At 72.9% G+C, this 57,354-nt stretch carries 49 protein-coding genes (2 of these 49 only partly in view); 14 read left to right on the forward strand and 35 right to left on the reverse strand.

The genetic code is table 11. From position 1 onward, the window contains the following. On the reverse strand, positions 1-2,479 hold the 5' portion of the coding sequence (locus CCO04_RS08370; protein ID WP_215813629.1) for an ATP-dependent Clp protease ATP-binding subunit. The gene continues 104 nt to the left of window position 1, outside the view; 2,479 of the gene's 2,583 nt are visible here — the first part of the coding sequence; it begins with the start codon at positions 2,477-2,479; the stop codon falls past the left edge of the window. A 163-nt stretch (positions 2,480-2,642) separates the two neighbouring features. Beyond that, a complete protein-coding gene (locus CCO04_RS08375; RefSeq protein WP_374196987.1) occupies positions 2,643-3,062 on the reverse strand; it encodes an Lsr2 family protein in 420 nt (139 codons plus the stop codon). Positions 3,063-3,191: 129 nt separating this feature from the next. On the opposite strand from CCO04_RS08375, the gene CCO04_RS08380 reads away from it, so the two are divergent. After that, positions 3,192-4,340: a hypothetical protein gene (locus CCO04_RS08380; protein ID WP_215813630.1), complete on the forward strand. Its 1,149-nt coding sequence runs from the start codon at positions 3,192-3,194 to the stop codon at positions 4,338-4,340. Here CCO04_RS08380 and CCO04_RS08385 read toward each other — a convergent pair. The 11 genes from CCO04_RS08385 to CCO04_RS08435 form a co-directional block, all read right to left on the reverse strand. After that, complete coding sequence (locus CCO04_RS08385) at positions 4,337-5,113, reverse strand: type III pantothenate kinase (RefSeq protein ID WP_215813915.1); 777 nt, start codon at positions 5,111-5,113, stop codon at positions 4,337-4,339. The two genes, CCO04_RS08380 and CCO04_RS08385, sit on opposite strands and share 4 nt — an antisense overlap. 2 nt (positions 5,114-5,115) lie before the next feature. Beyond that, on the reverse strand, positions 5,116-6,030 hold the full coding sequence (gene nadC / locus CCO04_RS08390) for a carboxylating nicotinate-nucleotide diphosphorylase (RefSeq protein ID WP_257753624.1): 915 nt from the start codon (positions 6,028-6,030) through the stop codon (positions 5,116-5,118). Beyond that, positions 6,027-7,697 (reverse strand): L-aspartate oxidase, encoded by a 1,671-nt coding sequence (locus tag CCO04_RS08395; RefSeq protein WP_215813631.1) that lies wholly within the window; start codon positions 7,695-7,697, stop codon positions 6,027-6,029. Before CCO04_RS08395 ends, nadC begins: the two co-directional genes overlap by 4 nt. A 25-nt stretch (positions 7,698-7,722) precedes the next feature. Beyond that, complete coding sequence (gene panD / locus CCO04_RS08400; protein WP_252373005.1) at positions 7,723-8,130, reverse strand: aspartate 1-decarboxylase; 408 nt, start codon at positions 8,128-8,130, stop codon at positions 7,723-7,725. A 28-nt stretch (positions 8,131-8,158) separates the two neighbouring features. After that, a complete protein-coding gene (gene panC / locus CCO04_RS08405; protein ID WP_308281157.1) occupies positions 8,159-9,043 on the reverse strand; it encodes a pantoate--beta-alanine ligase in 885 nt (294 codons plus the stop codon). Further along, the gene (locus tag CCO04_RS08410) at positions 9,040-9,951 is read right to left on the reverse strand and encodes a Rossmann-like and DUF2520 domain-containing protein (protein WP_215813633.1); all 912 of its coding nucleotides are present in this window, start codon (positions 9,949-9,951) and stop codon (positions 9,040-9,042) included. The genes panC and CCO04_RS08410 overlap by 4 nt, the downstream gene beginning before the upstream one ends. 167 nt (positions 9,952-10,118) lie before the next feature. Then, a complete protein-coding gene (locus CCO04_RS08415; protein WP_215813634.1) occupies positions 10,119-11,756 on the reverse strand; it encodes a DUF563 domain-containing protein in 1,638 nt (545 codons plus the stop codon). A 30-nt stretch (positions 11,757-11,786) separates the two neighbouring features. Further along, on the reverse strand, positions 11,787-13,007 hold the full coding sequence (locus CCO04_RS08420) for a hypothetical protein (protein ID WP_215813635.1): 1,221 nt from the start codon (positions 13,005-13,007) through the stop codon (positions 11,787-11,789). Then, positions 13,004-13,762: a hypothetical protein gene (locus CCO04_RS08425; protein ID WP_215813636.1), complete on the reverse strand. Its 759-nt coding sequence runs from the start codon at positions 13,760-13,762 to the stop codon at positions 13,004-13,006. Before CCO04_RS08425 ends, CCO04_RS08420 begins: the two co-directional genes overlap by 4 nt. A gap of 19 nt (positions 13,763-13,781) precedes the next feature. After that, positions 13,782-17,342 (reverse strand): CDP-glycerol glycerophosphotransferase family protein, encoded by a 3,561-nt coding sequence (locus CCO04_RS08430; protein WP_215813637.1) that lies wholly within the window; start codon positions 17,340-17,342, stop codon positions 13,782-13,784. Positions 17,343-17,394: 52 nt separating this feature from the next. Then, the gene (locus tag CCO04_RS08435; RefSeq protein WP_215813638.1) at positions 17,395-18,495 is read right to left on the reverse strand and encodes a glycosyltransferase; all 1,101 of its coding nucleotides are present in this window, start codon (positions 18,493-18,495) and stop codon (positions 17,395-17,397) included. Positions 18,496-18,606: 111 nt separating this feature from the next. Here CCO04_RS08435 and CCO04_RS08440 point away from each other — a divergent pair, with 111 nt between their 5' ends. Both CCO04_RS08440 and CCO04_RS08445 read left to right on the forward strand, forming a co-directional pair. Continuing rightward, a complete protein-coding gene (locus CCO04_RS08440) occupies positions 18,607-19,236 on the forward strand; it encodes a hypothetical protein (protein ID WP_215813639.1) in 630 nt (209 codons plus the stop codon). A 50-nt stretch (positions 19,237-19,286) separates the two neighbouring features. Beyond that, positions 19,287-22,694: a CDP-glycerol glycerophosphotransferase family protein gene (locus CCO04_RS08445; protein ID WP_215813640.1), complete on the forward strand. Its 3,408-nt coding sequence runs from the start codon at positions 19,287-19,289 to the stop codon at positions 22,692-22,694. Here the strand turns inward: CCO04_RS08445 and CCO04_RS08450 are convergent. From CCO04_RS08450 to folP, 6 genes are all read right to left on the reverse strand, one after another. Then, positions 22,678-24,090, reverse strand: coding sequence for a bifunctional cytidylyltransferase/SDR family oxidoreductase (locus CCO04_RS08450; RefSeq protein WP_215813641.1), 1,413 nt, complete (start codon positions 24,088-24,090; stop codon positions 22,678-22,680). The two genes, CCO04_RS08445 and CCO04_RS08450, sit on opposite strands and share 17 nt — an antisense overlap. Positions 24,091-24,154: 64 nt before the next feature. After that, complete coding sequence (locus CCO04_RS08455) at positions 24,155-24,760, reverse strand: hypothetical protein (protein WP_215813642.1); 606 nt, start codon at positions 24,758-24,760, stop codon at positions 24,155-24,157. A gap of 129 nt (positions 24,761-24,889) precedes the next feature. After that, complete coding sequence (locus CCO04_RS08460) at positions 24,890-25,387, reverse strand: DUF3180 domain-containing protein (RefSeq protein ID WP_257753615.1); 498 nt, start codon at positions 25,385-25,387, stop codon at positions 24,890-24,892. Positions 25,388-25,397: 10 nt separating this feature from the next. Continuing rightward, entirely contained in the window at positions 25,398-25,967 is a 570-nt protein-coding gene (gene folK, locus CCO04_RS08465) for a 2-amino-4-hydroxy-6-hydroxymethyldihydropteridine diphosphokinase (protein ID WP_215813643.1), read from the reverse strand. Then, the gene (gene folB, locus CCO04_RS08470; RefSeq protein WP_215813644.1) at positions 25,964-26,371 is read right to left on the reverse strand and encodes a dihydroneopterin aldolase; all 408 of its coding nucleotides are present in this window, start codon (positions 26,369-26,371) and stop codon (positions 25,964-25,966) included. Before folB ends, folK begins: the two co-directional genes overlap by 4 nt. Further along, positions 26,368-27,240, reverse strand: coding sequence for a dihydropteroate synthase (gene folP, locus CCO04_RS08475; RefSeq protein WP_252372848.1), 873 nt, complete (start codon positions 27,238-27,240; stop codon positions 26,368-26,370). Before folP ends, folB begins: the two co-directional genes overlap by 4 nt. 57 nt (positions 27,241-27,297) lie before the next feature. Here folP and CCO04_RS08480 point away from each other — a divergent pair, with 57 nt between their 5' ends. Together CCO04_RS08480 and CCO04_RS08485 are read left to right on the forward strand one after the other, a co-directional pair. Next, positions 27,298-28,104: a hypothetical protein gene (locus tag CCO04_RS08480; RefSeq protein WP_215813645.1), complete on the forward strand. Its 807-nt coding sequence runs from the start codon at positions 27,298-27,300 to the stop codon at positions 28,102-28,104. Between the two features lie 25 nt (positions 28,105-28,129). Next, entirely contained in the window at positions 28,130-28,720 is a 591-nt protein-coding gene (locus CCO04_RS08485; protein ID WP_215813646.1) for an acyltransferase, read from the forward strand. On the opposite strand, the gene CCO04_RS08490 is transcribed toward CCO04_RS08485, so the two are convergent. From CCO04_RS08490 to CCO04_RS08505, 4 genes are read right to left on the reverse strand one after another with little or no spacing between them, the layout of a single operon-like run. Continuing rightward, positions 28,707-29,996 (reverse strand): nucleotide sugar dehydrogenase, encoded by a 1,290-nt coding sequence (locus CCO04_RS08490; RefSeq protein WP_215813647.1) that lies wholly within the window; start codon positions 29,994-29,996, stop codon positions 28,707-28,709. The two genes, CCO04_RS08485 and CCO04_RS08490, sit on opposite strands and share 14 nt — an antisense overlap. A 2-nt stretch (positions 29,997-29,998) precedes the next feature. Next, a complete protein-coding gene (locus CCO04_RS08495; protein ID WP_215813648.1) occupies positions 29,999-31,504 on the reverse strand; it encodes a glycosyltransferase family 2 protein in 1,506 nt (501 codons plus the stop codon). A gap of 2 nt (positions 31,505-31,506) precedes the next feature. Next, positions 31,507-32,490, reverse strand: a complete 984-nt coding sequence (locus tag CCO04_RS08500; RefSeq protein ID WP_215813649.1) for a Gfo/Idh/MocA family protein — start codon at positions 32,488-32,490, stop codon at positions 31,507-31,509. After that, a complete protein-coding gene (locus tag CCO04_RS08505) occupies positions 32,487-33,581 on the reverse strand; it encodes a DegT/DnrJ/EryC1/StrS aminotransferase family protein (RefSeq protein WP_215813650.1) in 1,095 nt (364 codons plus the stop codon). The genes CCO04_RS08500 and CCO04_RS08505 overlap by 4 nt, the downstream gene beginning before the upstream one ends. A 177-nt stretch (positions 33,582-33,758) precedes the next feature. Between CCO04_RS08505 and CCO04_RS08510 the strand changes: the two genes are divergently transcribed. Both CCO04_RS08510 and CCO04_RS08515 read left to right on the forward strand, forming a co-directional pair. Next, positions 33,759-35,288: a glycosyltransferase family 4 protein gene (locus tag CCO04_RS08510; protein WP_215813651.1), complete on the forward strand. Its 1,530-nt coding sequence runs from the start codon at positions 33,759-33,761 to the stop codon at positions 35,286-35,288. Then, entirely contained in the window at positions 35,281-36,795 is a 1,515-nt protein-coding gene (locus CCO04_RS08515) for a glycosyltransferase family 4 protein (protein ID WP_215813652.1), read from the forward strand. Before CCO04_RS08510 ends, CCO04_RS08515 begins: the two co-directional genes overlap by 8 nt. Here the strand turns inward: CCO04_RS08515 and CCO04_RS08520 are convergent. Further along, positions 36,792-37,622: a bifunctional 2-polyprenyl-6-hydroxyphenol methylase/3-demethylubiquinol 3-O-methyltransferase UbiG gene (locus CCO04_RS08520; RefSeq protein ID WP_215813653.1), complete on the reverse strand. Its 831-nt coding sequence runs from the start codon at positions 37,620-37,622 to the stop codon at positions 36,792-36,794. The genes CCO04_RS08515 and CCO04_RS08520 overlap by 4 nt on opposite strands. A 99-nt stretch (positions 37,623-37,721) precedes the next feature. Here CCO04_RS08520 and CCO04_RS29695 point away from each other — a divergent pair, with 99 nt between their 5' ends. Further along, the gene (locus CCO04_RS29695) at positions 37,722-40,238 is read left to right on the forward strand and encodes a glycosyltransferase (protein WP_215813654.1); all 2,517 of its coding nucleotides are present in this window, start codon (positions 37,722-37,724) and stop codon (positions 40,236-40,238) included. Here the strand turns inward: CCO04_RS29695 and wecB are convergent. Then, the gene (wecB, locus tag CCO04_RS08530; protein WP_215813655.1) at positions 40,218-41,312 is read right to left on the reverse strand and encodes a non-hydrolyzing UDP-N-acetylglucosamine 2-epimerase; all 1,095 of its coding nucleotides are present in this window, start codon (positions 41,310-41,312) and stop codon (positions 40,218-40,220) included. The genes CCO04_RS29695 and wecB overlap by 21 nt on opposite strands. A 71-nt stretch (positions 41,313-41,383) precedes the next feature. On the opposite strand from wecB, the gene CCO04_RS08535 reads away from it, so the two are divergent. Beyond that, positions 41,384-42,508, forward strand: a complete 1,125-nt coding sequence (locus CCO04_RS08535; RefSeq protein ID WP_215813656.1) for a DegT/DnrJ/EryC1/StrS aminotransferase family protein — start codon at positions 41,384-41,386, stop codon at positions 42,506-42,508. Continuing rightward, positions 42,505-43,134: an acetyltransferase gene (locus CCO04_RS08540; protein ID WP_215813657.1), complete on the forward strand. Its 630-nt coding sequence runs from the start codon at positions 42,505-42,507 to the stop codon at positions 43,132-43,134. Before CCO04_RS08535 ends, CCO04_RS08540 begins: the two co-directional genes overlap by 4 nt. Here CCO04_RS08540 and CCO04_RS29700 read toward each other — a convergent pair. From CCO04_RS29700 to rfbA, 3 genes are all read right to left on the reverse strand, one after another. After that, positions 43,073-44,275 carry a TDP-N-acetylfucosamine:lipid II N-acetylfucosaminyltransferase gene (locus CCO04_RS29700; RefSeq protein WP_215813658.1) on the reverse strand — a complete coding sequence of 401 codons (1,203 nt, stop codon included), beginning with the start codon at positions 44,273-44,275 and terminating at the stop codon, positions 43,073-43,075. The genes CCO04_RS08540 and CCO04_RS29700 overlap by 62 nt on opposite strands. A 62-nt stretch (positions 44,276-44,337) precedes the next feature. Further along, the gene (locus CCO04_RS08550; RefSeq protein ID WP_215813659.1) at positions 44,338-45,603 is read right to left on the reverse strand and encodes a glycosyltransferase; all 1,266 of its coding nucleotides are present in this window, start codon (positions 45,601-45,603) and stop codon (positions 44,338-44,340) included. A gap of 10 nt (positions 45,604-45,613) precedes the next feature. After that, entirely contained in the window at positions 45,614-46,492 is an 879-nt protein-coding gene (rfbA, locus tag CCO04_RS08555) for a glucose-1-phosphate thymidylyltransferase RfbA (RefSeq protein WP_215813660.1), read from the reverse strand. A gap of 18 nt (positions 46,493-46,510) precedes the next feature. On the opposite strand from rfbA, the gene rfbB reads away from it, so the two are divergent. Together rfbB and CCO04_RS08565 are read left to right on the forward strand one after the other, a co-directional pair. Then, a complete protein-coding gene (gene rfbB, locus CCO04_RS08560; protein WP_215813661.1) occupies positions 46,511-47,509 on the forward strand; it encodes a dTDP-glucose 4,6-dehydratase in 999 nt (332 codons plus the stop codon). A gap of 2 nt (positions 47,510-47,511) precedes the next feature. Next, positions 47,512-48,900, forward strand: a complete 1,389-nt coding sequence (locus CCO04_RS08565) for a bifunctional dTDP-4-dehydrorhamnose 3,5-epimerase family protein/NAD(P)-dependent oxidoreductase (RefSeq protein WP_215813662.1) — start codon at positions 47,512-47,514, stop codon at positions 48,898-48,900. A gap of 15 nt (positions 48,901-48,915) precedes the next feature. On the opposite strand, the gene folE is transcribed toward CCO04_RS08565, so the two are convergent. The 5 genes from folE to CCO04_RS08590 all read right to left on the reverse strand — a co-directional run bounded on the left by folE (position 48,916) and on the right by CCO04_RS08590 (position 54,365). Further along, positions 48,916-49,524, reverse strand: coding sequence for a GTP cyclohydrolase I FolE (gene folE / locus CCO04_RS08570; RefSeq protein ID WP_374196992.1), 609 nt, complete (start codon positions 49,522-49,524; stop codon positions 48,916-48,918). Positions 49,525-49,546: 22 nt separating this feature from the next. Then, positions 49,547-51,613 carry an ATP-dependent zinc metalloprotease FtsH gene (ftsH, locus tag CCO04_RS08575; RefSeq protein WP_215813664.1) on the reverse strand — a complete coding sequence of 689 codons (2,067 nt, stop codon included), beginning with the start codon at positions 51,611-51,613 and terminating at the stop codon, positions 49,547-49,549. A gap of 165 nt (positions 51,614-51,778) precedes the next feature. Continuing rightward, positions 51,779-52,330 carry a hypoxanthine phosphoribosyltransferase gene (gene hpt / locus CCO04_RS08580; RefSeq protein ID WP_215813665.1) on the reverse strand — a complete coding sequence of 184 codons (552 nt, stop codon included), beginning with the start codon at positions 52,328-52,330 and terminating at the stop codon, positions 51,779-51,781. 5 nt (positions 52,331-52,335) lie between these two features. Beyond that, positions 52,336-53,316 carry a tRNA lysidine(34) synthetase TilS gene (gene tilS, locus CCO04_RS08585; RefSeq protein ID WP_215813666.1) on the reverse strand — a complete coding sequence of 327 codons (981 nt, stop codon included), beginning with the start codon at positions 53,314-53,316 and terminating at the stop codon, positions 52,336-52,338. Continuing rightward, complete coding sequence (locus CCO04_RS08590; RefSeq protein ID WP_252372849.1) at positions 53,316-54,365, reverse strand: zinc-dependent metalloprotease; 1,050 nt, start codon at positions 54,363-54,365, stop codon at positions 53,316-53,318. Before CCO04_RS08590 ends, tilS begins: the two co-directional genes overlap by 1 nt. 85 nt (positions 54,366-54,450) lie before the next feature. Here CCO04_RS08590 and CCO04_RS08595 point away from each other — a divergent pair, with 85 nt between their 5' ends. After that, positions 54,451-54,804 (forward strand): hypothetical protein, encoded by a 354-nt coding sequence (locus tag CCO04_RS08595; RefSeq protein ID WP_215813667.1) that lies wholly within the window; start codon positions 54,451-54,453, stop codon positions 54,802-54,804. A gap of 15 nt (positions 54,805-54,819) precedes the next feature. Here the strand turns inward: CCO04_RS08595 and dacB are convergent, their stop codons facing one another. After that, positions 54,820-56,292 (reverse strand): D-alanyl-D-alanine carboxypeptidase/D-alanyl-D-alanine-endopeptidase, encoded by a 1,473-nt coding sequence (dacB, locus tag CCO04_RS08600; RefSeq protein WP_215813668.1) that lies wholly within the window; start codon positions 56,290-56,292, stop codon positions 54,820-54,822. A gap of 138 nt (positions 56,293-56,430) precedes the next feature. Between dacB and CCO04_RS08605 the strand changes: the two genes are divergently transcribed. After that, positions 56,431-56,919: an inorganic diphosphatase gene (locus tag CCO04_RS08605; protein WP_215813921.1), complete on the forward strand. Its 489-nt coding sequence runs from the start codon at positions 56,431-56,433 to the stop codon at positions 56,917-56,919. Between the two features lie 13 nt (positions 56,920-56,932). Here CCO04_RS08605 and CCO04_RS08610 read toward each other — a convergent pair whose 3' ends face one another. Next, positions 56,933-57,354: the 3' portion of a TetR/AcrR family transcriptional regulator gene (locus tag CCO04_RS08610; protein WP_215813669.1), read on the reverse strand. 139 nt of this gene lie beyond the right edge of the window; the window shows 422 of its 561 coding nt (coding positions 140-561); its start codon lies beyond the right edge, outside the window — the gene reads right to left on this strand; it ends in the stop codon at positions 56,933-56,935.

A 57,354-nucleotide genomic window follows, 5' to 3' on the forward strand; every position in this document is an offset into this window, starting at 1 on the left:
TGTCGGGGAGCTCCCCGACCTTCTGCCCCTCGAAGGTGAAGCTCGCCGTCGGGCCCTCGCCGTCGACGTCCACGAGCACGATCTGGCCGGGGCCGACCTCGCCGTAGAGCATCTTCTCGGCGAGCACGTCCTCGATCTCGCGCTGGATCGTGCGACGCAGCGGCCGGGCGCCCAGGACCGGGTCGAAGCCCCGCTCGGCGAGCAGGTTCTTGGCGGCCTGGGTGAGCTCGAGGCGCATGTCGCGGTCCTTCATCCGGACCTCGACGGCGGCGATCATGTTGTCCACCATCGCGACGATCTGCTCGGAGCTCAGCGGCGGGAAGACGATGATCTCGTCGACCCGGTTGAGGAACTCCGGGCGGAAGTGCTGCTTGAGCTCGTCGGAGACCTTCGCCTTCATCCGGTCGTAGGAGCCGGCGGCGTCGCCCGAGCTGAAGCCCAGGCCGACCGACTTGCCGATGTCGCGCGAGCCGAGGTTCGTGGTCATGATGATCACGGTGTTCTTGAAGTCCACGACCCGACCCTGCGAGTCGGTCAGGCGACCTTCCTCGAGAATCTGCAGCAGGCTGTTGAAGATGTCGGGGTGGGCCTTCTCGACCTCGTCGAAGAGAACGACGGAGAACGGCTTGCGGCGCACCTTCTCGGTGAGCTGACCGCCCTCCTCGTAACCGACATATCCCGGCGGCGAACCGAAGAGCCGCGAGACGGTGTGCTTCTCGCCGAACTCGGACATGTCGAGCTGGATCAGCGCGTCCTCGTCACCGAACAGGAACTCGGCGAGCGTCTTGGACAGCCACGTCTTTCCGACACCGGAGGGGCCGGCGAAGATGAACGAGCCACCGGGACGCTTGGGGTCCTTCAGACCGGCACGCGTACGACGGATCGCCCGGCTGAGCGCCTTGACGGCCTCCTCCTGGCCGATGACCCGCTTGTGCAGCTCGTCCTCCATCTTGAGCAGCCGCGTGGACTCCTCCTCGGAGAGCTTGACGATCGGGATGCCGGTCGCGACGGCGAGGACCTCGGCGATGAGCTCCTCGTCGACCTCGGCGACCTCGTCCATGTCCCCGGCACGCCACTGCTTCTCGCGCTCGGACTTGGCCAGGATCAGCTGCTTCTCCTCGTCGCGCAGACGCGCGGCCGCCTCGAAGTCCTGACCGTCGATGGCCGCCTCCTTGCGCTGGCGGACGTCGGCGATCTTGTCGTCGTACTCGCGCAGGTCGGCGGGGGCCGTCATCCGGCGGATGCGCAGCCGCGAGCCGGCCTCGTCGATGAGGTCGATCGCCTTGTCCGGCAGGAACCGGTCGGAGATGTAGCGGTCGGCGAGGGTGGCCGCGGAGACCAGCGCCTCGTCGGTGATCGTCACCCGGTGGTGCGCCTCGTAGCGGTCACGGATGCCCTTGAGCATCTCGATCGTGTCGGCGATCGACGGCTCGGGCACCTGGATCGGCTGGAAGCGGCGCTCGAGGGCGGCGTCCTTCTCGAGGTACTTGCGGTACTCGTCGAGCGTGGTGGCGCCGATGGTCTGGAGCTCACCGCGGGCCAGCATCGGCTTGAGGATCGACGCGGCGTCGATCGCACCCTCGGCCGCACCGGCACCGACGAGGGTGTGGATCTCGTCGATGAACAGCACGATGTCGCCGCGCGTGCGGATCTCCTTGAGCACCTTCTTGAGGCGCTCCTCGAAGTCACCGCGGTAGCGCGAGCCGGCGACCAGGGCACCCAGGTCGAGCGTGTAGATCTGCTTGTCCTTGAGCGTCTCGGGAACGTTGCCCTTGACGATGTCCTGGGCCAGACCCTCGACGATCGAGGTCTTGCCGACGCCGGGCTCACCGATGAGCACCGGGTTGTTCTTGGTACGCCGCGAGAGCACCTGCATCACGCGCTCGATCTGCGCGGCGCGACCGATGATCGGGTCGAGCTTGCCCTCGCGGGCGTCCTGGGTCAGGTTGCGACCGAACTGGTCGAGCACCAGCGAGGACGACGGCGCGTCGCCACCGCTCGTGGCACCGGCAGCCGACGCGGTCGAGCTGCTCTCCTTGCCCTGGAAGCCGGACAGCAGCTGGATGACCTGCTGGCGGACCCGGTTGAGGTCGGCGCCGAGCTTCTGCAGGACCTGGGCGGCGACGCCCTCACCCTCGCGGATCAGCCCGAGCAGGATGTGCTCGGTGCCGATGTAGGAGTGACCGAGCTGCAGCGCCTCGCGCAGGGACAGCTCGAGGACCTTCTTGGCACGCGGCGTGAAGGGGATGTGGCCGGACGGAGCCTGCTGCCCCTGGCCGATGATCTCCTCGACCTGGGCCCGGACCGCCTCGAGGGAGATGTCGAGCGACTCCAGCGCCTTGGCGGCGACGCCCTCTCCCTCGTGGATGAGCCCGAGCAGGATGTGCTCGGTCCCGATGTAGTTGTGGGAGAGCATGCGGGCCTCCTCCTGGGCCAGCACGACCACCCGGCGGGCTCGGTCAGTGAACCGCTCGAACATTGCACGCTCCTCACACGTCACAGGGCTGTTCGTAGGGTTACAACCCCGCTCACACCCTACGCGTTCCAGGTGAGCGCCTGTTCCCTGTGCGCTCTCAGCGAACGCGGTCCCGCCGAGCACCCCCGGGAGATCGGCCGCGCCGCCCTCCCCCGGGGGTCATCGCTCAGTGCGCGGCGTCGTACGCCTCACGGACGTCGGACGGGATCCGGCCGCGCTCGGGCACGTCGTGACCGTTGGCCCGCGCCCACTCCCGGACCTCCTTGGCCGAGGCGCCGCCGGCAGCCGCGGCCGCCGCGCCGCGGCCGCGCTTGGCGCCGCCGGCACCACCGCGGCCGACCTTGCGGGCGTGGCCGACATAGGCGGCGAGCGCCTCGCGCAGCGCATTCGCATTCTTGTCATTGAGGTCGATCTCGTAATTGGACCCGTCGAGACCGAAAGCGACCGTCTGCGAAGCGTCGCTCCCGTCGATGTCGTCGACCAGGATGATATTGACCTTCTGCGCCATGCTTTCCCCAACTCTCGCACGATGGACCGGCGGAATATCGCCGAAATCAAAATAGCGGATCAAATGGCTGACATGCACGGCGGCGTGTTTATCGGGGATGATCTGCCGATATCTGTCGAGTCGCTGACATCGTTGAATTGTCCGCAAATAGCCGGCGGCAAATCCCCGCCGGATTCGGGGTTCTCGACCACCGCTAGCATGACGCGCATGTCGTCGCCGGCCGAAGTCCCTTCCTCCGCGCGGGTCCTTCACATCGGCCCGCACAAGACCGGGACGACCGCGCTCCAAAGTGCGCTGCACCAGGCGCGCAAGGACCTGGCGGCGCAAGGGGTGCGCTACCTCTCCCCCACCCGCCACGACGCCGCGGCGGCGCGCTGGATCACCGGGCGGCTGGTGGCCGGCATGGACCGGGACGCCGCGCGGGGGCGCTGGGAGGCGCTGGTCGGCGAGATGACGCGGACGTCGGGCGACCGGCGGATCTACAGCAGCGAGTTCCTCTCCGACGCCAAGGACGCCCAGATCGCGCAGGTCGTCGACCAGCTCGGTGCCGAGGACCTGTGGGTCGTGGTGACGCTGCGGCCGCTGGCCAAGATCCTGCCGTCGCAGTACCAGCAGGGCATCCAGCGCCTCGGCCTGCGCAAGTACGACGACTTCCTGCACTCGGTCCTCGACGAGGCGCCCGCCGTGGCCCCGCCGCCGCAGTTCTGGGTCCGGCACGCGCACGACGAGCTCACCCGGCGCTGGGCCGCGCACGTGGGTCCCGAGCGGGTCATCGTGGTCGTGCTCGACGCGGCCGACCACCAGTTCCTGCCGCACGCCTTCGAGGAGATCCTGGGGCTGCGGCCCGAGACCCTGGCCTCGCGCGAGGCCAAGGAGAACCGCTCGCTGACGGCGGCCGAGGTCGAGGTGCTGCGACAGTTCAACGCGCAGTTCAAGGCGCTGGGCCTGGGGCCTGATCTCTACGCCCGCTTCCTGGCGCACTTCCGCGACCACCTCAAGGCCCGTACGCCGGCCTCCGGCGAAGCGCGCATGATCACCCCCGACTGGGCGGTGGCCCGGGCCAACGAGATCGGGCGGTCGGCCGCCGAGCGCCTGCGCGCGAGCGGCGTCACCGTGCTCGGCGACCTCGACTCGCTCTCCAGCGTGGCCCTGCCCGGCGTCGCCGAGACGCCGGAGGCTCCGGCGAGCGTCGACACGGAATTCGCCGGGTGGTTCGCGGCCGGGCTCGCCGCGAGCGCCCAGCAGCTCCTCGCCGCACAGGCGCCGCCGCCGGCTCCGCCGAGCGAGGCCGAGCCCGGGCTGCGCGACGTCGCCCGCCGCGGGATGCGCCGGCTGCGCGGCGGCCGCGAGCGCTAGCGCTGGTTGCGCGCGAACACCTTCTCCAGCCCGCGCAAGGTCAGCGCCGGCGCGGAGTCTGTGAAGCAGCGGCACTCGTCGACGACGAGCGGCGCGAGATATCCGGTCGCGATCACCGAGGCCTCCGCGGCCGGGCAGCCGAGGGCGTCGAGCAGTCGCTCGACCATGCCCTCGACCTGGCTGGCGACGCCGAAGACCATGCCGGACTGGAGCGCCTCGACGGTGTTCTTGCCGATCACGCCGCGCGGGCGGACCAGCTCGACCATGCGCAGCTGGGCGCCGCCACGGCTCAGGGCGTCGAGCGAGATCTCGATGCCGGGGGTGATCGCGCCACCGACGTAGCGGCCCTGGTCGTCCACCACGTCGTACGTCGTCGCGGTGCCCCCGAAGTCGACGACGATCGCCGGGACGGGATAGTCCGCCGCGGCCGCGAGCGCGTTGACGATCCGGTCGGTGCCGACCTCGCGCGGGTTGTCGACGAGGATCGGTACGCCGGTCCGGATGCCCGGCTCGACGATCACCCGCGGTACGTCGGGGAAGTGCGAGGGCAGCATCTCGCGCCACGCGTTGAGCACCGCGGGGACGGTCGCGCACACGGCCACCCCGGTGATCTCGGAGGCGCGCGCCCCCAGCAGGCCGCGGATGAGCACCGCCCACTCGTCGGCCGTGCGGTGCTCGTTGGTCGACACCCGCCAGTCGGCCACGACCTCGCCGTCGGCGACGAGGCCGAGGACGGTGTGGGCGTTGCCGATGTCGGCCGCGAGCAGGGGCATGGTCACGCCGTCCGGAAGTCCAGGCCCAGGTCGAAGACGACGACCGAGTGGGTCAGGGCGCCGACGGAGATGAAGTCGACGCCGGTCTCGGCGACCTCGCGGGCCCGGCCGAGGGTGAGGCCGCCCGAGGCCTCCAGGGTCGCGGGCCGGCCCGCGGCCTCGTTGATCCGGACCGCCTCGGTCATGTCGGCGGTGCTCATGTTGTCGAGCAGCACCTCGGTGCAGCCGGCGGCGAGGACGGCGCGCAGCTCGTCGAGGTTCATCACCTCGACCTCGACGCGCAAGCCGGGGTGCTTCGCGAGGACGGCCTCGTAGGCCGCGACGACGCCGCCCGCGGCGACGGCGTGGTTGTCCTTGACCATCGCCCGGTCGACGAGGCTGAACCGGTGGTTGACGCCGCCGCCGCAGCGCACGGCGTACTTCTGGAGCGCGCGCCAGCCGGGCAGGGTCTTGCGGGTGTCGAGCACCCGGGCACGGGTGCCCTCCAGGGCGTCGACCCAGCGCGAGGTCGCGGTCGCGACGCCGGAGAGGTGCGAGGCGAAGTTGAGCGCGGTCCGCTCGGCGGTCAGCACGCCGCGGACCGGACCGGACACGGTGAGCACGACGTCGCCGGGCGCCACCCGGGTGCCGTCGGGCACGCGTCCGGTGATCGTGACGGTGTCGCCGAGCGCGTAGGCGAAGGCGAGCTCGGCGATCGCCAGGCCCGCGACGACACCGGGCTCACGGGCGGCGAAGTCGGCGACCGCCGTCCCCATGTCGGGCATCGCGTCGCTGGTGACGTCGTCGACGCCGCCGGGGAGGTCCTCCTCGAAGGCGAGCGCGATGTGGTCGTAGACCGCCCGGGGGTCGAGGCCCGCAGCCGCGATCTCGTCGACGAGTACGCCGGGCAGGTCGGCGAAGGGCGTGCGCGCGATCACGGGGTGTCTCCGTCGGTCGCCGGGGCGGGGAGGAAGGCGACCGTGGTGACGCCGTCGTCCATGGTCACGTCGAAGTGCCCGGCCCACTGGGCGTCGTCACGCTCGGGGAAGTCCTCGCGCCAGTGCGAGCCACGGGTCTCCTGGCGCAGCGCGGCCGCGCCGGCGAGCGCGGCGCTGATGGTGAGCAGGTTCGTCGCCTCCCACGAGGCCTGGTCGACGCTCTCGGCGGCGTGACCCGCGAGCTTGTCGAGGACGACGCCCGCCTCGGCCAGTCCGGGCGCCGAGCGCAGCACGCCGACCCGCGAGCTCATCGTCTCCTGGAGCTCGCGGCGGATGTCGCCCGCCACCAGCCCCGCCGTGCGACGGTCCGCGCCGGGCTCGCGCCAGGCCGGCAGCTCGCCGGGCAGCACCTCGGCGATGCGCCGCGAGAACACCAGTCCCTCGAGCAGCGAGTTGGACGCCAGCCGGTTGGCGCCGTGGACGCCGGAGCAGGCGACCTCGCCGGTCGCGTAGAGCCCCGGCAGGCTGGTCCGCCCGAGCAGGTCGGTCCGCACGCCGCCCGAGGCGTAGTGGCAGGCCGGCGCGACCGGGATCAGCTGGGTGACCGGGTCGATGCCGTAGGACCGCGCGGTGGCGAGGATCGTCGGGAACCGGCGCTCCCAGAACTCCGCGCCCAGGTGGCGCGCGTCGAGCCACATGTGGGGGCGGCCGGTCTCGAGCATCCGCTTCATGATCGTCTTGGCGACGACATCGCGCGGGGCCAGGTCGGCGAGCTCGTGCACGCCCTGCATGATCCGGTTGCCCTCGTCGTCGACGAGGAAGGCGCCCTCGCCGCGCACGGCCTCGGAGATGAGCGGCTGCTGGCCGCGGGAGTCCGGGCCGAGGTACATCACGGTCGGGTGGAACTGCACGAACTCCAGGTCGCGCAGGGTGGCGCCGGCGCGCAGCGCGAGCGCCATGCCGTCGCCGGTGGTGACGGCGGGGTTGGTGGTCTGGGAGAAGACCTGGCCCAGGCCGCCGCTGGCCAGGACGACCGCGCGGCAATGGACGGCGCCGACGCCGTCGCGCTCGCCCTCGCCGATCACGTGCAGGGTCAGGCCGGCCACGCCCGTCGTACCGGTCTCGTCGGGGCCGAGCAGCAGGTCGACCGCCAGCGCGTGCTGGATGACCTCGATGTCCGGGGCCGCCTCGATCGCGGCGATGAGCGCCCGCTGGATCTCGGCTCCGGTGGCGTCGCCGCCGGCGTGGGCGATCCGGTCGCGGTGGTGGCCGCCCTCGCGGGTCAGCGACAGCTCACCGTCGTCGGTGTGGTCGAAGTTGGTGCCGAGCGCGATCAGCTCGCGCACCGCCTCGGGTCCCTCGTTGACCAGCACGCGTACGGCGTCCCGGTCGCACGCCCCGGCGCCCGCGACGAGCGTGTCCGCCTCGTGCTGCTCCGGGGTGTCACCGGGACCGAGCGCCGCGGCGATGCCACCCTGGGCCCACTGGGTGGAGCCCGCGTTGAGCACGTCCTTGGTGACGACCAGGATCTTGTCGACCCGGCCGCGCAGCCGGAGCGCGGCGGTCAGTCCGGCGATGCCGGAGCCGACGATGACGACGTCGGCGCGCGTGGTCCAACCCGGGCTCGGCGCGGTGAGGCGCCCGGGGAGGCGCAGCTGTTCAGGCATCCCAGCAGACTACTGATCCGCGGCGTCAGCGCGTCGCGGTGACGTCACCGCGGGACAGGGTCGGGTCGCCGAACGTCTCGGCCGGGTCGAAGCCGGTCGCCATGATCTTGTTGTCGGCGTCGACGAAGACCACGTGCGGCTGGTACTCCTTGGCCTCCTCGGTGCTCATCTGGCCGTAGCCGATGAGGATCACCAGGTCGCCCGGGTGGACGAGCCGGGCGGCGGCGCCGTTGATGCCGATCACGCCGCTGCCGCGCTCGCCGGCGATCGTGTAGGTCTCGAGCCGGGCGCCGTTGGTGATGTCGACGATGTGCACGAGCTCGCCGGCCAGCAGGTCGGCGGCCTCCAGGAGGTCCTCGTCGACGGTGACCGAGCCGACGTAGTGCAGGTCGGCCTGGGTCACGGTCGCCCGGTGGATCTTGCTCTTCATCATGGTGCGCAGCACGGGAGTCTCCCTCGGTTCAGAACTGCAGGGGCAGGTTGTCGATGAGGCGGGTGGTGCCGACCCGGGCGGCGACGAGGACCCGGCCCTCGGTGCCGGGCTCGGGGTAGTCGGGCAGCTCACCCAGACCGGTGGTGGTCAGCGCCAGGTAGTCGAGCTCGACGCCGGGCTCGCTCTTGATCACGGCCATCGCCGCCCACCGCGCCGCCGGGACGCCGTACGGCGCCCGCTCCTGCGCGGCCCGCAGCGCCCGGCTGAGCGCGACGGCCTGCTGCCGCTGCTCGGCGTCGAGGTAGCGGTTGCGGCTCGACCGGGCCAGCCCGTCGGGCTCCCGGTCGGTCGGGGCGCCGACCACGTCGATGCCCAGGCACAGGTCGGCGACCATCCGGCGGATCAGCGCGAGCTGCTGGTAGTCCTTCTCGCCGAAGATCGCGACGTCCGGGCGGACCAGGCCGAACAGCTTGGCCACCACGGTCAGCACGCCGCGGAAGTGGCCGGGCCGGCTCGCGCCGTCGAGCACCTCGCCCAGGGGTCCGGGCTGCACGGTGACCGCCTCGGAGGCGACGCCCTCGTGCGGGACGCCGTCGGGGTACATCTCGGCGACGACCGGAGCGAACACCACGTCGACACCCTCGCCGGCCGCGAGCGCCAGGTCGGCGTCGAACGTGCGCGGGTAGCGGTCGAGGTCCTCGCCGGGACCGAACTGCAGCGGGTTGACGAAGACCGAGACCACGACGACGCCCTCGGCGCCGGCCCGCTCCCGGGCGATCCGCATGAGCGTCGCGTGCCCCTCGTGGAGCGCGCCCATCGTCGGCACCAGCACCACGTGACCACGGCCCTCGAGCAGGCCGGCCAGCTCGGTCCGGCTGCGGGCGACGGCCGGGGGGGTGGTCAGCGTCGTCACGCCGTCTCCACCCGCGGGTGGCTGACGAAGCGGCGGTCGCCGTAGGCGCTGAGGACGGTGGCGATCGCCTGGGCGCGGATCGGCAGCAGCCGGCCGTCGGTGACGGCGCGGTCGAGGGTGGCCCACGCCATCGCGACGTACGACGGGACGGTGTCGGGCGCGTTGGCCGAGATGTCCTTGAGGTGGGCCGCGACGGTCTGGACGTCGCCGCGCACGATCGGGCCGGTGAGGGCGGCGTCGCCGTGGGCGAGCGCGTTGTCGAGCGCCGCGTCGAGCAGGGGCCGCAGGGTGCCGGCCGGGTCGTCGACCCCGGCCGCGGCGAGCAGGCCCATCGCCTCGCTGACCAGGGTCACGAGGTGGTTGGCGCCGTGGGCGAGACCCGCGTGGTAGAGCGTGCGCATCTCCTCGGGCACCCAGGTGGCGCGCCCGCCGAGATCGGCGACGAGCGCCTCGGCGACCTCGCGCTCCGCGGCGCCGGCGGTGAGGCCGAACACGCAGCCGTGGAGCCGCTCGAGGTCGACCGCCGTACCGGTGAAGGTCATGGCGGGGTGCAGCGCGATCACCCGGGCGCCGACGGCGGCGGCCGGCGCGAGCACGGCGAGGCCGTGGCGACCCGAGGTGTGCGCGACGTACTGGCCGGCGTGGAGGGCGCCGCTGTCGGCGAGCACCTTGACCACGTTGGGGAGCATGTCGTCGGGCACGGTCAGCAGCAGCAGCTCGGACTCGCGCGCGACATCGCTCGGCTTGCGGAGCGGGACGCCCGGCAGCAGCTCGGCCGCCCGGCGCCGCGAGGCGTCGGACTCGCCCGCAGCGGCGACGATGGTGTGGCCGGCCGCCTGGAGACCAGCGGCCAGGACGGCGCCGACGCGACCCGCGCCGACGACGCCCACACGAAACAGGTGGGACATTCGTGAACCTTTCGTTCCCGTCCCTCCGACCACTCCCGCCGGTGAGGGTGGGAGCCGGGGTGGGTACCGGACGTTGTGCTCAGTGCTGTCGCCCCGGGGTTCCGGGGACGGCTCAACGGTACGCCGGGATCAGGGCGGCGGAAAACGGGTGAGCCGGGTGGGCTGGATCACAGCCCGGCGAGGAGGGCGCGCAGCGCGGGGCCCTCGCGCTGCTCGTCGTACCACCAGTCGGCGGCCAGGCCGCGGCCGTCGTACGCCTGGCAGACGATGCCGGTGAGCCGGTGCCGGCGCACCGCGGCCATGAGGTACTCGTTGCGGGGACCGTAGGCCTCGGAGCCGACCTGGATGACGGTCTTGGGCTCGGCGACGAAGGCGATCTGGAACATCCCGCTGCCGGCGAAGCCCGCGATCACGTCGGCGGCACGGAAGAGCTGGACCTGCTCGCCGAGCGAGTAGTCCTCGGGGAAGAGCACCTCGAACCCGTGCTCGACGAAGACCTGCTCGAGCTCGGGCCCGTTGACGCAGGCGCGCTTGGTCTCGCGGCGGGAGAGGAAGACCCGCTGCGGCCACTCGCGCGGCGCGGCTCCCGCGGCGAGCCGGTCGCCGACCTGGTCCCAGGTGGCGGCGATGCGGGCATCGACGTAGTAGGGATTGCTGAACATCGGGGTGCCGGAGATCAACCGCTCGACCCGCACCGGGCCGCTGGCCAGGACCACCCGGTCGCGCGGGATGCCGGCGGCCTCGTAGATCGCCAGCTCGTACTCCAGCAGCTCGGGCCGCTTGACGGTCGCGCACACGAGGACCCGGGCGCCGGGGTCGAGCGCAAGGGTCTCGGGCCAGGCCCAGACCCGGCTCAGCGACTCCGTCAGCAGGTGGCCAAAGTGGGCGCGGGCCTCGTTGTCGAGGTGCAGGTAGGTGCCGTCGAGGCGCGGGATGTCGTCGGGGACCGGGTCGACGGGGACGGCGAACGCCGGAGCCACCTTGGCCAGCATCTTGTTGTGGAGGTGGGGCTGCGGGTGGTGGCGGAAGGTGTCGGGCAGGACGATCCGGTCGCCGAGCACCAGCTGGTACGGCGCCACCACCACGTCGCGGTAGTCACGCAGGTGCAGGTCGACGGGCTCGATCGGGCGCCCGTCGTGGCGCACCCGGGCCTGGGGCACCTCGACAGACTCTGGCTCGGCTGGCGGCGTACCGACGGGGTGGACGGCAAGCACCCGGTGCGGGGTGGGAACCGCTGCGAGAAGGTCGTCGAGGTGCTCCTCGCGGACGAGTGCGTGGACGTCGGGGAGGTCGTGGGACAGGACGAGGTGCCCGTCGACCACGGTCGTGCGGACGTGGGAGCGCAGCGCACGCAGTCGGGTCTCGTCCATCCCCGTGCTGTGGGTCCGCAGCGGCACCTCGGCGCGGGCGGCGGCCTCCTGGAGCAGCTCGCCGAGCGGACCGGCCTGGGTTCCGAGCTCGCCTGCTCCGTTCGGGATGACGTAGACCCCGCCGGGGCGGAGCTGGAAGAACGTGCGGTTGAACCGGCGAAGCCGACCCTCCGGGTCGGGGTCGTCGACCACGAGGTCGAGCGGGCCCTCGGCGATCAGCGCCCGGTGTCGCGCGACCGCGTCGTCGGGCAGCGCCACCCAGGTCAGGCCGGGCAGCGCGCGGCGAAGCGCTGCGACGAGGTCGGCATCGGGGGCTCCGAGGAACACGCCGGCGGCTGCCGGCCCGGGTACGGCGGAGGCGATCGATGCGATGATCGACGACGCGCCGCTCGATGTCGCGTCGCGCGAGCGGCGCTTCCCCCGGAACAGACCCACGCCGACGATCTTAACTCGATCTGCCAAGCCTCAGCGGGAGCCGCCGAGCCGGCGTCGGACCCGGCCGGCGAGGGCCCGCAGGGACGAGCGCTCGGCCGGCGCGACCGAGGGCGGCGCGGACTCCCACTGCGCCACGACCGCGTGGTGCCGCGACCACACCGCCTTCTCGACCGGTCCGCCGTCCACGCGCGGCTCGGGGCCGCCACGGACCCCGGACAGCTTGCTGATCACCCCGGCGACCAGCGCCGCGGCGGCGACGGGGTCGACCGCGGTGACGGGCGCGTTGTCGCCGGTGGCGGGCGCGAGGGCGGGGTCGGAGAGCAGCCCGAGGTCGCCGATGACGGTCGCTCCGGACGCGGCCACCCGCGCGGCCATCGAGGCCCCGATCGCGAGGGCCTGGTCGACCGCCCAGGCCGGGGTGAGGACGCGCTCGGCGGCCCGGTCGGCGGGCGCGGCCTGGAGCCCGCGGGCCGCACCGAAGCGGACGAACCGGCTGTGATCGGCGGAGTCGAAGGCGGGGCCGAAGGCGGGGCCGTTGGTGCGTCGTACGAGCGCCTGGACCAGCTGGGTCTCGGGGAAGGTCAGCGAGCGGTTCGAGCGGTCGGCGGGCGTCTGGAGGAGCCCGGCCGGGACGCCGAGGAGCTTCTCGAAGACCCGCGGCAGGCCGTCGTGGTCACGGTCGTCGACGACGACCACGGTCACCCGCTCGGGCCCGACGAGACCGACCCAGCGCTCGACCAGCCGGTCGTGACGGTGCCGGCGCCAGAACGACGGCGTCACCCGCTCGCCCTCGGGGTGGTCGAGGATCTCGCGCAGCCAGTCGGGGTACGACGGGACGGCGATGTTCTGGGTGTACTGCTGCCACTGCGAGCCGAGGAGGCGGACGACCGGGCGCAGCGTGATGAGCACCTGGGTCGCGGGGCCGAGTCCGTCGAGCACCGCGCGGGCGCCCTCGTCGCTGGCCTCGCAGTAGACCTCGCTGCTGACGATGCCGATCCGCGGCCGCTCGTCGCGGAGCTCGGCAGCGAGGGCGTGCCAGCGCTCGCGCTGCTCGGCGAGGTCCTGACCCGGCTCGACGCGGCCGAGGGCCACCGCCATTGCGGCGCCCATCTCGTGGGCCCGCTCGCCGGGGTAGCGCACACCGTGCTCAGCGAGCGCGTCGCGCGCCTCCCAGAGCGCGCCCTGCATCGCCGTCGTCCCCGTCTTGTAGGGGCCGATGTGGAGCAGCGTGGTGCCGTCGGCGAGCCTCATCGGGCCACCTCCACGGCCGGGCGCTCGCGCAGGGCGAGCATCGCCTCGACGGCCGCGTCGGCCGCGACCTCGATCGGGATCTGTCCGCGTTCGGCCGACACCGGCCAGAGCAACGCGTCGCGGGGGCCGCTGATCGTGAGCCCGGCCTCCTCGAACGCCACCAGCGCGGCACGGCCGGCCGCCCGCAGCTCACGGGCGAGGTCGTCGGGGACGTCGGGGTCGGCGTCGAGCGAGCGGGACACGCACGCGGTGGCGTCGGCGGTGGCGTCGGCCGCGGTCGCCCAGCCGGACGCGGCGAGCACCTCGACCTGCGGCAGCAGCGCGGTCACGAACGCGCTCACCGCCTGCTGACCGCCCGGGATCGAGGGCACCGGGACCGGCTCACCGGCCCGGTGGCGCGCCGCCTCCACGGCGTCGTACGACGGCCAGCGGCGGCCCTGCGCGAGCGTCACCGCCTCGTCGAGCGAGCGGACCGTCGACAGCGACACCGCGAGGTGCGCCGGCCCGGGCTGCGCGGCCACGAGGGCGCACACCTCCGCGGCCCAGGCCTCGACCGCAGCGACGGTCGGCTCTGCCAGGTGGTCGGTGACGGCGCCGGCGACGAGCAGCGTCCGCTCGCCGTCCCACGGGGCTCCGGGGGCCGCGACGACCCGGGCGTCCGGGGTCCGCTCGGCGTCGGGGATCGCCTCCCACCAGGCGTCGGTGGCGAACGAATTCAGGCCGAGGCGCGGGTCCGGGATCCGCAGGGTGGTCACGCTGGGGATGGTAGTCACGTCACTCGAAGAAGGCCGCGACCACCCGCTCGGCAGCGTGACCGTCCTGCCAGCGGTTGAACCTCGCGTTGAACTCCTCGATCTCCCCCGCGTGCCGGGCCTGCAGGCCCGGCACGTCGCGGAGCAGCGCGACCACCTCGTCGGCCGTGTCGACCAGGGGGCCGGGCGCCGAGGAGGGGAAGTCGTAGAGGAAGCCCCGCACCCCGCCGACGTACGACGCCAGGTCGGGCACCAGGAAGATCATCGGCCGCCCGGTGAGGGCGAAGTCGAAGCGCATCGACGAGTAGTCGAGGACCGCGACGTCGGAGGCCAGGAGCAGGTCGTTGATCTCCGGGTAGTCGGTGACGTCGAGGACCCGGGCGCCGGCGCCCTCGGCCGAGCGGCCGGCCGCGTGGAAGCGGTGGCCGCGCATGAGCAGGACGTACTCGGGGCCGAGCGCGCGGGCGGCCGACTCGAGGTCGAGGTGCTGGACGAGCTCGGCGTTGCCCCAGGCGCTGGCCATGTCGTCGCGCCAGGTCGGGGCGTAGAGGACGGCGACCTGGCCGGGCTGGATGCCGAGCCGGCGACGGGTGTCCTCGCGGACGGCGTCCGCGCGCTCGGAGACGAGGATGTCGTCGCGCGGGTAGCCCTTGCTGTGGATCGGGCCGTCGTAGGCGTACTCGTCGCGGTAGTGGACGTCCATCTCGGGCGAGGGGGTGAGGATCAGGTCCCACTCCCCCGACGTGCGCTCGATCTCGAGCGCGATCCGGCTGGGGGGCCAGTGCTTGGCGCGCCACATCCGCAGGCCCATCGACTTCGCGGGGTAGCCGTGGAAGGTCTGCAGGAGGCGCTGGCCGGGGCGCCGGTCGTACCAGCGGGGCGGGTCGACGTTCATGCAGAGGTCGGCGGCGGCGGCCATCACGCGGTGGTACTCGCGGCTCATCACGACCACGGGGACCGTGCCCTCGGGGGCGCGGGCAGGGGCACCGAGGACGCCCCAGTAGACGGTCGCGTCGGGCCGGACCCGGCGCAGCTCGTGGTAGATCGCGAGCTGGCTGTCGGTGGCCGACGAGCCGCCGTAGACCTGGAAGTAGACCGAGCCCGGCTCCAGCGGGATGTCGCCCTCGCGGGCCCACGTCTCCAGCTGGGTCTGGACGTACGGCGTGCGATCGCCGGGCTCCAGCGGCCGGGTCAGCTCGACGTCGAAGCCGCGGCCGACGCGGAGCAGCTCGACGGCGTACGACGTGCCGGGGGTGAAGGTGTGCAGCCGCTCCACGGTCGCCTCGGCGAGGAAGACCCGCTGCTCGGACTGCCCGGGGACCCGGACGACGAGGCGGTAGCGCCCGTGCGGGATCGGGCCGGCGCCCAGGCCCCACGGGTCGTGGCGCAGGTCGAAGGTAGCGGTGAGCAGGCCGTCGGCACCGGCGGTGGCGGCGGTGGTGGTGGTGCCGGTCAGCGCGACCTTGGGGCCGACGAGCTCGACGGTGGCGCCGGTGGGCGGGGTCGCGGCCAGCCAGCGGCCGCGGACGGTGAGGGTGAGGTCGTCGAGGTCCACGGCGTCGACGGCGAGGACCCGCTCGGCCTCCCAGATCTCGACGCGCCCGGCGGAGCCGCGGGTGGCGACCAGGTCGCCCGTACCGGCGCCGAGCCAGAGGTCGCCGCCGGAGGGCCAGGAGACGGCCTGCTCACGTCCGTCGGCGCTCAGGGCGTGCAGGACCCAGCGGCGGCGGCCGGGGACGGGCGCCGGGAAGGTCAGCGCGAACGTGCCGTCGGCCGCGACGTCGGCGCGGGCCTCGGCGCCGTCGAGGGTGGCGCGGACGGCGACCACGGCGCCGGAGACCGTGCCCGCGAGAGTGCGCCCGGCGACCGCGAGGGTGCCGGCGGCGATCCGGGGCTGCTCGTCCGGCGCGACCACGAGCGTCGCCGGGGTCGCGCGCGGGTCGACGCGCAGCGTGACGGTCCCAGCCGTCCCGGCGGTCCCAGCGGGGCGCGGCGCGAACCGGTGGTCGTCCCCGCGGTCGGCGGCGACGTGGTCGGCGGCGAGGACCGCGATGCCGGTGCGGGTGACTCCCTGAGCCGTCATCGTCAGCTCGACCTGCCAGGCACCCGGCGACGCGACGAGTGCCGACGGGTCGACCGTGGCGCGCACCCCACCCCACGAGTAGTCCTGGTGCCGGCGGCCGGCGAGGTTGCCCCGCCAGTCGCGCACCTGCTCGACGGGGAGGTCGACGCGGGCGCCGTCCGGGCCGACGAGGACGCACGCCACCTGGGGGAACCCGTCGAGGTGGACGTTGTCGATCGCGGCGCACACGAGCAGCTCGAGGCGGTCCTGGTCGGCCCCGGTCCAGCGCACCTCGCGCACGACCGCGCGCAGGAGGGTCTCGTCGGGGGCGAGCTCGAGCAGCTCGGGCGGGAGGTCCAGGTCGTCGGGCAGTGGCAGCTGCGCCCAGACCCGTCCGTCACGGATCTCGGTCGGGTGGTCGCCGTAGGCGAACAGGCGGGCGGTGACGAACCGCTCCAGGACGGCGCGCTCGTCCGTGCGGGTGAGCCAGAGCTTGACCCGGGACTCGACCGACAGCGAGGCGACGACCTCGGGGCCGGCGTCGTCGAGCCAGCGGCGGACGTGGTCGCGCAGCGTCGTCCACTGCCGCTCGTCGGCGCGCTCGGCGCTGGCGAGCAGGGGCTGCACGGCGGCGTCGAGGACGCCCCACAGCCACCAGTCCCGGACGTCGGGGAGGCCGAGCGCCTCGACCTCGCGCCAGGTGCCCTCCTGGACCTCGATCCAGCCGTCGAGGCGGCTGAGGACGTCCGGGGTGGCGCCGACCGCGGCACCGTCGCGCCGCCCGGTGGGCAGGTAGGTGACGTGGGTGAGCAGGTCGAAGGCGTCCGCCGAGCGCAGCAGCCCGAGCGCGACGTCGGCGCCGCTGGCGAGCCGGTCGGTGAACCCGACGCCCGCCCGCCCCCACAGCGCGCGGGTGAAGAGCTTGTTGCCGAGGCCGAGGTCGGTGACCGCGATCGGGCTCGCCCCCAGCGTCGTACGACGGACCTCGGCGCGGTGCGCGGCGGCGAACGGCGAGTCCGCGATCCAGCCGATCACGTCGGGCTCACCCATCAGTCCGACGACCAGCGGCGAGCCGGACGCCTCGTGCGCCGCGACCAGTCGCTCGACCGCCGGCAGCGGCAGGTCGTCCCCGGCGCCGGCGACCAGCACCAACTCGGCCCGCGCGGAGCGGACGCCGTCGTTGCGCGCGGCGGCCAGCCCGGACGCCGTACGGCGGCGGACCCGGATCCGCCAGTCCTGCGCCGCCTCCTGGCGCACCGTCTCGCGCACCCGGTCGCAGCGGCCGTAGGGCAGCACGAGCACGTCGAGGTTGCGGTGGGTCTGGTTGCGCAGCGCGGCGAAGAACGGCGCGATGCGGGTGGTCTCGTCGTCGCTGACCGGCACCACGACCGTCACCATCGGCCCGGTGTAGTCCCGGCGCAGCCGACGGGTGAGGCGGCCGACGGGACCGCGCATCCGCTGGGGGCCGGACTTGGCGATGCGGACCAGCGCCTGCTGGGCCCGGACGCGGGCGTGGGCCACGGACGGCTTCCTTCGGGTCGGCGGACGGACCTACCGATCGTATCGGGGGCGTTCAGGCCTCGTGCGGACGCAGCGCGAGGGCCGCCGGGTCGACGCTCGCCGGATCCAGCCCGGGGACGTCGAGCCGCCCCTCGACCCGCGCCAGCGGCTGCCCCTCGCGGCCCGCCAGGTGCCTCATCACCAGCGCGGCATCGGCCCTCCGGTCGTGGGTGACCAGCCAGCCGGTCAGCCGGTGCGCCGGACCGAGCCCGCTGCGCACGAGCGCGTCGTCCCCCCACAGCCCCTGGACCATCGCGACGAGCAGCTCCCACCAGTCATCGGCGGCGTCGGGGACGAGCAGGAAGTAGCGCCACATGTCACCGGGCAGCACCTGCGTGCGGAACACCTCCTGCAGCGCCGGGGAGCCCAGCGCACGGGTGCTGTCGAGCGCCATCTGCTTCGTGCGCCAGCGATCCCGCAGGTCGGCCACCGTCGCCCGCTGCTCGGTGATCGCGCTGCCGTCCCCACGGATCCGCCAGTGGTAGACGATGTCGTCGAGCACGGCGACCCGCTCCGCCCGCAGGTAGGCCTCGGTCGTCGCCGGCTGGTCCTCGTACCGGATCCGCTCCGGCCAGGTCAGCCGCGCGGCGTCCCAGAACTCGCGCCGGAACAGCTTGTTCCACGCGAACACGTCGCCGAGCAGCTCGGGCCGCTCCTCGATCGAGCCGACGTACGGAGCGTGCATCCCGTCCATCCACGGCAGCCGGATCTCGCGCTCGGCCCCCAGGTCGCCCTCGATCCGCAGGATGTTGCCGACCGCGAAGTCGGCCTCGCCCTTGCGCAGAGCGGCGAGGAGGAGGGTGTAGGCGTCGCGCGGGATGACGTCGTCGGAGTCGGCGAAGGTCAGGTACTCGCCGCGCGCCGCCTCGACGCCGACATTGCGCGCCGCGCCCAGGCCGCCGTTGGGGACGTGCAGGACGCGCACCCGGTCGTCGCGCTCGGCGTACCGGTCGGCGATGGCGCCGGAGTCGTCGGTCGAGCCGTCGTCCACGACGACGACGTCGAGGGCGCGGTGGCGCTGGGCCAGGATGCTGTCGAGGCAGGCGGGCAGGTAGGTCGCGACGTCGTACACGGGGACGACGACGCTGACGAGCGGCCGGCGACGCGAGAACACCGCGCCGAACCTACCGGACGTGCGTCCGGATCTCGCGGGGCGCGGGTGGATCGCGTTGACGCTCGGGGGCGGGCGCACCGACGCTGGGAGGCCCCACTCCGAGGAGCACCCATGAGGACCGTCCGGGCCGTCCTGGCCGCACTCGCCACTGCCGCGGCGCTGGTCGCGACGAGCATCCCGGCGCAGGCCGCGACGACGTACACACCGAGCGGCGGGGCGGCGCTCCGGCTGGTCGGCACCGGGATCACGATCACCGACATCCCGGCGGGGCAGGTCTTCAACTGCACGGCCTCCACCCTGGACGGGCCGGTCGCGAGCGCCGGCACGAGTCGGGCGTACGGTGCCGCCACCGCGGCGCTCACCTCGACCACGGGGCCGTGCACCAACGCGGTCGTCGGCCCGACCACCGTCACCCAGCTCAGCACCTGGAGCCTGGCGGTCGCCGGCGACGAGCTCGTCCCCGGCCGGTGGCCGGCCCGCATCGACGGCGTCCGGCTGCGGATGCGCGGCGGGTCGGTCTGCGACCTCACGCTCGAGGGCACGGTTGAGGGCACCTTCGACGAGGGCACCCAGCGGTTCACGCCGGCGACGGGTGCATCAGGACTCGTCATCACGGCCGTGAGCGGCAACCTCTGCGCGCTGACCCTCGACATGCGCGTGGGCGACGAGATCGAGGTCGGCGGGTACTGGACGAACGTGCCTCCGGCCGGCTCGGCGCCGTTGGCGCTCGCCAACCCCTGACCGACCGCTCGGCGTGGCCTGGCACCGGACAGGCCCTAGGCTCTGGACCCATGACGATCCGCGCCGCGGTACGCCGCCGCGCGGCACGGCTCAAGCAGGCCTCCGGGGTGGTCCGGCCGACGCTGAGCGTGGTCGTCGCGACCCTCGACTCGGCGGAGCACGTGGCCGCCTGCCTCGACTCCGTACGACGCCAGGAGGTCCCCGACACCGAGATCCTGGTCGTGGACCTCGGCAGCACCGACCAGACGCTCGCGATCGTGGCGCGGCACCAGGACGAGGACCGCCGGGTCCGGCTCCTCACCACGACCGGTGACCTGGGGCGGGCGCGCGACCACGGGGCAGCGGCGGCGCGGGGGCACTTCCTGGCCTTCGTCGATGCCGACGACGCGGTGACCCGGCACGGGCTGCGGTTCGCGGTCGAGGCGCTGCGCGCGTCCGGCTCGTCGTACGCCGTCGCGGCCGAGCGCCCGCAGCGGCGCGGTCGGGTGCTGCCGGTGAGCGACGACGTGCGGCGGTTGCACGACGAGCGCCGGCGGCTCGCTGGTGCGGCGCGGATCGAGGCGGCGCTGCACGGGTCGGCGCGGCGGTCCGTCTTCGACCGCCGTTGGTACGACGACGCGGGGCTCGCGTTCGGGGCCGGGCGTGCCGTCGACGCGACCCACGCGGCGCGGGCGGCGTTCGCGGCCGAGGCGATCGACTGGCTCCCGCACGTGCTCGCGCTGCGGCGGACCGACGACGACCGCGGGGTCCTCACCCGGGCCTCGGTCAGTGAGGTCGCTGCGGACGTGGCGACCGCGATCACCCTGCTCGGCACCGACGGACCGCGGCGGGCGGCGCGGGCGCTGGGCAGCGACCTGCTGGGGTTCCTGGAGGGGCTGTGGCCCGCCGATCCGTCGACCTGGGCGACGGTCCGGTCCGCCGTGGTGCCGCTGGTCGCGGAAGCAGGCGAGGGAGGCGAGGCAGCAGCAGCCGCCGAGGTGCCGTCGTGGGCCGAGGTCCTGCACGGACTCCTCGTCGCCGACGACGCCGCCGGCGCGAACCGCTTCCTCGAGGAGGTCCGGCTGAGCGCGCGCCCGTACCCCGTCCGCGACGGAGCCGTCGACTTCGGCCCGGCCTGGCCCGCGGCGAGGCTGGGCGCGGTCGAGACGCTGGTGCGCGCCGAGCTGACCGCGGTCCGGACCACCGACGGCACCGTCGAGCTCACCGGCTGGGCGTTCGTCGACAACCCCGACCTCGACCGCACCGGCGAGGACCGCGGGAACGAGAACCGGATCGAGGTCGAGCTCGTCGCCCCCGACGGCCGCCGCGTCCCCCTCCCGACCACCCGGCGCGCCGAACCCGCGGCCGACATCGCGAGCGGCCTGCACCACGCGGACGTCACCGCGTCCGGATTCGTCGCGCACGCCGACCTCACCGAGCTGACCGACCTCACCGACGGCACCTGGCAGGTCGCGGCGACGGTGACCCACGGCGACGTCGTCCACCGCGGGCGGGTGGTCGTCCGGCCGCGCACGATGGCCGGGGTCGCCGCGGCGGCGCACGGTCCGCGGCTGGTGGTCCTCGACCACGACGACCTGGAGCGGGCCGAGCTCCGGCTGAGCACCCCGGCGACCTGGCTGGAGCCGGCGGGCGTCGACGCCGCCGACGACGGCCGGCTGCTGCTCGACGTCGACGCCCGGCTGGCCTGGCTGCGCCGGGCCGGGAGCGACGAGCGGATCCGGCTGACCCGAGTCGACGGCCGGTTCGCGGTGCCGCTCGACGAGCTCGCCGGGCCGGGACGCTTCGAGCTCGTGGCCGGACCCCAGGTCCGGCACGTGCACCACCGCCCGGACACCCCGGTCACCGCCCACCTGCGGCCCGACCGGCGCGGGCGGGTCTGCGTCGTACCGCCGGCACGGGGGGCGCTCGTCACCGCGGTCCGGCTCACCGAGGACGCCGTCGAGGCCGACCTCCTGATCGACGACCACCAGCCCGACTGGCGATCCGCGCTCGTCGACGGCGGCCACGTCGTCACGGGCACCGTCACCCCCACCGGCCGCGGTACGGCGACCGCGCGGGTCCCCCTCGCCGCGTCCGTCTGGGGCCAGCCCGAGGTACCCCTGCGCTCGGGCCACTACACGCTCTCGCTGGCCAACGCCCGGCACACCGACTGGTTCGGTGCCGCGCCCGCGCCCGCCGCCAGCGCCGCCCTGCCCCTCGCCGAGCTGCGCACCGACCTGCGGGTGCGGGTCGACGTCGCCCACCCCGACGGTCCCGTGGTCGGCGTGGTCGTCGACCCGCCGCTCGCCGACGACGAGCGCGGAGAGCGGCAGCAGCGGCTCCTGCGCGAGGCGTGCCGGGTCGGGCGGGCCGAGCAGGACAGCGTCTTCCTGCGCGCCATGTTCGGCGAGCACGCCCACGGCAACGGCCTCGGCCTGCACGACGAGCTCGTCCGGCGCGGCTCCGACCTCACCGTCTACTGGTCGATCGCGGACCGCTCGGTCGTCGTCCCACCCGGCGGAGTCGGCGTCGTCGAGCGCACGCGCGCGTGGCACGAGGCGATCGCGACGTCGCGCTTCCACATGGTCGACGTGCACCAGGTGCGCTGGTTCGAGCGGCCGGAGGGGCAGACGCTGATCCAGACCTTCCACGGCTACCCGTACAAGCTGATGGGCCACGACTGGTGGGAGAAGATGGGCAACGACCCGGCCGAGGTGGGCAGCCTCGACCGTCGTACCCGCGACTGGAGCGTGCTCGTCTCACCCGCCCGCTACGCCTCACCGCTGCTCAAGGCGGCCTTCCTCGACCCGGCCGGGGCGGGCGACGTACCGGTCGCGGAGATCGGGTACCCGCGCAACGACATCCTGCTGCGGCCCGAGGGCGCCGACCTGCGGGCCCGGACGCGCGCGCTGCTCGGCATCGACGACGACACGGTGGCGGTGCTCTACGCGCCGACCTTCCGCGACTACCTCTCGGCCGACGACCTCACCGCGCGGCGGGTGACCTTCTTCGACCCCGACGAGGCGCTGGCGGCGCTGCCTGACAACCACGTGGTGCTGATGCGCGGGCACGCGTTCAACGCACGGGTCCGCGACGACCGGGTCGCGACCAGCGGCCGGGTCATCGACGTGACCGACCACCCGGACGTCAACCACCTGATCCTGGCCTCCGACGCGGGCGTCCTGGACTACTCGTCGCTGCGCTTCGACTACGCGCTGACCGACAAGCCGATGGTGTTCCTGGTGCCGGACCTGGCCACCTACGACCGGTTCCGCGGGGGCGTCATCCCCTATCCGCCGACCGCGCCCGGGCCGCACGTCGACACGACGGCCGAGGTGGTCGCGTGGCTGCGCGACCTGCCCCGGCTGCGGGACGAGTTCGCGGACGCGCGGGCGACCTTCCGGCGCGACTACGCCGAGCTGGACGACGGCCACGCGGCCGCGAGGCTCGTCGACCGGTGGATCACTCCCCCGAGCTGAACGGGTCGTCGCGGCGTACGTCGTAGACGTGGCCGGACTGGTCCGAGAGCAGCACGTCGACCGACGTGTGCGCGACCGTGAGCGAGTCGAGCAGCGTGCCCGGCGGCTCGTCGCCGAACGCCTTGGTGCGCATCGGCGTCGCGGTGCGCTCGGGGTTGATGCAGTTGACCCGGACGCCGGCCTCGGCCCACTCGTCGGCGAGCGCCTGGGTCAGGTTGACCGTGGCGGCCTTGGCCGAGGAGTAGAGGCTGTAGCCGCCGCGCCCGCGCGTGTAGGAGCTCGACGTGAAGAGCAGCAGCGAGCCCTGGGTGGCCGCCAGGTGCGGGTAGAACTCCTGGGCGATGAAGATCGGCCCGAGGTAGTTGATCTCGGTGGCGGCGTAGACCGTCTCCTCGGACGTCGTCAGGAGCTCGCCGCGCGGCAGCACGCCCGCGGTGTTGACGACGAAGTCGATGGTGCCGGCCTCGGCGATCGCGGCCTTGGCCGCCGCGGCGACATCGGTGCGCTTGCCGACGTCGGTGCCGGTGGTGGACCGGCTGAACGTGAGCACCGTGGCGCCGTAGGACCGGGCGAGCTCGGCGATGTCGGCGCCGATGCCGTAGCTGCCGCCGAAGACCACCATCGTCTTGCCGGCCAGGGCCGTGCGGTAGCCGGCGTCGTCCTTGGCCCGGGGCAGGTCGATGCCGGTGAGCTGGAAGAGCTTGTCGGCGATGAAGACGTCGATCGGCTCGGTGACCTTCATGTTCCGGTCGTCGCCGTGGACCACGATGATCGGCTCGTTCGGCAGGTAGCGCAGCACCACGCTGCAGTCGTCGGTCGCCGTGAAGTCGGGGTCGGCCGCGGCCTTCTCGTAGGCCCGGGCCAGCACGTCGAGCCGGAACGCCTGGGGCGTCTGGCCGCGGCGCAGCGACGCCCGCGGCGGGATGCTGGAGATCGTGTCGTCGGCGGCGACCTCGATGATCGTGTCGGCCGACGGGATCGCGACGTCGACGGCCGGGTAGGCGTCGAGCGCGGTGAAGCACTCACCGATGATCCGCGGCGTCACCAGCGGCCGGACCGCGTCGTGGAGCAGGATCCGGATCGCACCGGCGTCGCCGTCGGCGCTCGCGACGAGGTGGTCGATCGCGCGCTGCGTCGTGGCGTTGCGGGTGTCGCCGCCCTCGAGGATCGCGGTGACCTTGGGGTAGGCGTCGCCGCGGGTGATGTCGCGGACCGCGTCGGTGTGCCCCGGGGTCATCATGACGAGCACCTCGTCGACGTCCGGGTGGTCGTGCAGCGCGACGAGGGTGTGCTCGAGGAGGGTCTTGCCGGCGACCTTGATGAGCTGCTTGGGGATGTCGAGCCCGACCCGGCTCCCGACACCGCCGGCGAGAAGGACCGCGACGTTCCTGGTCATGGGGCGCAGTCTCCCACGGCCGCACGCGGCCACGGGAAACGGCAGGAGCCTGCGGGCACGCGCCTCAGGCGGGACGGCGGGCCTGGGTGCGCGCCTGCGCCTCCAGGGCGTGGATCTGCGAGGTCAGTACGTCGACCTCCGCCTCCAGCTCCGCGACCCGCACGACGGCCTGCCCGGCCCGCTCGTCGGCGTCGGCGAGCCGCTGGGTCAGCCGGTCCGCGGCGCGCCGGGCCTCGTCGGTGAGGTCGCGCTGGTCGGAGAGCTCGCGACGGGCGTCGGCGAGCTCGGAGGCGGCGTCGCCGAGGCGCTTCTCGAGGCGGGCGATGGTGGCGTCGCGCTTGGCGATCTTGCCCGTCATGTCGGCCGCGAACTCGACGTTCTCGGCAGTGCGGGTCTCGGTGAGCTGGGCGTAGGCCTGGGCCTGGCCGGCGCGGTCGCGCGCGGCCTCCTGGCGGAAGTCGAGGAGCTCGGAGTGGGAGATCTTGAGGGCGGCGGCGCCGAGCACGACGGCTCCGGCGGCGGCGATCGTGACGAGTACCCAGGAGCCGGTCACGGCGGTGCCCGTGACGGCGAGGGCCGCGAGCACGATCAGGAGCGCGGCGACCACGATCCGGGTCGACCGCTGGCGGCGGCGGTTTCCGGTGGCGCTAGACCTGACAGGGGAAGTCATGACAGCACGTTAGGCCGCCGACCGGCCCGGACGCGGGAGACACGCTCGTCACATCCGTCCCAACTGCCCCAAGGCCAGCGAGCTGCGGGGCCTCCTTCGCCCCAGCAACCTTCGCACTTCGTCGGGCAGTCAGGCCGCGTCGTCCCGGTCCCCGCGCACCCGGCAGGCGCGCTCCAGCAGGATCCCGGCGACCATCGCGGCGAGCGCGCAGGCCGCGGCCACCAGCGAGCGGACCAGGCGCTCGTCGGCCAGCTCGGCGGGGTCGCCGATCCAGGTCAGGGCGTAGCCGAGGTACCCGCCGGCGACCAGGGCGCCGACCAGGGCGCTGGCCCGGCCCAGCACGAAGCGGTTGACCGCCTGGTGCGGCGCGAGCCGCTCCCGGCGCACGTGCACGGCACGGTGGGTCACCCAGGCGCCGTACCCGAGGATGCCGGCCAGGAGCAGCAGCGCCAGCGGCTGCGGCGTCGAGACCAGCGGCGGGACGATGCCCAGCCGGTTGCACAGCGGGTGGATCGCCGCGCCGACGGCGAGGCCGACCAGCGCCCACCCCAGGAGGGTGCGCGCGGCGGTCGGCCGCATCTCGCCCGACGGCGACGGGGGGCGGTCGGGCCCCGCGTCGCCGCTCACGCGGAACCGCTCACTCGAACTCGAGCACCAGGTCGTCGCGCAGCTTGAGGCCGTCGGTACCGACCGCGGCGACCAGGGTGGCCAGGGGGCCGCGGTCGAGCAGGTCGGCGTCGGGCTCGAGGTCGAGCCACGGCTGGAGCACGAAGGCGCGCTCGTGGGCCCGCGGGTGCGGCAGCTGGAGCTCGTCGGTGTCGCTGCGCCGGTCGCCGACGACGATCAGGTCGACGTCGAGCGTGCGGGGCGCGTTCTTGACCGCGCCGCGGGTGCGGTCGAAGGCGTCCTCGATGGCCAGCGCGCGGTCGATCAGGCGGTGCACCGACAGCGTGGTGTCGGCGAGCACGACGGCGTTGAGGAAGCTCTTGGCGTCGTCCGGGCAGTCGACCGGGTCGCTCTCGTAGACCGGGGAGACGCCGGTGACCCACACGTCGGGGGTGTCGGCCAGCGCGTCGACGGCACCCTGAAGGTTCGCGAACCGTTCACCGAGGTTGGAGCCGAGTGCCACCACCATCCGCCGGATCGGGCGCATCTCGCCGGTCAGGGTGTCCGCGTCGATGATGTTCGGATTGGGGGTCTCGGTCATGCTGGGCCCTCTGCCTTTCCGGTTCTGTCTCCCCCACCGGCCGCCTCACGGCGGCGGGTGATGGTGAGCTGTACGTCGGCGAACGTCGCCTGGATCGGCGCATCCGGCTTGTGGACGGTCACACGCACCCATTCAACACGACTGTCCAACAGGCAGGTGTCCGCGATCCGCTGCGCCAGGGTCTCGATCAGGTCGACCGGGTCCCTCGTCACGGCAGCCGCGACCTGGTCCACGAGGCTTCCGTAGTCGACGGTGTCATGCAAGTCGTCCGACGCCGCCGCCGGGGCGGTGTCGACGCCCAGCGTCAGGTCGATCTTGAAGATCTGCCCGTCGCGGCGCTCGTGGTCGAACACCCCGTGGTGGGCGAAGCACTCGATGCCGAGGATGCTCAGCTCGTCGCTCATCCCTCTCCCTCCGTCGCGGCCCGATCCGCGTCGGGCCCCCACTCTGCCGCAACCGCGAGAGCATCGCGGTGGGCACGCACATCATGGACGCGCAGGCACCACACCGGGGTTCCCCCCAGGCCCGCGGCGAGCAGCGTCGTCATCGCGACACCGGCCGCCTCCCGCTCCCCCACGGGGCGTGCCCGGCCGTCGGGGCCGGCGAGCAGCCGGCCGAGGAACGTCTTGCGGCTCGCGCCCACCAGCAGCGGGAAGCCGAGCTCGGCGAGGACGTCGAGGCGGCGCACGAGCTCCCAGTTGTGGTGCGGCTGCTTGGCGAAGCCGAGCCCGGGGTCGAGCACGATCTGCTCGTCGCGCACGCCCGCGGCGCGGATCGCCGCGACCCGCTCGGCCAGCTCGGCGCGCACGCCGGGCACGACGCCGCCGTGCTCGTCGTACCCGGTGAACTCCTGCATCCGGTCGCTGTGGGCGCGCCAGTGCATGGCCACGTACGTCGCACCGGTGCGCGCGACCACGTCGAGGATCGCGGGGTCGGCCAGGCCGCCGGAGACGTCGTTGACGATCCGGGCGCCCGCGGCGACCGCCCGCGCGGCCACCTCGGCGCGCATCGTGTCGACCGAGACGGTCGCGCCCTCGGCGGCCAGCGCCTCGATCACCGGTACGACGCGGTCGAGCTCCTCGGCCAGCAGCGGCCGGGTGGCGCCGGGCCGGGTGGACTCGCCGCCCACGTCGAGGATGTCGGCGCCCTGGGCGAGCAGGTCGCGGCCGTGGGCGATCGCGCGCTCGGGGTCGTCGTACCGTCCGCCGTCGGAGAACGAGTCGGGCGTGACGTTGACGATCCCCATCAGGAGGGGGATCGGCGGAGCGGTCATGCGCCGAACGCTATCGGCCGCCCGTACTCTCGTCGTAGCCCAACCCCAGGAGGAGCCATGTCGGTGCTCAAGGCAGCCGCGACCCGGACCATCAAGCCGCTGGTGAGCGACCCGGTGTGGCAGCGCCTGCGCCGGATCGGCGGCGGCCCGGTCGAGTCCGCCGCGCCCGCCACCGACGGCCCGCGGTTCGCGGAGATGGACCTGACCCAGATCGCGCTGCACTTCAAGACCGACAAGGCCGGCACCCACCACTACACCCAGCACTACGAGCGGCACCTGCAGCACCTGCGCGGCGAGAAGTTCACGCTGCTCGAGATCGGGATCGGCGGCTACGCCCGCGAGCGCCAGGGCGGGCGCTCGCTGCGGATGTGGAAGCACTTCTTCCCCCGGGCCCAGATCGTCGGCCTCGACATCGAGGACAAGTCGTTCGTCGACCGGCCCCGGATCGTCAGCTACCAGGGCTCCCAGGTCGACGAGGAGGTGCTGCGCCGGATCATCGCCGAGCAGGGCACCCCGCGGGTGATCATCGACGACGGCAGCCACCGGCCCGAGCACATCCGCGAGACCTTCCGGATCCTCTTCCCGCTGCTCGCCGACGACGGGATCTACGCGATCGAGGACACCCAGACGTCGTACTGGACGCGCTTCGGCGGCAACCCCGACCGGCACGCCACGGACACCACGATGGCGCTGGTCAAGGACCTCGTCGACGGGCTCAACCACGCCGAGTACCCCGACGCCGACTACGTGCCGACCTACGACGACCGGCACGTGATCGCGGTGCACGCCTACCACAACCTCGTGATCATCGAGAAGGGCCGCAACGACGAGCCCAGCAACGTCATCCCCGCCAAGCGTTTCTGAGCCGCCCGCCCGCTACGGTGACCGGGTGAGTGCAACGGTCAAGGACACTGCCCAGGTCGCCGACTCGGCCCAGCTCGGCGACGGAACCACCGTCTGGGAGCTCGCCCAGGTCCGTGAGGACGCCGTCCTCGGCGAGAGCTGCGTGATCGGCCGGGGTGCCTACGTCGGCACCGGCGTGCGCATCGGCGACCGCTGCAAGCTCCAGAACTACGCGCTCGTCTACGAGCCGGCCACGCTCGGCGACGGGGTCTTCATCGGCCCGGCGGCGGTGCTCACCAACGACCAGTACCCGCGCTCGGTCTCCCCCGACGGCGACCTCAAGCGGGCCTCCGACTGGCAGGCGGTCGGCGTCGAGATCGGCGACGGCGCCTCGATCGGCGCCCGCGCCGTGTGCGTGGCGCCCCTCAAGGTCGGACCGTGGGCGCTCGTCGCCGCCGGCGCGGTCGTGACGCGCGACGTGCCGGCGTACGCGCTGGTGGCGGGGGTGCCCGCCAAGCGGATCGGCTGGGTCGGGCGCGCCGGCGTACGGCTCGCCGAGACCGAGCCGGGCGTGTGGACCTGCCCCGAGACCGGCGACGTCTACGACGCCGACGGGGACGTGCTCAGCCGCCGATGACGATGCGGCGGACGCCCTCGCGGTCCCACGCGGCGGCGTCCGTCACCCGGCGGCCGTCGACGAGCAGGGTCACGCCCGGCAGGTCGTCGGGCGTGAGCGAGCGGTACTCCGGGTGGTCGGCCTGGACGACGACCGCGGTGACGTCCTCGCCCCGGTGGGGCGGGAGGCCGAGCTTGTCGAGCTCCTCGGGCGTGTACATCGGGTCGGCGACGTAGGGCACGGCGCCGCGGGCCCGCAGCTCGTCGACCAGCGGGAAGACGCCGGAGAAGGCGGTCTCCTTGACCGCCCCGCGGTAGGCGGCGCCGAGGACGAGGACCGACAGCCCGGTCAGGTCGCCGTGGGCGGCCGCGAGGAGGTCGACCGCGTAGAGCGGCATGCCGGCGTTGGCCTCGCGGGCCGCGCTGACGACCGTCGCGGCCGGGTCGTTCCAGAGGTAGAGCCGCGGGTAGATCGGGATGCAGTGCCCGCCGACGGCGATGCCGGGCAGGTGGATGTGGCTGTAGGGCTGGGAGTTCGAGGCCTCGATCACCTTGAGGACGTCGACACCGATCTGGTCGGCGTAGCGCGCGAACTGGTTGGCCAGGCCGATGTTGACGTCGCGGTAGGTGGTCTCGGCGAGCTTGGCGAACTCCGAGGCCTCGGACGGACCGAGGTCCCACACGCCGTTGGGGCGCGGCAGGTCGGGGCGCTCGTCGAACTGGAGCACCGCCTCGTAGAACGTGATCGCGGCGTCGGTCGAGGCCTGGTTGATGCCGCCGACCAGCTTGGGGTACTTGCGCAGGTCGGCGAAGACACGGCCGGTCAGCACCCGCTCGGGGCTGAAGACGAGGTGGAAGTCCTCGCCGGCGGTGAGGCCGGAGAGCTCCTCGAGGCGGGGCGCGAAGCGGTCGCGCGTCGTACCGACGGGGAGGGTGGTCTCGTAGCTGACCAGCGTGCCGGGCTTGAGGCCGCGGCCGACCGCCTCGGTGGCGGCGTCCATCCACTGCCAGCTCGGCGTGCCGTCGGCGGCGACGAAGAGCGGGACGACGATGACGACCGCATCGGCCTCGGCGACCGCCGTGGTGGTGTCGGTGGTGGCGCTGAGCAGGCCGGCGTCGACCGCCGCGCGCATCTTGTCCTGGAGGTCGGCCTCACCCGGGAAGGGCTCGATGCCGCGGTTGACGAGGTCGACGACCGTCGCGTCGACGTCGGCGCCGACCACCTTGTGCCCCGAGCTCGCGAACTGGACCGCCAGCGGCAGCCCGATCTTGCCCAGTGCGACGACGCAGATGTTCACCCTCAGCTCCTGACTTCGACGACGACCCGGTCCTGGAGCCCGGGCCTCACCTCGACCGTGGTCGTCCGCAGCCGGCGACGCACTTGTGCGGACGACGTGAGCGCCGACCGCACCGGGACATCGTAGACGTCGCTGCCCGCCCGCAGCTGCCAGCGGGCCGCCCAGCGGCCGCGGTGCCCGGCGATCTCGGTCACGTCGAGCGCGGCGTGGAGCAGTCCGTCGGGGCCCGCCTCGACCGGCACCCGTACGACGGCCGCGGGCTCACCCGCGAGCCGGCGGGCCGGACCGGGCGGGCCCTCGGCGGCCACGAGCGCCACGGAGAGCGCCCCGAGGCTGTCGGGGGCGATGCCCTCGCTGCTCGCGGTGAGGGTGAGCCGGCCGTCGGCGATCCGCGCGGTCTGCTCGCCGAGGCCGCGCTGGATCACGTTGGGCACGTTGTCGCCGGTGGGGCGGAAGATGTCGTCGGGCACGCCGTCGCGGAAGCCGGGGAGCACGAGGAACAGCTCGCCGTCCTCGACGTGGGCGCGGACCTTGGGGGCGCTGTCACCGAGGGCGAGCACGGCGGGGATGTCGCCGCGTCGTACGTGCCACCAGCGCAGGCGGGTGCCGACCTTGAGCAGGCGCTCGACACCGGGCGTGAGGTAGTCCTCCGCCACGGCGGCGACCGCGGCGAGCAGCTCGGGCCGCTCCTCGGGCGCCACGTCGGTGATATTGCGCATGACGATCTTGTTGAGCTCCCAGCCGAAGTGCCGGCGGATGATCGCGTCCCGGTCGTCGCCCGGGGGCACGATCGCGCAGATGTGCTCGATGACCGACACGATCGCGTCCAGCCGGTCGCGCCAGGTGGTCGTGTAGGAGATGTTGTCGGCGTCGTCGCGGCGGACCGCGAAGTAGATGGGGGGCCGGCCCAGCACCGACACCTTGCCCGCGGCGAGCATCGCCGAGATCGCGAAGGGCTGGTCGCTGCCGACGCGCATGTCGAGCGCGTAGCGGATGTCGTTGTCGACCAGCAGGGAGCGGCGGAACAGCTTGGTGTTGGACAGCGAGAACGGCAGGTTGGACCGCGGGAACGCCATGTCGGGCTCGTCGCGGTGGAAGAGCCGCTGGTCGACGATCCGGCCGTTGACGCCGGTCATCGCGGGGACGACGACGTCCGAGCCCCACGCGTCGGCGGCGGTGACCATCCGCTCCAGGCCGTCGGCGGCGAGGTAGTCGTCGGAGCCGAGGAAGAAGACGAACCGGCCGCGCGCCTGCTCCAGGCCCACGTTGCAGGGCCGTGCCGGGCCGCCCGAGTTGGCCTGGTGCACGACCCGGACCACGCCGGGGTGCGCGGCGGCGTAGTCGTCGAGGAGGGCGCCGCTGCCGTCGGTCGAGCCGTCGTCCACCGCGACCACCTCGAGCCGGTCGGTCCCGATGCTCTGGGCGAGCAGCGAGTCCAGGCAGGCCGGAAGGTAGGCGACGGTGTTGTAGACCGGGATGACGACCGAGACGTCGGGAGCGGCGGGCATCCTCAGGGCCAGACGGTGTTGCCTGACGACGCCGACTCGAGGACCGCCGCGGCGACCTCGACGGTGCGCAGCCCCTGGCGCAGCGTCACGATGTCGCTGTCCTTGCCGAGGACGGCGTCGCGGAACAGCTCGTGCTCGACCAGCAGCGGCTCGCGCTTGGGGATCGCGAACCGGGTCACGTCGCCCTCGGCGACGCCGCGGAAGGCGCTGACGGCCTCCCACTCGGTGCGGACCGCGCCGTTGGCGTAGAAGTGCAGGTCGGCGGTGAGCGTGTCGGCGACGAAGGCGCCGCGCTCGCCGGTGACGACCGTCGAGCGCTCCTTGAGCGGGCTCAGCCAGTTGACGAGGTGGTTGACCACGATGCCGTTGCCGAGCTCGCCGACGACCGCGATGAGGTCCTCGTGCTCGCGACCGCTGCGCCGGGCCGCCTGGGCGGAGACCTTGACGTAGGGCTGGCCGGTGACCCAGGCGGTGAGGTCGATGTCGTGGGTGGCGAGGTCCTTGACCACGCCGACGTCGGCGATCCGCCCCGGGAACGGGCCCTGGCGCCGGGTGACGACCTGGTAGATCTCGCCCAGCTCGCCGTTGGCGAGGCGGGTGCGCAGGCTCTGGAGCGCGGGGTTGTAGCGCTCGATGTGGCCCACGCCGCCGACCAGGCCGCGCGACTCGAACGCGTCGACGAGGCGCTGGGCGCCGTCGACGGTCGGGGCGAGCGGCTTCTCGATGAGGGCGTGGACGCCCGCCTCGGCCAGCTTGAGCCCGATCTCCTCGTGGAAGCCGGTCGGCGCCGCCACGACGACGTACTCGGGCTTCAGGGCGATGAGCGCGTCGACGTCGGGGACGATCGGGACGCCGTACGAGACCCGGGTGTCGGTGACCTGGGCGTCGGCGACGCCGATCAGCTCGACACCGTCGAGCCCGGAGAGGATCCGGGCGTGGTTGCGGCCCATCGCCCCCAGGCCGACCAGGCCGGCGCGCAGCGTCATGCGTTCACCGCCGCGACGATCCGGTCGAGCTCGTCGGAGGTCAGCGTCGGGAAGACCGGCAGCGAGAGCGCCTCGAGGGCCGCCTTCTCGGTCTCGGGCAGCTCCCAGCGCGGGTCGGGGACGCCGGCCTCGGTCAGGAACGGCTTGAGCCGGTGGACCGGGGTCGGGTAGTACGTCGCGCTGCCGATGGCGTGCTCGGCGAGCCGGGCCTGGAGCGCGTCGCGCTCGGCCGAGCGCACGGTGTACTGGTGGTAGGAGTGCTCGTAGCCGTCGGGCACGAACGGCGTCGTCGCCGCGGTGATGCCGGCGGTGAGCACCTTGGCGTTCTCGCGACGCCGGTCGGTCCACTCGGCCAGGCGGCGCAGCTGGTTGCGGCCCACGGCGGCGGCGACGTCGGTCATCCGGGTGTTGGTCCCGACGACCTCGTTGGCGTAGCGCTGCTCCATGCCCTGGTTGCGCAGCAGCCGCAGCGTGCGCGCGAGCTCGGCGTCGGCCGTGGTGATCATGCCGCCCTCGAGGGAGTGCATGTTCTTGGTCGGGTAGAAGCTGAAGCAGCCCGCCACCCCGAGCGAGCCCACGTGGCGCCCGTCGATCGAGGCGAGGTGCGCCTGGGCGGCGTCCTCGACGACCGCGAGGCCGTGCTTCTCGGCGATCGCGTTGAGCGCCGTCATGTCGGCCGGCAGACCGTAGAGGTGCACCGGCATGATCGCCACCGTGCGCGGCCCGACCAGCGCCTCGACGTGCGCCGGGTCGATGTTGAAGGTGTCGGCCTGGATGTCGGCGAACACGGGCGTCGCGCCCACGAGGCGGATCGCGTTGGCGGTCGCCGCGAAGGTGAACGACGGGCAGATGACCTCGTCGCCGGGCCCGTAGCCCAGCGCCATCAGGGTGAGGTGCAGCGCCGACGTACCGCTGTTGACGGCCACGCACTCGCGCCCGTCGACGACGGCGGAGAACTCCTCCTCGAACGCCTTCACCTGCGGGCCCTGGACGACCATGCCCGAACGCATCACGTCGACGACGGCCTGGATGTCGGACTCGTCGATCACCGGGCGCGCGGCGGGGATGTTCTGGACCGCGGAGTCGGTCATGCGGGATACCTCCTGTGGGTGGTGCCCCGCTCCCGGAGCGTTTCGTCGCGAGAGTATTCCACGAGGGAAGCGGGTCGGCCGAGACGGCGCGACGCACACCCCTGGCGCGGACCACGTACGGTCCACCGGGACAGGTAGGGTGCCGTGGTCGACAAGATCTCTAGGGGGGCAATGACAATGGCGAGCGACAGCTCCCGGGGGCGCGTCGTCGTACTGGTCCACACGCGGCTCGGCGCGGACTCCCGGGTCATCAAGCAGGTCCGGTCCATGCAGGACCGGGGCTGGGACGTCGTGGCGGTCGCGGTCGGGAACGCCTCGAAGGACGTCGACCTCCACGGTGCCTCGATCGTCGCCGTCGACCCCGGCAAGACCCTGCGTCAGCCCCGCAGCGCGTTCCGGAGCCCCCTGGTGCGCTCCCCCTTGGCCTACAGCTCCCGCGGCAAGCCCCGCTACCTCGCCGCTTGGCACCGCGCCCGCCTCGGCGACCTCCGCTACCGCGTCGACGCGGTGCGGGCGGCACAGCCGCCGGCGACCGGCCTCCGGGTCGCGGCGCTCCGCGGACGCGCCCTCGCCGCCAAGGCCCGCGTGGCCATCGCCGACCGCAGGCTCCAAGCCACCGACGACCTCATCAGCCAGCGCCGCAAGGCCGAGGGCCGGGTCGACGCGCTCGCCTCGACCGCCTGGCAGCGCGTGCTCGGCGACGGCGCCTGGCGCCGGCTCTGGCCCGAGGCCTACGAGCAGGAGCTCGTCTACGGCCCGGTGATCGACTCGCTGGCTCCCGACATCATCCACGCCAACGACTTCATGATGCTCGCCGTGGCGGCGCGCGCCAAGCTGCGCGCCCGAGCACAGGGCCGTGACGTCAAGGTGCTCTGGGACGTCCGCGAGTACCTCCGCGGCATGAGCCCCTGGTCACCGCACCCGCGGTGGAAGCCCGCCCACGTCTCGATGGAGAGCGAGTTCGCTCCCTACGCCGACGCGGTCGTGACGGTCTCGGAGCCGCTGGCGGACCTCATCATCGCCGACCACCACCTGACCGAGCGTCCCGCCATCGTGCTCAACGCCCCGGTGATCACCGATCCCCCGATCACCTGCGACACCGACGTCCGCCGCGAGTGCGGCCTCGCCGCCGACGTGCCCCTCGTCGTCTACTCCGGTGGCGCGGCCCCCCAGCGCGGCTTGGAGGTCATGGTCGAGGCCCTGCCCGACCTGCCGGGCACCCACACGGCGTTCGTCGTGCTCCAGCCGGGCGTGACCGACCTGCCGCCGTACGTCCAGGGACTCGCCGACCGCGCAGCGGAACTCGGCGTGGCCGACCGCGTGCACTTCCTCTCCTACGTGCCCTCGGAGCAGGTCGTCGCCTTCCTCTCCACCGCGGACATCGGGGTCTTTCCAGGCCTGCCGTTCCTCAACCACCAGATCTCGCTCATCACGAAGTTCCTCGAGTACTCGCACGCCCGTCTTCCGATCGTCGTCAGCAACCTCAAGACGATGGCCGAGACGGTGCGTGCCACCGGCCAGGGCGAGGTCTTCGAGTGCGAGGACCCGGTCACCTACGCGAGCGCGATCCGCAAGGTGCTCGCCGACCGCGCCTCGTACCTCCCCGCCTACGACGACGCCGAGCGGATGGAGGCCTGGGCGTGGGAGGCCCAGGCCGTCGCGCTCGACCGCGTGTACGCCAGCATGATGGAAGGCCGCCATGTCTGAGGTCGAGGACGACCGCCCCCATGTCGTGATGCTCGTCGACAACGTGATCGTCGGCGACTCGCGCGTCCAGAAGCAGGCGCGGGCCATGGCGGAGCGCGGCTGGCGGGTCACCCTGGTCGGGCGCCGCCTCGCCGAGAAGCACCCGAAGCGGGGCATGTTCGGCGACGTACCGGCGCGGTTCGCGTACGTCGCGACCGAGGCAGGCGCTGCTCCCCGGCTCGAGCGCAGCACGCTGCTCCGCAATCCGCTCGCCTACCGCAGCGTTCGCCTCCAGCGGCACAGCGACGCCCTCGCCGACGCCGCGGTCGAGTCCGCCCGCTTCCGCATCGACGAGGCCAAGGGCAAGGGTCGCGATCGCGGTCTGGCGCGCTTGACCGGTCGGGCCCGGATGGCCAAGGCGCTCGCCCGGCGTCGCCTCGTCGACCGCCGGGTCACGGCGTCGGAGAGCCTCCGCGAGCGACGGCGCCTGGCGACCGGCAAGATCGACGAGCTCGCCATCTCCTGGTGGACGACGACCCGGCGCGACGACGCGTGGGAGCAGCTCGACCCGGCGATCTGGGACTGGGAGCGGGGCTACGGACCGGTCGTCGACCGGCTGCGTCCCGACCTGATCCACGCCAACGACCACCGGATGCTGCACGTCGGCGCTCGCGCGGTCAACCGCGCCGCGGCCCAGGGCCGCGAGGTCAAGCTGGTCTGGGATGCCCACGAGTGGCTGCCCGGGCTCGAGGTCGCCCGGGTCTCTCGGACCTGGCTTCCCGCGCAGGTGCGTCTCGAGCGCTCCTTCGCTCCCTACGCCGACGCCGTCGTGACCGTCAGCGAGGTGCTGGCCGACATGCTCCAGGAGGAGCACGGGCTGCGCGAGCGGCCGGCCGTGGTCTGCAACGCACCCCTGGTCGGCGACACCACCCAGCCGGACCAGACCGTGCGTGAGGTGATCGGCCTCGCCGACGACGTCCCGCTCCTCGTCTACTCGGGCGCGATCTCGCCGGAGCGCTCCGTCGACACCGTCGTCCGGGCCCTGCCCGAGCTGCCGGGGATCCACTTCGTGCTCGTGGTCAAGGTGCCCTTCCAGCCCGTGGTGCCCGTGCTGCTCGACCTCGCCGAGGAGCTCGGGGTCGCCGACCGGGTCCACACCGCGCCGTTCGTACCGGTGGACCAGATCGTCCCCTACCTGTCGAGTGCCGACGCCGGCGTGCACACCCTGCTCCACGGCCCCAACAACGAGATCGCGCTGGCGACCAAGTTCTACGAGTACGCGCAGGCGCGGCTGCCGGTCCTGGTCACCGATGTCAAGGTGATGGCCGAGACCACGCGCCGCACCGGCCAGGGAGAGGTCTTCCAGCCCGGAGACGCGGCCGACCTGGTGCGGGCAGCCAAGCTCGTCTTCGGCGACCTGCCGAAGTATCGCAAGGCCTTCGACGACGCCGAGCTGATGCGCTCGTGGACCTGGGAGGCCCAGGCCGAGGTTCTCGACGGGGTCTACCGCAAGGTGCTCGGGCGCTAGCGGGCCTTGCGGAACAGCAGGATCTTCGACGTCGGAGCCTCGTGGGTGCGCATCAACGCAGCGTCGAGGGCGTACATCGTCGGTCCGACCACCTTGCCCACCAGCGGCTGTCGGCGCGAGCGGCCGACCAGGCGCCACCAGCGGCGGTAGAGCCGCATCCGGCGCGGCGAGGTGGCCTCCAGCGGATCAGCGGCCAGCACCGTCGTCGGCTCGACGGTCACGAGCTCGAGGCCGAGCGCCTGCAGCGGCTCCCGGTAGGTGGCGAGCAGCCGGACCCGTGAGTGTCGTGCCGGGTCGAACGGCTTCTGCTTCTTCTTGACCGTGAGCGCGGGCTCGACCAGCAGCAGGTGGCCGCCTGGCCGCACCTGAGCAGCAGCGTTGGCGAGCGCCCGGTCGAAGGCAGCGTCGTCGGTGATGTGGAGCAGCACGCTGATCGCGGTGACGAGGTCGTAGCCGTCGGCGGATGCCGCGCCGCCGGACTGTCCGGACAGCCCGTCGGGGTCGCTCGCGTCGGCCACCCAGAACCGGGCTCGGGGTTGGGCGCTCCGCAGCCGGTCGACGGCCGCCGGCACGAGGTCGCACCCATCGACCTGCCACCCGCGCGCCTGCCAGAAGTCCACCCAGTAGCCGGTTCCGACACCGATCTCGAGCACCCGCTGACCCGGCGTCGCGCGCAGGCCCTGGCGGCGGGCGAAGCCGCTGAGGTTGCGCCGGATCGTGCGGTAGATCCACGAGTTGACGTCGCCCGACAGCGCGGACTGCCCGACCGAGCTGAGGTCCTCCCGCTCGTGCAGTCGTCGCCAGTAGTCCTTGTTGGAGTAGGTCACGGGCTCTCCGAGTCGGTGGTGGCGCAGTCGGGACCGGCTCACGCTAACACCGCCCTCGGTAGACTCCGGGCGCCCCGTCCGTAGACCCCAGGAGGCTTCGTGCCCTCGGACCGCCCGAAGCTCGCGGTGATCGTCGCCAACAACATCCGCGGTGACTCGCGGGTCCAGAAGTCCGCGCTCGCCGCAGCGTACGCCGGCTGGGACGTCACCCTCGTCGGTCGCGCGAGCGGCGACGAGATCGAGCGGTCGACCTACGGTCCCGTCGAGGTCATCCGGGTGCCGGTGCCGCTGACCTTGTCGAGCGAGCAGCAGGCCCGCACCCACCGGCGCGACGAGGCCTTCGCGCTCACCACGGCGCGGCACGAGGCCCGCAGCCGCAAGCGCAGTGCCTCGGGCGCCGTCGGCCACCTCTGGGCCGGGGTGACCGACCAGGGCTTCCGGGTCCGCCGTCGGCTCCACCGGCGCGCAGGCGGAGCACCGACCCCCGGCGCGACCGGCGACTGGCGCAAGGACTGGCCGGGGCTGGTCGATCTCGACCTCGCCTTCGGCCCCGTGCTCGAGGATCTCGCCCCGGACGTGATCCACGCCAACGACATCACGATGCTGCAGGTGGGAGCGAGCGTCGCGGCCCGCCTCCGGGCTCGCGGTAAGCGCGTGGCGTGGCTCTACGACGCCCACGAGTACGTGCCCGGCGTCGACTGGCCGGACGAGCGGCGCATGGCGGCCTATCCCGCACTCGAGCGCGAGCTCATCGGTGCGGCCGATGCCGTCGTGACCGTCTCACCGGAGATCGCCGACCTCCTGGTCAAGGAGTACGACCTGCCAGAGACCCCGGTCGTCGTCCGCAACACTCCGATCCGGGCCGCGGTCGGCACGGGCGAGGTGTCCGTGCGCGCCGCGGCCGGCCTCGGCGCCGACGTCCCGCTCCTGGTCTACTCCGGGTACCTCCACCCGCAGCGTGGCATCGGCACCGCCGTACGCGCCCTGCCGGACCTCCCGGGCGTGCACCTGGCCGTGGTCACCGGCCAGCGCAACCGCGAGCTGCGCGAGCTGCTCAAGCTCGCGGTCGAGCTCGACGTCCGCGACCGCGTCCACGTCGTTCCGTACGTCGCGCAGCAGCACGTCGCCGACTACCTCTCCTCGGCCGACGCCGGCGTCATCTGCTCGCAGCGCACCATCAACTACGAGCTCTCGCTCCCCACCAAGCTCGCGGAGTACCTCCACGCCGGCATCCCCGCGATCGTGTCGGACGTGAAGACCCTCGCCGCCTTCGTGCGCGACCACGAGGTGGGCGAGGTCTTCGTCGCGGACGACCCGTCGGCCTTCCGCGAGGCAGCGGCCCGGACCCTGGCGAACCGCGACCAGCTTCGGGCCGGCATCACCGACGCCGTTCTGGACGACCTGTCGTGGGAGCACCAGTCCGCCGGTCTGGTCGACCTGTACACCCGGATCTCCGGCATCACACCGCCGTCCTACGACCGCACTCCGACCTGGGAGGTCTACGAGGCTCCCCGCCGGGTCCCCGGACCCGCCACGGGTGCGGGGCTTCCTTCCGGACGCTGGCGGCCCATGGGCGACACCCCCGTCCGGCTCGGGCTCGGCCCGGCCAACTTCGCCGGACAGCTCGGCGCCTTCGCCCAGGCGATCACCGACCGTCGCGCGGACGTCTCGTGCGAGGTCGTCATCCACGCCTCCAAGGCGGCGTTCGGCTATCCCGCCGACGTCAAGATCCGCAAGGGCGCGACCGACCGCCTCGATGTCCAGCTGCGGGAGGTCGAGCGCATCCTGCCGCGCTACACCCACCTGATCGCCGACGCCTTCCGGCCCGTGTTCGGACAGCTCAACGGGCTCGACATCGCCGGTGACCTGCCGGCACTGCGCCATGCCGGGATCCAGGTCGCCCTGCTCGCGCACGGCAGCGACGTCCGGCACCCCCTGCGGCACCTGGAGCGCTACCCCGACTCGCTGTACGCCGACGTGCCCGACGACGAGACCCTGGCCGAGCGCATCGCCGAGACCGAGCGCAACCAGCAGATCGCGGCGTCCGCCGGCCTCCCCCTGTTCGTGACCACTCCCGACCTGCTGGCCGACCTGCCGACGGCGACGTGGGCGCCGCTGGTCGTCGACGTGGACGCCTGGCACACCGAGGCGCCGGTCTTCGAGCGGCGGCGGCCCATCGTGCTGCACGCGCCGTCGAAGCGCTGGACCAAGGGCACCGACCGGTTCGCTGCGCAGCTCGAGGAGCTGGACCGGCGGGGCCTCATCGAGTTCCAGCTGGTCGAGGGGGTGCCGTGGCGCACCATGCGCGAGCGGGTCCAGGCCGCCGACGTCGTCATCGACCAGTTCTCCGTGGGCGCCTACGGCGTCTTCGCCGCGGAGGCGATGGCGGCCGGCAAGCCGGTCATCGCCGGTCTCAGCCCGATCGTGTCCGAGGTCGTCGGCGAGACTCCCCCGATCGTCAACGCCCGGGCCGACGCGGTCGCCGAGGCCGTGGAGCGCCTGCTGGACGATCGCGACGAGGCCGCACGGATCGGCGCTGCGTCACGCACGTTCGTCCGGCGCCACCACGACGGAGCCCGGACGGTCGAGGCGTTGTCAGGCTTCCTGGCTCCCTGAGGTCTCGGCGAGCACCCGGACGACCTCGTCGGCGGCATGCCCGTCGCCGTACGGGCGTCCGATGTCGACCGTCGGCGCCGGCCGGGTCGCGACCGCCGTCCAGTCCGGGAGCAGGTGCGGATCGGGGGCCAGCACGTTCCAGCCGCCCTCGAGCGTCTCGACCCACTCGGTCTCGGGCCGGATCGTCGTGCACGGCTTGCCGAGAAGGAACGCCTCCTTCTGGAGGCCGCCCGAGTCGGTGACGACGCCGGCGGAGCCCACGACCGCGGCGACGAGCTCGCCGTAGGGCAGCGGGCGGCCGACGTGCAGCGAGCCGCGCGCCAGGTCGAAGCCGTGCGCGGCGGCGCGGTTGACCAGGCGCGGGTGGGCCAGCAGCGCGACCGGGACCGGAAGGGCGGCGAGCGCGTCGAGGATCGCGGTCAGCCGGGCCGGGTCGTCGGTGTTGTCGGGGCGGTGCAGCGTCGCCACGAGGTACGGCGCCGCCGGGTCCACGCCCTCGGGCAGCCCGGTCACCGCGACGTTGCCGGCGAGCACCTGGTCGCGTACCTGCAGGCAGACGTCGACCATGACGTCGCCGACGAGCCGCGAGCGCTCGGCCAGACCCTCCCGGGCGAGGTGGTCCATCGCCACCTGGGTGGGCGCGAGGAGAAGGTCGGCGGCGTGGTCGGTGAGCACGCGGTTGTGCTCCTCGGGCATCCGCCGGTTGAACGAGCGCAAGCCCGCCTCGAGGTGGGCCACCGGCACGTGCAGCTTCACCGCGGCCAGCGCGGCGGCGATCGTGGAGTTGGTGTCGCCGTAGACGAGCACCCAGTCGGGGCGCTCCTTGTCGAAGATCGGGTCGAGCGCCGAGAGCATGGTCCCGGTCTGCGCGCCGTGGCTGCCCGAGCCCACACCGAGGTGGATGTCGGGGGCCGGGATGCCGAGGCCGCTGAAGAACACGTCCGACATCTCGGCGTCGTAGTGCTGCCCGGTGTGCACCACGAGGTGCTCCTGACCGGCGCGCGTCATCGCGGCCGCGATCGGCGCGAGCTTGACGAGCTGCGGCCGGGCACCGACCACGCTGATGACCTTCATCGCAACTGCTCTCGTTCGGGGGCGTCGGACGCGCGGGAACGATACCAATGCGCCGGCAGTAGGGTCGCCCCATGCCCGCGTTCGATGAGCCGCTCCACGTCGGACGCCCCAACACCGGGGACCGAGAGACCTTCCTCGCGCGCGTCGGAGAGATCTTCGACCGCACCTGGTTCTCCAACGACGGTCCCGTGGTGCGCGAGCTGGAGCAGCGGATCGCCGAGCTGATCGGCGTTCGGCACTGCGTCGCGGTGTGCAACGGGACGGTCGGGCTCGAGATCGCCGTCCGTGCCCTCGGGCTCTCCGGCGAGGTGATCGTGCCGTCCTACACCTTCGTGGCGACGCCACACGCCCTGCACTGGCAGGGCATCACCCCCGTGTTCGCGGACATCGACCCGACGACCCACACGCTCGACCCTGCCGCCGTCCGGCGTGCGATCACGCCGCGGACGACGGGGATCATGCCGGTCCACCTCTGGGGACGTCCTGCCGACGTCGACGAGCTCCAGGCGGTGGCGGACGAGCACGGCCTGGACCTGCTCTACGACGCGGCCCACGCCTTCGCCTGCTCGGCCGGCGGCCGGATGATCGGCGGGTTCGGGCGGGCCGAGGTCTTCAGCTTCCACGCGACGAAGTTCTTCAACACCTTCGAGGGCGGCGCCATCGTCACGAACGACGACGAGCTCGCCGAGACCATGAGGCTGATGCGCAACTTCGGCTTCGCCGGGTACGACAACGTCATCCACGCCGGCACGAACGGCAAGATGACCGAGATCTGCGCGGCCATGGGCCTGACCAACCTGGAAGCGCTCGACGGGACGATCGAGGTCAATCGCCGCAACCACGCGGCCTACCGGGCGGCACTCGACGGTGTACCCGGCATCCAGGTGCTGGAGCACGACGCGAGCGAGCGGCGCAACTACCAGTACGTCGTCCTGCAGGTCGGGCAGGAGTACGGCCTCGGCCGCGACGAGCTCGTCGAGCTCCTGCACCGCGAGAACGTGCTGGCACGGCGCTACTTCTGGCCCGGTTGCCACCGGATGCAGCCCTACCGAGACCTGTTCCCGGATGCCGGCCGGCACCTCCCGCACACGGAGCAGGTGGCCGACGAGGTCGTCGTTCTCCCCACCGGACGAGCCGTGTCACCCGACGACGTGGAGGTCATCGCCGACCTCATCCGGGCGAGGTCGGTCCGATGAGGCTCTACGTCTTCGGCGCCGGCAGCCACGGACGTGAGCTGGCCTGGCTCGCACGCGAGATCCACGGGCCGTCCCTGGAGGTCGTCTTCCTGGTCGACGACGAGCGCTACGTCACCGCCCCGGTGCACGGTGACCCGGTGCGCCTGCTCACCGACGACATCGAACCCGGCGGCCAGTACGTCGTCGCGCTCGGCGATGCCGGCCTCCGACGGCAGGCAGCCTCCGCGTGCGAGCGCGCCGGGCTCACGGCGGCCACCCTGGTGCACCCCCGGGTGGAGCGGTCCGAACGGGTCGACATCGGTCCCGGGAGCGTCATCGCCGCGGGGAGCGTGCTGACCACCGACATCACGATCGGCCGCCACGTCCACGTCAACATCGGATGCACGATCAGCCACGACGCCGTCCTGGGCGACTTCGCGACCCTCGCCCCGGGCGTCAAGCTGGCCGGCAACGTGAGCATCGGCAGTGGCGCCTTCCTCGGCATCGGCGCCACCGTCATCGACGGACGCACCGGAGATCCGCTCGTCATCGGCGCCGACGCAGTGGTCGCCGCCGGGGCCTGCGTCACCGTGCCCGTCGCGCCGCGAACGCTCGTGGCCGGCGTACCCGCCGCGCAGAAGCGCTGAGCCGGGCCTCCAGCTCCTCCAGGAGCGAGCGGAGGTTCGCCTCGACGCGATCCTCGCTCCAGGTCTCGGCCAGGACGCGCCGGTTGTGGTCGAGCTGCTCGTCCGGCACCGGCCCGACCGGCACCTGGTCGAGCAGAGCCCGGGGCGGTTGGACGACGACATCGCGATCGCGGAGCCAGCCGAAGAGGGGATTGCGCCGGTCGAGGTAGACGTGGGCGCCCTGCTGCAGCGCGGCCACGATGTTGCCGACCCCCTGCTGGCGGCGGTGGTTGAAGAGGACCACGCCGCACGACCCGAGCAGGGTGAGGTACTCCTGGATCGGGAGATGGTCGACCAGCGGGTGGAACCGCTCGCCGAGCTTGCGCCGCCCGGCCGCCAGCACGGCGTCCCGGTACGCGTCGTCCCCGTAGGTCAGCGGGACGACCACCCGTCGGTCGCCCAGGTCCGCCTTCGCCAGCAGCCGGAAGGCCTCGAGGTGGTTGTTGGCCCAGGACGCCGAGTTGCCGACGAGGATGTCGTCGCCGGTGACCACGGCATCCCGCGTCGGAGCCATCGAAGCCAGGTCCCCGTAGTTGAGCTGGCGGTACTCGCCGGCGAACCCGGGAAAGGCGCGGGCGAACACGTGGAGGTCAGCATCGATCGGTGCCGAGAAGTAGTCGGCTCGTGCCGCCGCCCGCTGGCGCACGAAGTCCACCGCGAGCGGCTCCAGCCGAGCCCGCTCCCACTCGAGCACCAGCTTGCCGTTGCGATCGGGCTGCCGGCCCCCGGAGGTGCGCTGCACGAGCGCGAGGGTGCGCTCACCGACCAGGTCCACGCCGGACTCGCCCACGTAGTAGTCGTAGCCGAAGCCGCTCCAGACCAGGAGCACCCCGGACGGCAGCTCGGCGCACACCAACGCGGCGAACTCGGTCATCGCGTGCACCACGACGACATCGACCGCCGCCGCCTTCTCCTGGACCTCGACGACGTGCTCGGCCCGCGGTTGCAGCCAGGTCCGCGGACCGGCGAACGCACGCTCCCGCTCGGCCGGCTCGGTGTGGGACACCACGATCAGCTCGTTGGCTCCCGGCTGCTGCTGCTCGAAACGCGCGACCAAGTAGTCGACGAAGTGCGAGTCGAAGCCGATATGGAGGATCCTCACCTGTGCTCCCGCCCTGGGGCCGTCTCCCGTCGGCCACGTGCCGCCGAGTCTAGGTGGTCGGCTCAGGCGCGGCGGACGAGCCTCCGCACCCGGTCGGCGAGCGACGCATCGCTCAGCCGGGCCTCGAGCTCGCGCAGGTCCTCGCGAGCCCGGTCGCGGTCGGCGGCGGCCCTGCTCAAGCGCGCCCGGAGCTTCTTGATCCGGGCGTCCTTGCGTTGGATCCCGGCCCTGGCGGCATGCAGGTCACGCTCGGCCGCGGTCGCTCGCGCCTCGGGGGCGGGCAACGGCCACCCGGGATAGCCCGCGAGCGCGGGCCGTTCGCGCGTGCGGTACAGCTCCTCGAGCCGGCGCCCCCCGGCCTCGATCCCGTGCACGCGCTCGACGTACGACCGGCTCTCGCTGCCGATCCGGGCGCGATGCGCCGGGTCCGCGAGCAGGTCGCGCAGCACCTCCTCGAGCGTCGTGGGGTCGGCCGACACGACCGGAAGATCGGGGTGGCGCTCACGCACCTCGTCGCGGATCCGGGTGACTGCCACCCGGCCGAGTGCCATCGCCTCCATCGAGGTGACTCCGATGTCGCCGCCGAGCACCTTCTCCACCACGATGTCGGCACGCCCCATGCGCGTCAGCGCCTCGGCATTGCCGACGCCCTCGATGAGGTCGACGTCGAACTCGACTCCCTCGCTGCGCAGCCGGTCCAGCGCCGCCAGGATCAGATCGGTCCCCTTCAGGGCCCGCCGGCTCGGCGCGTGGGCGATGACCGGCCGTCGGCCGTCCGTCAGCAGCGGTGGCGCCTCGATCGCCGCCACATCGATGATCTTGGGCAGGTAGACGGCTCCGTCGGCGTAGGGCAGGTCGAGGACGCTGCCGACCGTCATGTGGGAGGCGAACCTGCGGATCACGTCGAGCCGGGTGGTGATGAGCTCCTCGTCGCACGGCACGTCCGCGAACCGGTAGAAGCTCCACTCGTCGTCGGCCACGTGGTGGCTCCGCAGCCGGACGTCCGAGCCGTGGAAGGTCATCACCACGGGCACCCCCATGGCGCGCCAGATCGGGAGGTCCCAGTAGGCCGGGAGGGTTCCTACGGCCGGAACCAGCGACTGCGCGAAGTGGAAGTGCACCACGTCGAATCCGCCGGCGAGCGCCTCGCGGACCACGTCGGCACACGCAGCTTCGCCGCCCGCCATGTCGAGACGGCGGTCGGAGGGATAGTCGAACTGCGCGGATCCGTAGTCCCAGACCTCGACCTCGTGCCCCAGAGCCCGCAGGCCTTGGGCCTGGTACCACGCCTGGTTCGCGATGTTCACCGGCGCTTGGAGCACACGCATGCGTGCGAGACTAAGGTCCCGGGTGGCGCTCCGTCAGCAGATCCAGCAGGTAGCGCCCGTATCCGCTCTTGACCAGGGGCCGGGCGAGCTCCTCGAGCCGGGTGTCGTCGATATAGCCCAGGCGCCAGGCGACCTCCTCGGGGGCGCCGACCTTGGTGCCCTGCCGGGCCTCCAGCGCGCGCATGTAGTTGCTCGCGTCGTTGAGGTCGTCGAAGGTGCCGGTGTCGAGCCAGGCCGAGCCGCGGGGCAGGACCTCGACCTGGAGCCGGCCCTCGTCGAGGTACAGCCGGTTGAGGTCGGTGATCTCGAGCTCGCCGCGGGGGGAGGGCTTGAGCTCCTTGGCCTTGGCGACGACGTCGGAGCCGTAGAAGTAGAGCCCCGGTACGGCGTACCGGCTGCGGGGGCGCTCGGGCTTCTCCTCCAGCGTCAGGGCGCGGCCCTCGGCGTCGAACTCCACCACGCCGTACGCCGTCGGGTCGGCCACGCGGTAGCCGAAGACCGCCGCGCCGTCGAGGTCGGCGAAGCGGCGCAGGCGGGTGCCGAGGCCGGCGCCGTAGAACAGGTTGTCGCCGAGGACGAGGCCGGCGCCGCCGCCGGCGAGGTGCTCCTCGCCGATGAGGAAGGCCTGGGCGAGACCGTCGGGCGAGGGCTGCACGGCGTAGGTGATGGTGATGCCGAGCCGGCTGCCGTCGCCGAGGAGGCGGCGGAACTGCTCGACCTCGTGCGGGGTCGTGATGACCAGGACCTCGGTGATGCCCGCGAGCATGAGCGTGGAGAGCGGGTAGTAGATCATCGGCTTGTCGTAGACCGGCATGAGCTGCTTGCTGACCGCGTGGGTGATGGGGTGCAGTCGGCTCCCCGTGCCTCCGGCCAAGATGATCCCGCGCATGTTCCTAGACTGTCACGCGTGCAGCGCCTTCTCGTGACCGGCGGAGCCGGGTTCATCGGCTCCAACTTCGTCCACCACCTCGTCCGGCACACCGACGCCACGGTCACCGTGCTCGACAAGCTGACCTACGCGGCCAGCCGGGAGGCGCTGGCCGGGCTGCCCGAGGACCGCGTGCGCCTGGTCGTCGGCGACATCGTGGACGCCGCGCTGGTCGAGCCGCTGGTGGCCGAGCACGACGCGGTCGTCCACTACGCCGCCGAGTCCCACAACGACAACTCGCTCAGCGACCCGTCGCCGTTCATCCAGACCAACCTGATCGGCACGTTCACGCTGCTCGAGGCGGTGCGCAAGGCCGATGTCCGGTTCCACCACGTCTCCACCGACGAGGTGTACGGCGACCTCGAGCTCGACGACCCGAAGAAGTTCACCGAGGACACCCCCTACACACCGTCGTCCCCCTACTCGGCGTCCAAGGCGGGCTCGGACCACCTGGTCCGCGCGTGGGTGCGCAGCTTCGGCGTGCGGGCGACGATCTCGAACTGCTCCAACAACTACGGCCCGTGGCAGCACGTCGAGAAGTTCATCCCCCGCCAGATCACCGAGGTGATCGACGGCCGCCGGCCCAAGCTCTACGGGTCGGGCGAGAACGTGCGCGACTGGATCCACACCGAGGACCACTCCTCCGCCGTGCTCACGATCCTCCAGCAGGGACGCATCGGCGAGACCTACCTGATCGGCGCCGACGGCGAGAAGTCCAACCTCGAGGTGGTCCGGCTGATCCTGCAGCTGATGGGCCGCGACCCCGACGACTTCGAGCACGTCACCGACCGCGCCGGGCACGACCTGCGCTACGCGATCGACGCCGGCAAGCTGCGCACCGAGCTCGGCTGGCTCCCGCAGTACGGCGACTTCGAGGCCGGTCTGGCCGACACGGTCGCGTGGTACCGGCAGAACGAGGCGTGGTGGCGGCCCGGCAAGGACGCCACCGAGGCGGCCTACGCGGCCAAGGGCCAGTGACCGTGGCGGACCTGAGCGTCGAGACCACGCCGATCCCGGGGCTGCTCGTCGTACGGCTGCCGGTGCACCGGGACGAGCGCGGCTGGTTCAAGGAGAACTGGCAGCGGGCCAAGATGGTCGCGCTCGGGCTGCCCGACTTCGGTCCGGTCCAGAACAACATGAGCTTCAACGCCGCCCGCGGCGCGACCCGGGGCATCCACACCGAGCCGTGGGACAAGCTGGTCTCGGTCGCCACCGGGCGGGTGTTCGCGGCGTGGGTCGACATGCGTGAGGGCGCGACCTTCGGTACGGCGTACTGGACCGAGGTCGACGAGAACGTCGCCGTCTTCGTGCCTCGCGGCGTCGGCAACTCCTACCAGGCGCTCGTCGACGGGACGGTCTACTCCTACCTCGTCAACGACCACTTCGTCGCCGGGCGGACCTATCCCGCGCTGCACCTCGGCGACCCGGCCGCCGCGATCCCGTGGCCGATCCCCCTCGACTCCCCCGACGTGGAGATCTCGGCCAAGGACCAGGCGAACCCCCTGCTGCCCGACGTCACGCCGCTCGCCCCGCGCCGGACCCTGATCACCGGCGCCCGCGGCCAGCTCGGCCACGCCCTCGCCCAGGTCTTCCCCGACGCCACCCTGGTCGACCTCGACGAGCTCGACCTCACCGACGACGCGGCGCTCGCCGCCTGGCCGTGGGAGGACTACGGCCTCGTTCTCAACGCCGCCGCCTTCACCGCCGTCGACCAGGCCGAGACCCCCGCGGGCCGTCCCGTCGCCTGGGCGGCCAACGCCGCCGCCCCGGCCGCCCTGGCCCGGATCGCCGCCGAGCGCGGCATCACGCTCGTCCACTACTCGACCGACTACGTCTTCGACGGCTCCCCCGTCGCGGGTGGGCACCGCGAGGACGCGCCCTTGGCCCCGCTGGGCGTCTACGGCCAGACCAAGGCCGCCGGCGACCTCGCCGTCGCCGGAGCGCCCCGCCACTACGTCCTCCGCACCTCGTGGGTGATCGGCGAGGGCCACAACTTCGTGCGCACCATGGCCCGCCTCGCCGCCGACGGCATCGACCCGTCGGTCGTCGACGACCAGGTCGGCCGGCTCACCTTCACCGCCGAGCTCGCCCGCGCCACGCGGCACCTGGTCGACAGCGGGGCGGCGTACGGCACCTACAACGTGACCAACAGCGGCGAGCCGCGCTCGTGGGCCGCCTACGCCCGCCGGGTCTTCGAGCTCACCGGCCACGACCCGGCGCGGGTCGGCACGGTGAGCACCGAGGAGTACGGCGCCGGCAAGTCCCTCTCGCCGCGCCCGCTCCACAGCACGCTCGCGCTCGACAAGCTCGCCGGTACGGGGTTCGTCAGCACCGACGCGGACGAGGCGCTCGTCACGTACCTCGGCTGAGCCGAGGGGATCCGCTCAGCCCCGGGGGCTGTGGATCAGCGCCATCGCCTCGGCGCGGGTCGTCGCGTTGGAGAGCATCAGGCCGCGCACGGCCGAGGTGATGGTCCGGGCGCCGGCCTTGCGCACACCGCGCATGGTCATGCACAGGTGCTCGGCCTCGATCACGACGATGACGCCGCGGGCGCCGAGGATGTCCATGAGGGAGTCGGCGACCTGGGTGGTGAGCCGCTCCTGGACCTGGGGGCGCTTGGCGTAGAGGTCGACGAGCCGCGCGAGCTTGGACAGCCCGGTGATCTTGCCGGTCTCGGCCGGGATGTAGCCGACGTGGGCGACCCCGGTGAACGGCACCAGGTGGTGCTCGCACATCGACCACAGCTCGATGTCGCGGACCAGGACCATCTCGTCGTGCCCGAGGTCGAAGGTCGTGGTGAGCACGTCCTCGGGGGCCATCCGCAGGCCCGCGGTCAGCTCGGCGTACGCCCGGGCCACGCGGGCCGGCGTCTCGCGCAGACCCTCGCGGTCGGGGTCCTCGCCGATCGCGGCGAGGAGCTCCCGTACGGCGGCCTCAGCGCGGTCGTGGTCGAACGCGGGGACGTCCTGCGGCCCGCGATCGGGCACGGTGATCGGATCGGTCACGCGCGCGGCCTCAGGTACCCGGCGTGGGTGCCGGCGGCTGCGGGTCCGTCGGCGGTACGACGGGCGTCCCGCCGTAGACGTCGCCACCGGGTCCCGGCGGGGTCAGCACCTGGCCGCCCTCGCCCTGCTGGTCGAGGGGCTGGCCGTTCTGCTCGGCGCGACGGCGGATCTCCTCGGGGATCTCCACCGGCGGGATCGTGGACGGCACCCGGGTCGGCGAGCCGGTCCAGGCGGGCCGCTCGGGACGCAGGCGCAGCGCGGTGAAGACCTCGGCGACCTGCTCCTTGTCGAGGGTCTCCTTGTCGAGCAGCGCGAGCACGAGCGCGTCGAGCACGTCGCGGTTCTCGACCAGGATGTCGAACGCCTCCTGGTGCGCGACCGCGAGGAAGTTCTTGGTCTCCTCGTCGATCTTCGCCGCGACGTCCTCGGAGTAGTTGCGCTGGTGGCCCATGTCGCGGCCCAGGAAGGGCTCGGAGTTGGAGTCGCCGAGCTTGATGGCGCCGAGCGTCTCGGTCATGCCGTACTGCGTCACCATCGCGCGGGCCAGCGACGTGGCCTTCTCGATGTCGTTGCCGGCCCCGGTGGTCGGGTCGTGGAAGATGAGCTCCTCGGCCGCCCGGCCGCCCAGCATGTAGGCGAGCTTGTCGAGCATCTCGCTACGGGTCTGGGAGTACTTGTCCTCGTCGGGCAGCACCATCGTGTAGCCCAGCGCACGGCCGCGCGGCAGGATCGTGATCTTGTGGACCGGGTCGGTGCCCGGCAGCGCCGCCGCGACGAGGGCGTGGCCGCCCTCGTGGTAGGCGGTGATCAGCTTCTCCTTCTCCGTCATCAGACGGGTCCGGCGCTGCGGGCCCGCGATCACGCGGTCGATCGCCTCGTCGAGCATCATCGCGGTGATGACCTTCTGGTTGCTCCGCGCGGTGAGCAGCGCCGCCTCGTTGAGCACGTTGGCCAGGTCGGCACCGGAGAAGCCGGGCGTGCGGCGCGCGGTCGAGAGCAGGTCGACGTCCTCGCCGAGCGGCTTGCCGCGCGAGTGGACCTCGAGGATGCGCTTGCGGCCGGCCAGGTCGGGCGCGTCGACCTGGATCTGGCGGTCGAAGCGGCCCGGGCGCAGCAGCGCCGGGTCGAGCACGTCGGGACGGTTGGTCGCGGCGATGAGGATGACGCCGCCGCGCACGTCGAAGCCGTCCATCTCGACGAGGAGCTGGTTGAGGGTCTGCTCGCGCTCGTCGTGACCGCCGCCCATGCCGGCGCCACGGTGGCGGCCGACGGCGTCGATCTCGTCGATGAAGACGATCGCGGGGGCGTTCTCCTTGGCCTGCTCGAACAGGTCGCGCACGCGGGAGGCACCGACACCGACGAACATCTCGACGAAGTCCGAGCCGGAGATCGAGTAGAACGGGACGCCCGCCTCGCCGGCGACGGCGCGCGCGAGCAGGGTCTTGCCGGTTCCCGGAGGACCGTAGAGCAGCACGCCCTTGGGGATCTTGGCGCCGACGGCCTGGAACTTGGCGGGCTCCTGGAGGAACTCCTTGATCTCGCCGAGCTCCTCGATCGCCTCGTCGCAGCCCGCGACGTCGGCGAAGGTGGTCTTGGGCATGTCCTTGCTGATCATCTTGGCCTTGGACTTGCCGAACTGCATGACGCCCCGGCCACCGCCCTGGACGTTGTTCATCAAGAAGACGAACAGCAGGATGATGAGCGCGAACGGCAGCAGCGTGATCAACAGCGAGCTGAGGAAGCTCGGCTTGGGGTTCTTGAAGTCGTACTTGGCGAGCTTGCCGGCGGACTCCTGGGCCTCGACCTTGTCGATCAGGCCTTCCTGGGCGCCGTTGACGTAGTACGAGAGCACCTTGTCACCGGAGTCACGGGTGCCCTTCTCGAGCGTCGCCTCGATCGACTGGTCGCCGTCGATGAAGGTGATCTCCTTGACCTTGCCCTGGTCGACGTACTTCGCCATCTGCGACGTGGGGATCTCGTCGTACCCTCCTCCGGGCGCGACGAGCTGGAGAGCGAGGACGACGGCCGCCACCGCCACCAGGATCCAGAGCCAAGGGCCCCTGAGAACTCGCTTCACGTACTTACCCGCTCCCCATTTCCACGATCAGGATCAGACGACGGTACACGGCCGCCGACCCTCCCATTCTGGCCGGTCCATGGTGACCGGCTCCCGGAGCACGCCCGCGGCGGCCCCTGTGCCCAACGGCTGGGGGCCCTCACGGGTTCCCCGGCCGGGTCCTGCTCAGCTGTAGACCGAGGGAGCGAGGGTGCCGATGTCGCGCATGTTGCGGTAGCGCTCGCGGTAGTCGAGGCCGTAGCCGACGACGAACTCGTTGGGGATGTCCCAGCCGACGTAGCGCGCCTCGACCGGCATCTGCAGCGCCTCGGGCTTGCGCAGGAGGGTCGCGATCTCGACGCTGGCCGGGCCGCGCGAGCCCAGGTTCGAGGTCAGCCACGACAGGGTCAGACCGGTGTCGATGATCTCGTCGACGATGAGGACGTGGCGCCCGGTGATGTCGGCGTCGAGGTCCTTGAGGATCCGCACCACGCCCGAGGACTTGGTCCCGGAGCCGTAGGACGACACCGCCATCCAGTCCATCTCGACGTGCTTGTTCAGGGCCCGGGCGAGGTCGGCCATGATCATCACGGCGCCCCGGAGCACGCCCACGATGACGAGGTCCTTGCCCTCGTAGTCGCGCTCGATCTCGGCCGCCATCTCGACCACCCGCGCCTGGATCTGCTCCTCGGTGAAGAGCACCTCGACCAGGTCGTCCGCGACGTCGCTCGCATGCATGAGTGTCAGCCTGCCACAGCCGTCGGGCGGAACCGGAGGTGGGCGCGGTCCCGGTACGCCGTCACGTGTCCCGGCAGCTGCACCTCGCCGCTGATCGCCCCCTGGGCGAGCCGGTGCAGGGCGGTGACGTGGACGTGGAAGAGCTCGGCGTCGAGGGCCCCGGCATCGAGCGCGGCGAGCCGCAGGACGCGGGTGGCGAGGGCCGGCAGCAGGCCGTCGAGGCCGTCGAGCGCCAGGCCCTCGGGCCGGGCTAGACCGCTGTACGCGGTCGCGGCGAGCGCGTCGAGCGCCTCGACGTCGGCCCGGACCTGGTCGGCGGTGCGGGCGAGCGTGGCGGCGATGCCGGGGCCGAGCTCGTCCTCCAGGACCGGCAGCACGCGCTGCCGGACCCGCACCCGCGCGAAGCCGGGATCGCTGTTGTGGGGGTCGTCCCAGAACGCGATGCCCTCGGCCAGGCAGGCCGCCACGGTGTCGGCCCGGGCCACGTCGAGCAGCGGCCGGGCGTAGTGGTCGAAGGAGCGGCGCATGCCGGCGATGCTGCGCGCGCCCGAGCCCCGGGACAGACCCAGCAGCACGGTCTCGGCCTGGTCGTCGCGGGTGTGCCCGAGGAGGACCACGGCGGCGCCGAAGTGCTCGCGCAGCTGCTCCAGGACGGCGTACCGGGCGCGGCGGGCGGCCGCCTCGAGCCCCAGCCCGGCCGGGTCGACCTGGACCCGGGCGGACGCCGTCTCGTCAGCACCCAGCTCGGCCATCTGCGCGACCACGTGGGCCGCGTGCTCGGCGGAGCCGTCCTGCAGGCCGTGGTCGACCGTCGCGCCGATCACCCGGTGGCCGGCCTTGCGGCCCTCGAAGACCGCGGCGCTGAGCAGCGCCAGGGAGTCGGCGCCGCCCGAGCAGGCCACCACGACGGTGGCACCCGGCTCCCGGCCGGCGAGCGTGCGGCGTACGCCCTGGCGGACGGCGGCGACCGCGGGGTGGAGGCCCATCAGGCCAGGACGCGCTTGACCCAGCCCTCGGGGTCGCTCAGCTCGGCCTTGCTGGGGAGGTTCTCGGGTCCGGCCCACACGGCGTTGAACTCCTCCATGCCGACCTTGTCGACGACCGCGCGGACGAACTGCGCGCCGTCGCGGTACTGCGCCATCTTGGCCTCCAGCCCCAGCAGCCGGCGCAGCACCCGGTCGAGGGCGCCGACACCCTGGCGGCGCTGGGTGAACTTCTTGCGGATGGCGCCCACGCTCGGGATCACGGTCGGGCCCACGTCGTCCATCACGACGTCGGCATGGCCCTCGAGCAGCGACATCATCCCGGTCACCCGGTCGATCACCTCGCGCTGCTCGGGCGTGCTGAACATCTCGACGATGCTGCCGCCGTTGCGGCCGGCCTTGATCGCCTCGGAGATCCGCTCGACGCCACCCTCGAGGATGCTGGCCGGCTCGACGGTCTCGCTGATCGCGCGGATCTCGGAGAACAGGTGCTCACGCATCCACGGCACCGCCGTGAACTGCACCCGGTGGGTCTCCTCGTGCAGGCACACCCAGAGCCGGAAGTCGTGCGGGTCGACCCCGAGCTCACGCTCGACGTGGACGATGTTGGGCGCGACGAGCAGGAGCCGGCCGTACGGCTCGTGGAACGGGTCGAACTGCCCCAGCACCTTGCCCGCCAGGAACCCCAGCAGCCCCCCGACCTCGGCCCCGGTCACCTTGGCCCCGAACCGCTGCCCGAACCCGCTCGGCGGCTTGGTCGTCACGAGCTTCTCGACCATCGGCCGGGTCGCCACCGCGAACGCCTCGGCATTGGCCTGCACCCACCCCGGCCGGTCGACCACGAGGATCGGCGCCGTCCCGTCGGGCGCGTCGAGCCCGGTGAACTCACGGACCAGCCCGGTCGACCGGTTCGCCCCCGCCCGCAGCTCGGCCACGGCCTCGTTCGCCTCGGCGCGGGTGACCTCAGGGCCCTCCCCGGCCAGCCGGGAGCCCAGCGACACGGCGAGGCCCCAGTCGATCATCTGCGGGAGATCGGTCGCGGGTCCGCTCATGGTCGAAAGCCTAGGACGTGCGTCCACAGGGACCGCTAGGTTGTCCGGCTGTGACTCACCTGCTGCGCGTTGTTGTCGTCGTGCTGTGCTCGGGCCTGCGCTGACCTCGCTCGCCGACGCACTCGTGAAGTCCTCGGACACGATCGTCGATCGCGCCGAGGCCGAATGCATGGGCACGCGCCTGATCGATGACGTCGGTACCGACCAGCTGGTCACCTGGGGCGTGCTCGACAAGAGCAAGCGGACCGCCAACCTGTCCGACGGGCCCGACGAGCTCGCCGCCGCGCTGGTCCCGGCGCTCTCCCAGCGCGTCGGCCTCGCTGAGACTCCCGAGGACCTCCAGATCCGGGCCACGATCGACGAGGACCTGCCCAAGGACGTCGAGGCGCAGATCACCCGCGACTGGAAGCAGTGCGAGAAGGACGCCGCGGCCCACTGACCCGGCTCCTCCACCTCAGCAGGTGCACGCCCCCAGCGCCGCGGCGGCGTTGTCCATCGCCACCCGCGCGAGCAGCGACTTGGGCTTCTTGACCCGGTCGGCCATCAGCGCGAAGGCCATCAGGTGCCCGTCGCGGTCGACCGCGATGCCGGCGAGCGAGGTGACGCCGGTGAGCGTGCCGGTCTTGGCGCGGACCCGGCCGCGGCCGGCGTCGGGGCCGAGGTCCATCCGGCTGGCGAGCGAGCCGGTGTAGCCGGCGACCGGGAGGGCGGCGAGGAGGCCGCGCAGCTGGGGGTGGTCCGGGGAGGCGGCGAGCCGCAGCACGTCCACCAGTACGACGGGCGAGAGCCGGTTCGCGCGGGACAGCCCGCTGCCGTCGTGGAGGACCGAGCCGCGCATCGCGATGCCGTTGGCCGAGAGCACTCGGCGGACGGCCTCCTGGCCGGCGGCGAAGGAGCCCTCGCCCTGGTCGGCGACGCCCGCGTGGCGGAGCAGGATCTCGGCGGCGGCGTTGTCGCTGACCTCGATGAGGCGCTGCACGATCTGGGCGACGGTCGCGCTGGTGACCTCGCCGACCGGGGTGGCGGAGGCGGGGGCCTGGGTGCGGGTGGTGGCGCCGGTGACGGTGATGCCGCGGGCGGCGAGGGCGTCGCGGAACACGCGGGCGGCCTCGGCGGAGGGGTCCGCGATCGGGCCCTGGCCCGGCAGGGGGCGGCCCTCGTCGACCCACAGGGCGCTGATCGGGTTGATCTCCTCGGGGACGTAGTCCGGCCGCCATGTCGGGTGCAGGGCCGGCCCGGAGAACAGGCTGTCGTCGTAGCCGAGCGCGACCTTGCGCACGCCGTCGGCCTTGAGCGCGCGGGCGGTGCGCTGGGCGAGGGTGCGGAGGTCGGCGCGCACCGGCTGGTACGTCGCCGCGGCCGTCGCGGGCTCGGGCGCCCGGGCCAGGAAGGGGTCGCCACCACCGACGAGCACCAGCCGGGGCGGCGTACCAGCGCCCGATCGGTCGAGGACCGTGGTGGTCGAGAACACCCGGTCCGGACCGAGCAGGAACAGCGCGGCGGCCGAGGTGACGATCTTGGTCGTCGAGGCCGGGATCGCGACGGGGGCGCCCTCGGTGAGGCGGTAGGACAGGCCGGTGCCGTCGATCGGGCCGACCGCGGCGATCACGTGCTTGCCGAGGTCGCGGTCGGACAGCGGCGAGAGCGCCTTGCGCAGCTCGGCGCGGTCGAGGGCGGCGGATCCGTCGGCGGGCGGCGCCAGCGCCCCCGGTACGGCGACCGGGGCGGCGTCCACCTCGGGCGGCGGCGCCACGGCCGCGGGGTCGGCGGGCGGGCCGGACGCGTCACCGCGCAGCGCGTGCCACTGCTCCTCGGCCCAGCCGGTCCGCCAGGCCACGCCGCCACCGGCGAGCAGGGCCACGACCACGATCCCGACGAGCACCCGGAGGGTACGCCGGCCACCCGGCTCCCGGTCCGACTTGGCCACGGTTCTCCTCCCCGACTGCGCGTTCGAGGACATTGTGCGTGACAATGTCCCGAACATCGGCGTCGGGAAGGCCAGCGAGCCTGCGCCACACCCCGCGCCAGACCCGATCCGGGCCGACGATTGTGGAGGAAGCCAGTGCTGGAGTTCGACGTCCTCGTGGAGATCCCCAAGGGGAGCCGTAACAAGTACGAGGTCGACCACGAGTCCGGGCGCATGCGCCTCGACCGCTTCCTCTTCACCTCCACGATGTACCCGGCCGACTACGGCTACATCGAGGACACCCTCGGCCAGGACGGCGACCCGCTCGACGCGCTCGTGCTGCTCCAGGAGCCGACCTTCCCGGGCTGCCTCATCAAGTGCCGCGCGATCGGCATGTTCCGGATGACCGACGAGGCCGGCGGCGACGACAAGGTCCTGTGCGTCCCGGCGGGCGACCCGCGCATGGAGCACCTGCGCGACATCAACCACGTGCCGAACTTCGACCGGCTCGAGATCCAGCACTTCTTCGAGGTCTACAAGGACCTCGAGCCCGGCAAGTCCGTCGAGGGCGCCGACTGGGTCGGCCGGACCGAGGCCGAGGCCGAGATCAACGCCTCGTTCGAGCGCTTCAAGACCAGCGGCCACTGACCGCCCGCGCCCGTCAGGGCGCCAGCAGCACCGACAGCCCTGCGGCGATCGCCGCGGGGCTGTCGTCGTACTCGGGCGGCATCGTGACGTAGCTCAGGGCGAGCCGGGCCAGCGTCCGGCTCAGCGCCCGTACGCCGGCCGGGTCGAGCCCGGGCCAGGCCGCCAGCGCGGCGGCCTCGAGCCGCTCGGCCACCCGGACCAGCAGCGGGCCGGCGTCCACGGTGACGATCCGGACCAGGTCGTGGTGGGCGTCGCCCGCCCGGACCCGCTGGATGAGCGGGTCACCGGCGGCGGTCTCGAGGTAGAGCCGCAGACCGTGCTCCAGGCCCGCGCGCGGCGCCCCGGGGTGCTCGGCGAGGGTCTGGGCGATCACGTCGCACAGCGCGTCGGCGAGGTGGACGGTGTAGGCCTGGGCCAGCCCGTAGCGCGAGCCGA

This window comes from Pimelobacter sp. 30-1, assembly GCF_018831735.1.
GTDB lineage: Bacteria > Actinomycetota > Actinomycetes > Propionibacteriales > Nocardioidaceae > Nocardioides.

Coding starts and splice junctions, on each gene's coding strand:
- hpt (WP_215813665.1), bottom strand. CDS start 52,330: ATGCATGCGAGCGACGTCGCGGACGACCTGGTCGAGGTGCTCTTCACC.
- folP (WP_252372848.1), bottom strand. CDS start 27,240: ATGACCGCTCCGCCGATCCCCCTCCTGATGGGGATCGTCAACGTCACG.
- CCO04_RS08380 (WP_215813630.1), top strand. CDS start 3,192: ATGTCGTCGCCGGCCGAAGTCCCTTCCTCCGCGCGGGTCCTTCACATC.
- folB (WP_215813644.1), bottom strand. CDS start 26,371: ATGAGCGACGAGCTGAGCATCCTCGGCATCGAGTGCTTCGCCCACCAC.
- CCO04_RS08420 (WP_215813635.1), bottom strand. CDS start 13,007: ATGAGGCTCGCCGACGGCACCACGCTGCTCCACATCGGCCCCTACAAG.
- CCO04_RS08590 (WP_252372849.1), bottom strand. CDS start 54,365: ATGAGCGGACCCGCGACCGATCTCCCGCAGATGATCGACTGGGGCCTC.
- CCO04_RS08440 (WP_215813639.1), top strand. CDS start 18,607: ATGAGGACCGTCCGGGCCGTCCTGGCCGCACTCGCCACTGCCGCGGCG.
- CCO04_RS08395 (WP_215813631.1), bottom strand. CDS start 7,697: ATGCCTGAACAGCTGCGCCTCCCCGGGCGCCTCACCGCGCCGAGCCCG.
- CCO04_RS08550 (WP_215813659.1), bottom strand. CDS start 45,603: ATGCGTGTGCTCCAAGCGCCGGTGAACATCGCGAACCAGGCGTGGTAC.
- CCO04_RS08410 (WP_215813633.1), bottom strand. CDS start 9,951: ATGTCCCACCTGTTTCGTGTGGGCGTCGTCGGCGCGGGTCGCGTCGGC.
- wecB (WP_215813655.1), bottom strand. CDS start 41,312: ATGAAGGTCATCAGCGTGGTCGGTGCCCGGCCGCAGCTCGTCAAGCTC.
- CCO04_RS08455 (WP_215813642.1), bottom strand. CDS start 24,760: ATGACTTCCCCTGTCAGGTCTAGCGCCACCGGAAACCGCCGCCGCCAG.
- rfbA (WP_215813660.1), bottom strand. CDS start 46,492: ATGCGCGGGATCATCTTGGCCGGAGGCACGGGGAGCCGACTGCACCCC.
- CCO04_RS08540 (WP_215813657.1), top strand. CDS start 42,505: ATGAGGCTCTACGTCTTCGGCGCCGGCAGCCACGGACGTGAGCTGGCC.
- CCO04_RS08505 (WP_215813650.1), bottom strand. CDS start 33,581: ATGACCGACTCCGCGGTCCAGAACATCCCCGCCGCGCGCCCGGTGATC.
- CCO04_RS08385 (WP_215813915.1), bottom strand. CDS start 5,113: ATGCCCCTGCTCGCGGCCGACATCGGCAACGCCCACACCGTCCTCGGC.
- CCO04_RS08515 (WP_215813652.1), top strand. CDS start 35,281: ATGTCTGAGGTCGAGGACGACCGCCCCCATGTCGTGATGCTCGTCGAC.
- CCO04_RS08510 (WP_215813651.1), top strand. CDS start 33,759: ATGGCGAGCGACAGCTCCCGGGGGCGCGTCGTCGTACTGGTCCACACG.
- CCO04_RS08480 (WP_215813645.1), top strand. CDS start 27,298: ATGTCGGTGCTCAAGGCAGCCGCGACCCGGACCATCAAGCCGCTGGTG.
- CCO04_RS08500 (WP_215813649.1), bottom strand. CDS start 32,490: ATGACGCTGCGCGCCGGCCTGGTCGGCCTGGGGGCGATGGGCCGCAAC.
- panD (WP_252373005.1), bottom strand. CDS start 8,130: ATGATGAAGAGCAAGATCCACCGGGCGACCGTGACCCAGGCCGACCTG.
- CCO04_RS08445 (WP_215813640.1), top strand. CDS start 19,287: ATGACGATCCGCGCCGCGGTACGCCGCCGCGCGGCACGGCTCAAGCAG.
- CCO04_RS08535 (WP_215813656.1), top strand. CDS start 41,384: ATGCCCGCGTTCGATGAGCCGCTCCACGTCGGACGCCCCAACACCGGG.
- CCO04_RS08495 (WP_215813648.1), bottom strand. CDS start 31,504: ATGCCCGCCGCTCCCGACGTCTCGGTCGTCATCCCGGTCTACAACACC.
- CCO04_RS08450 (WP_215813641.1), bottom strand. CDS start 24,090: ATGACCAGGAACGTCGCGGTCCTTCTCGCCGGCGGTGTCGGGAGCCGG.
- tilS (WP_215813666.1), bottom strand. CDS start 53,316: ATGGGCCTCCACCCCGCGGTCGCCGCCGTCCGCCAGGGCGTACGCCGC.
- folK (WP_215813643.1), bottom strand. CDS start 25,967: ATGACCGAGACCCCCAATCCGAACATCATCGACGCGGACACCCTGACC.